The sequence below is a fragment of the Thalassospira sp. ABL2_045 genome (assembly GCF_056161285.1).
In genome coordinates, this window is record NZ_JBSWYV010000004.1 from 114,220 (window position 1) to 171,546 (window position 57,327).

General features: G+C 55.1%; 58 protein-coding genes (2 of these 58 cut by a window edge). 19 read left to right on the plus strand and 39 right to left on the minus strand.

Features of this window, described 5'->3' with window-relative positions:
* The 4 genes from ribD to rpiB all read right to left on the minus strand — a co-directional run.
* Positions 1–1,098, minus strand: the 5' portion of a protein-coding gene (gene ribD, locus ACXAIA_RS08175) for a bifunctional diaminohydroxyphosphoribosylaminopyrimidine deaminase/5-amino-6-(5-phosphoribosylamino)uracil reductase RibD (protein ID WP_475348905.1). 24 nt of this gene lie to the left of the window's left edge; 1,098 of the gene's 1,122 nt are visible here — the first part of the coding sequence; its start codon is at positions 1,096–1,098; the stop codon falls past the left edge of the window.
* Positions 1,098–1,571: a transcriptional regulator NrdR gene (gene nrdR, locus ACXAIA_RS08180; RefSeq protein ID WP_008891109.1), complete on the minus strand. Its 474-nt coding sequence runs from the start codon at positions 1,569–1,571 to the stop codon at positions 1,098–1,100. The genes ribD and nrdR overlap by 1 nt, the downstream gene beginning before the upstream one ends.
* A 24-nt stretch (positions 1,572–1,595) precedes the next feature.
* Positions 1,596–2,870 carry a serine hydroxymethyltransferase gene (gene glyA / locus ACXAIA_RS08185; protein WP_475348906.1) on the minus strand — a complete coding sequence of 425 codons (1,275 nt, stop codon included), beginning with the start codon at positions 2,868–2,870 and terminating at the stop codon, positions 1,596–1,598.
* Positions 2,871–2,954: 84 nt separating this feature from the next.
* Positions 2,955–3,398, minus strand: coding sequence for a ribose 5-phosphate isomerase B (rpiB, locus tag ACXAIA_RS08190; protein ID WP_475348907.1), 444 nt, complete (start codon positions 3,396–3,398; stop codon positions 2,955–2,957).
* Between the two features lie 464 nt (positions 3,399–3,862).
* On the opposite strand from rpiB, the gene ACXAIA_RS08195 reads away from it, so the two are divergent.
* On the plus strand, positions 3,863–4,282 hold the full coding sequence (locus tag ACXAIA_RS08195) for a Ros/MucR family transcriptional regulator (protein ID WP_475348908.1): 420 nt from the start codon (positions 3,863–3,865) through the stop codon (positions 4,280–4,282).
* 98 nt (positions 4,283–4,380) lie between these two features.
* Here ACXAIA_RS08195 and ACXAIA_RS08200 read toward each other — a convergent pair whose 3' ends face one another.
* The 4 genes from ACXAIA_RS08200 to ACXAIA_RS08215 all read right to left on the minus strand — a co-directional run bounded on the left by ACXAIA_RS08200 (position 4,381) and on the right by ACXAIA_RS08215 (position 7,910).
* Entirely contained in the window at positions 4,381–4,575 is a 195-nt protein-coding gene (locus ACXAIA_RS08200) for a DUF6898 family protein (protein WP_475348909.1), read from the minus strand.
* Positions 4,576–4,700: 125 nt separating this feature from the next.
* On the minus strand, positions 4,701–5,591 hold the full coding sequence (mmsB, locus tag ACXAIA_RS08205) for a 3-hydroxyisobutyrate dehydrogenase (RefSeq protein ID WP_475348910.1): 891 nt from the start codon (positions 5,589–5,591) through the stop codon (positions 4,701–4,703).
* A gap of 84 nt (positions 5,592–5,675) precedes the next feature.
* Complete coding sequence (locus ACXAIA_RS08210) at positions 5,676–6,767, minus strand: enoyl-CoA hydratase/isomerase family protein (protein ID WP_475348911.1); 1,092 nt, start codon at positions 6,765–6,767, stop codon at positions 5,676–5,678.
* A 3-nt stretch (positions 6,768–6,770) separates the two neighbouring features.
* The gene (locus ACXAIA_RS08215; RefSeq protein ID WP_475348912.1) at positions 6,771–7,910 is read right to left on the minus strand and encodes an acyl-CoA dehydrogenase family protein; all 1,140 of its coding nucleotides are present in this window, start codon (positions 7,908–7,910) and stop codon (positions 6,771–6,773) included.
* Positions 7,911–8,137: 227 nt separating this feature from the next.
* Here ACXAIA_RS08215 and ACXAIA_RS08220 point away from each other — a divergent pair, with 227 nt between their 5' ends.
* From ACXAIA_RS08220 to hemB, 4 genes are all read left to right on the plus strand, one after another.
* Positions 8,138–9,424, plus strand: coding sequence for an O-acetylhomoserine aminocarboxypropyltransferase/cysteine synthase family protein (locus ACXAIA_RS08220; protein WP_475348913.1), 1,287 nt, complete (start codon positions 8,138–8,140; stop codon positions 9,422–9,424).
* A gap of 133 nt (positions 9,425–9,557) precedes the next feature.
* Positions 9,558–10,319: a DeoR/GlpR family DNA-binding transcription regulator gene (locus ACXAIA_RS08225; RefSeq protein ID WP_475348914.1), complete on the plus strand. Its 762-nt coding sequence runs from the start codon at positions 9,558–9,560 to the stop codon at positions 10,317–10,319.
* 34 nt (positions 10,320–10,353) lie between these two features.
* On the plus strand, positions 10,354–11,547 hold the full coding sequence (locus ACXAIA_RS08230) for an MFS transporter (RefSeq protein ID WP_475348915.1): 1,194 nt from the start codon (positions 10,354–10,356) through the stop codon (positions 11,545–11,547).
* Positions 11,548–11,603: 56 nt separating this feature from the next.
* Positions 11,604–12,611: a porphobilinogen synthase gene (gene hemB, locus ACXAIA_RS08235; protein WP_475348916.1), complete on the plus strand. Its 1,008-nt coding sequence runs from the start codon at positions 11,604–11,606 to the stop codon at positions 12,609–12,611.
* Between the two features lie 82 nt (positions 12,612–12,693).
* Here hemB and ACXAIA_RS08240 read toward each other — a convergent pair whose 3' ends face one another.
* Positions 12,694–13,665 carry an HAD-IIA family hydrolase gene (locus ACXAIA_RS08240; protein WP_475348917.1) on the minus strand — a complete coding sequence of 324 codons (972 nt, stop codon included), beginning with the start codon at positions 13,663–13,665 and terminating at the stop codon, positions 12,694–12,696.
* Between the two features lie 480 nt (positions 13,666–14,145).
* Between ACXAIA_RS08240 and ACXAIA_RS08245 the strand changes: the two genes are divergently transcribed.
* Entirely contained in the window at positions 14,146–14,304 is a 159-nt protein-coding gene (locus tag ACXAIA_RS08245) for a DUF1127 domain-containing protein (RefSeq protein ID WP_167718073.1), read from the plus strand.
* Between the two features lie 98 nt (positions 14,305–14,402).
* On the opposite strand, the gene ACXAIA_RS08250 is transcribed toward ACXAIA_RS08245, so the two are convergent.
* A complete protein-coding gene (locus ACXAIA_RS08250; protein WP_475348918.1) occupies positions 14,403–15,920 on the minus strand; it encodes a malonate--CoA ligase in 1,518 nt (505 codons plus the stop codon).
* A gap of 159 nt (positions 15,921–16,079) precedes the next feature.
* Positions 16,080–17,264 (minus strand): type III PLP-dependent enzyme, encoded by a 1,185-nt coding sequence (locus ACXAIA_RS08255; protein ID WP_475348919.1) that lies wholly within the window; start codon positions 17,262–17,264, stop codon positions 16,080–16,082.
* Between the two features lie 243 nt (positions 17,265–17,507).
* Here ACXAIA_RS08255 and ACXAIA_RS08260 point away from each other — a divergent pair, with 243 nt between their 5' ends.
* Together ACXAIA_RS08260 and ACXAIA_RS08265 are read left to right on the plus strand one after the other, a co-directional pair.
* Complete coding sequence (locus ACXAIA_RS08260; RefSeq protein ID WP_475348920.1) at positions 17,508–18,995, plus strand: aldehyde dehydrogenase family protein; 1,488 nt, start codon at positions 17,508–17,510, stop codon at positions 18,993–18,995.
* Positions 18,996–19,348: 353 nt separating this feature from the next.
* Positions 19,349–20,569, plus strand: coding sequence for a threonine ammonia-lyase (locus tag ACXAIA_RS08265; protein WP_475348921.1), 1,221 nt, complete (start codon positions 19,349–19,351; stop codon positions 20,567–20,569).
* 93 nt (positions 20,570–20,662) lie between these two features.
* Here the strand turns inward: ACXAIA_RS08265 and ACXAIA_RS08270 are convergent, their stop codons facing one another.
* Entirely contained in the window at positions 20,663–21,145 is a 483-nt protein-coding gene (locus ACXAIA_RS08270) for a flavin reductase family protein (protein ID WP_475348922.1), read from the minus strand.
* Between the two features lie 257 nt (positions 21,146–21,402).
* On the opposite strand from ACXAIA_RS08270, the gene motA reads away from it, so the two are divergent.
* From motA to ACXAIA_RS08290, 4 genes are all read left to right on the plus strand, one after another.
* On the plus strand, positions 21,403–22,257 hold the full coding sequence (gene motA / locus ACXAIA_RS08275) for a flagellar motor stator protein MotA (protein ID WP_475348923.1): 855 nt from the start codon (positions 21,403–21,405) through the stop codon (positions 22,255–22,257).
* A 31-nt stretch (positions 22,258–22,288) separates the two neighbouring features.
* Positions 22,289–23,230, plus strand: a complete 942-nt coding sequence (locus ACXAIA_RS08280; protein ID WP_475345909.1) for a flagellar motor protein MotB — start codon at positions 22,289–22,291, stop codon at positions 23,228–23,230.
* Positions 23,231–23,349: 119 nt separating this feature from the next.
* On the plus strand, positions 23,350–24,078 hold the full coding sequence (locus ACXAIA_RS08285; RefSeq protein WP_475348924.1) for an arginyltransferase: 729 nt from the start codon (positions 23,350–23,352) through the stop codon (positions 24,076–24,078).
* Between the two features lie 185 nt (positions 24,079–24,263).
* Positions 24,264–25,358 carry a TRAP transporter substrate-binding protein gene (locus tag ACXAIA_RS08290; protein ID WP_475348925.1) on the plus strand — a complete coding sequence of 365 codons (1,095 nt, stop codon included), beginning with the start codon at positions 24,264–24,266 and terminating at the stop codon, positions 25,356–25,358.
* A 146-nt stretch (positions 25,359–25,504) separates the two neighbouring features.
* On the opposite strand, the gene ACXAIA_RS08295 is transcribed toward ACXAIA_RS08290, so the two are convergent.
* From ACXAIA_RS08295 to folK, 15 genes are all read right to left on the minus strand, one after another.
* The gene (locus ACXAIA_RS08295) at positions 25,505–26,878 is read right to left on the minus strand and encodes a TRAP transporter large permease (RefSeq protein WP_475348926.1); all 1,374 of its coding nucleotides are present in this window, start codon (positions 26,876–26,878) and stop codon (positions 25,505–25,507) included.
* Positions 26,878–27,423: a TRAP transporter small permease subunit gene (locus ACXAIA_RS08300; RefSeq protein WP_475345905.1), complete on the minus strand. Its 546-nt coding sequence runs from the start codon at positions 27,421–27,423 to the stop codon at positions 26,878–26,880. Before ACXAIA_RS08300 ends, ACXAIA_RS08295 begins: the two co-directional genes overlap by 1 nt.
* 236 nt (positions 27,424–27,659) lie before the next feature.
* Positions 27,660–29,903 (minus strand): DNA topoisomerase IV subunit A, encoded by a 2,244-nt coding sequence (gene parC, locus ACXAIA_RS08305; protein ID WP_475345904.1) that lies wholly within the window; start codon positions 29,901–29,903, stop codon positions 27,660–27,662.
* Positions 29,904–30,033: 130 nt separating this feature from the next.
* Entirely contained in the window at positions 30,034–30,789 is a 756-nt protein-coding gene (gene recO / locus ACXAIA_RS08310) for a DNA repair protein RecO (RefSeq protein ID WP_475348927.1), read from the minus strand.
* Positions 30,789–30,956, minus strand: a complete 168-nt coding sequence (locus ACXAIA_RS08315) for a hypothetical protein (protein WP_475348928.1) — start codon at positions 30,954–30,956, stop codon at positions 30,789–30,791. Before ACXAIA_RS08315 ends, recO begins: the two co-directional genes overlap by 1 nt.
* Positions 30,956–31,186: a hypothetical protein gene (locus ACXAIA_RS08320; protein WP_475345901.1), complete on the minus strand. Its 231-nt coding sequence runs from the start codon at positions 31,184–31,186 to the stop codon at positions 30,956–30,958. Before ACXAIA_RS08320 ends, ACXAIA_RS08315 begins: the two co-directional genes overlap by 1 nt.
* A gap of 48 nt (positions 31,187–31,234) precedes the next feature.
* Positions 31,235–32,173, minus strand: a complete 939-nt coding sequence (gene era, locus ACXAIA_RS08325; protein WP_475345900.1) for a GTPase Era — start codon at positions 32,171–32,173, stop codon at positions 31,235–31,237.
* Positions 32,166–32,849, minus strand: a complete 684-nt coding sequence (rnc, locus tag ACXAIA_RS08330; RefSeq protein ID WP_062954790.1) for a ribonuclease III — start codon at positions 32,847–32,849, stop codon at positions 32,166–32,168. The genes era and rnc overlap by 8 nt, the downstream gene beginning before the upstream one ends.
* Entirely contained in the window at positions 32,849–33,595 is a 747-nt protein-coding gene (lepB, locus tag ACXAIA_RS08335) for a signal peptidase I (RefSeq protein WP_475345898.1), read from the minus strand. Before lepB ends, rnc begins: the two co-directional genes overlap by 1 nt.
* Before the next feature lie 27 nt (positions 33,596–33,622).
* Complete coding sequence (gene acpS, locus ACXAIA_RS08340; protein ID WP_475345897.1) at positions 33,623–34,018, minus strand: holo-ACP synthase; 396 nt, start codon at positions 34,016–34,018, stop codon at positions 33,623–33,625.
* Positions 34,019–34,768 (minus strand): pyridoxine 5'-phosphate synthase, encoded by a 750-nt coding sequence (locus ACXAIA_RS08345; RefSeq protein WP_475348929.1) that lies wholly within the window; start codon positions 34,766–34,768, stop codon positions 34,019–34,021.
* Entirely contained in the window at positions 34,765–35,475 is a 711-nt protein-coding gene (locus ACXAIA_RS08350; protein WP_475348930.1) for a DUF2062 domain-containing protein, read from the minus strand. Before ACXAIA_RS08350 ends, ACXAIA_RS08345 begins: the two co-directional genes overlap by 4 nt.
* A gap of 143 nt (positions 35,476–35,618) precedes the next feature.
* A complete protein-coding gene (locus ACXAIA_RS08355) occupies positions 35,619–37,763 on the minus strand; it encodes a RelA/SpoT family protein (RefSeq protein ID WP_475348931.1) in 2,145 nt (714 codons plus the stop codon).
* 143 nt (positions 37,764–37,906) lie between these two features.
* Positions 37,907–38,239, minus strand: a complete 333-nt coding sequence (gene rpoZ / locus ACXAIA_RS08360; RefSeq protein ID WP_167718026.1) for a DNA-directed RNA polymerase subunit omega — start codon at positions 38,237–38,239, stop codon at positions 37,907–37,909.
* A 109-nt stretch (positions 38,240–38,348) separates the two neighbouring features.
* The gene (gene folK, locus ACXAIA_RS08365) at positions 38,349–38,867 is read right to left on the minus strand and encodes a 2-amino-4-hydroxy-6-hydroxymethyldihydropteridine diphosphokinase (RefSeq protein ID WP_475348932.1); all 519 of its coding nucleotides are present in this window, start codon (positions 38,865–38,867) and stop codon (positions 38,349–38,351) included.
* Positions 38,868–39,097: 230 nt separating this feature from the next.
* On the opposite strand from folK, the gene ACXAIA_RS08370 reads away from it, so the two are divergent.
* From ACXAIA_RS08370 to recQ, 3 genes are all read left to right on the plus strand, one after another.
* Complete coding sequence (locus ACXAIA_RS08370; RefSeq protein WP_475345892.1) at positions 39,098–39,706, plus strand: LabA-like NYN domain-containing protein; 609 nt, start codon at positions 39,098–39,100, stop codon at positions 39,704–39,706.
* A gap of 84 nt (positions 39,707–39,790) precedes the next feature.
* Positions 39,791–40,432 carry a uracil-DNA glycosylase gene (locus ACXAIA_RS08375; RefSeq protein ID WP_475348933.1) on the plus strand — a complete coding sequence of 214 codons (642 nt, stop codon included), beginning with the start codon at positions 39,791–39,793 and terminating at the stop codon, positions 40,430–40,432.
* A 31-nt stretch (positions 40,433–40,463) separates the two neighbouring features.
* Entirely contained in the window at positions 40,464–42,296 is a 1,833-nt protein-coding gene (recQ, locus tag ACXAIA_RS08380) for a DNA helicase RecQ (RefSeq protein ID WP_475348934.1), read from the plus strand.
* 39 nt (positions 42,297–42,335) lie between these two features.
* Here the strand turns inward: recQ and ACXAIA_RS08385 are convergent, their stop codons facing one another.
* The 4 genes from ACXAIA_RS08385 to dapA all read right to left on the minus strand — a co-directional run bounded on the left by ACXAIA_RS08385 (position 42,336) and on the right by dapA (position 45,079).
* Positions 42,336–42,827: a glutathione peroxidase gene (locus ACXAIA_RS08385; protein WP_475348935.1), complete on the minus strand. Its 492-nt coding sequence runs from the start codon at positions 42,825–42,827 to the stop codon at positions 42,336–42,338.
* Between the two features lie 82 nt (positions 42,828–42,909).
* Positions 42,910–43,569 (minus strand): sulfite oxidase-like oxidoreductase, encoded by a 660-nt coding sequence (locus ACXAIA_RS08390; protein ID WP_475348936.1) that lies wholly within the window; start codon positions 43,567–43,569, stop codon positions 42,910–42,912.
* Between the two features lie 134 nt (positions 43,570–43,703).
* On the minus strand, positions 43,704–44,180 hold the full coding sequence (gene smpB / locus ACXAIA_RS08395; RefSeq protein WP_475348937.1) for an SsrA-binding protein SmpB: 477 nt from the start codon (positions 44,178–44,180) through the stop codon (positions 43,704–43,706).
* 17 nt (positions 44,181–44,197) lie between these two features.
* The gene (dapA, locus tag ACXAIA_RS08400) at positions 44,198–45,079 is read right to left on the minus strand and encodes a 4-hydroxy-tetrahydrodipicolinate synthase (protein ID WP_475348938.1); all 882 of its coding nucleotides are present in this window, start codon (positions 45,077–45,079) and stop codon (positions 44,198–44,200) included.
* Positions 45,080–45,287: 208 nt separating this feature from the next.
* On the opposite strand from dapA, the gene ACXAIA_RS08405 reads away from it, so the two are divergent.
* Together ACXAIA_RS08405 and ACXAIA_RS08410 are read left to right on the plus strand one after the other, a co-directional pair.
* The gene (locus ACXAIA_RS08405; RefSeq protein ID WP_475348939.1) at positions 45,288–47,321 is read left to right on the plus strand and encodes a lytic transglycosylase domain-containing protein; all 2,034 of its coding nucleotides are present in this window, start codon (positions 45,288–45,290) and stop codon (positions 47,319–47,321) included.
* A 95-nt stretch (positions 47,322–47,416) separates the two neighbouring features.
* Positions 47,417–48,115: a haloacid dehalogenase type II gene (locus ACXAIA_RS08410; protein WP_475348940.1), complete on the plus strand. Its 699-nt coding sequence runs from the start codon at positions 47,417–47,419 to the stop codon at positions 48,113–48,115.
* Between the two features lie 128 nt (positions 48,116–48,243).
* On the opposite strand, the gene ACXAIA_RS08415 is transcribed toward ACXAIA_RS08410, so the two are convergent.
* Both ACXAIA_RS08415 and ACXAIA_RS08420 read right to left on the minus strand, forming a co-directional pair.
* A complete protein-coding gene (locus tag ACXAIA_RS08415; protein ID WP_475348941.1) occupies positions 48,244–48,696 on the minus strand; it encodes a bactofilin family protein in 453 nt (150 codons plus the stop codon).
* Entirely contained in the window at positions 48,656–49,981 is a 1,326-nt protein-coding gene (locus tag ACXAIA_RS08420) for a peptidoglycan DD-metalloendopeptidase family protein (protein ID WP_475348942.1), read from the minus strand. Before ACXAIA_RS08420 ends, ACXAIA_RS08415 begins: the two co-directional genes overlap by 41 nt.
* 221 nt (positions 49,982–50,202) lie before the next feature.
* Between ACXAIA_RS08420 and ACXAIA_RS08425 the strand changes: the two genes are divergently transcribed.
* On the plus strand, positions 50,203–50,685 hold the full coding sequence (locus ACXAIA_RS08425; RefSeq protein ID WP_475348943.1) for a phosphatidylglycerophosphatase A family protein: 483 nt from the start codon (positions 50,203–50,205) through the stop codon (positions 50,683–50,685).
* A gap of 5 nt (positions 50,686–50,690) precedes the next feature.
* Positions 50,691–51,185: a CinA family protein gene (locus ACXAIA_RS08430; protein WP_475348944.1), complete on the plus strand. Its 495-nt coding sequence runs from the start codon at positions 50,691–50,693 to the stop codon at positions 51,183–51,185.
* Between the two features lie 22 nt (positions 51,186–51,207).
* Here ACXAIA_RS08430 and ACXAIA_RS08435 read toward each other — a convergent pair whose 3' ends face one another.
* The 6 genes from ACXAIA_RS08435 to pdhA form a co-directional block, all read right to left on the minus strand.
* Positions 51,208–51,672, minus strand: a complete 465-nt coding sequence (locus ACXAIA_RS08435) for a type II toxin-antitoxin system RatA family toxin (protein ID WP_475345879.1) — start codon at positions 51,670–51,672, stop codon at positions 51,208–51,210.
* Positions 51,673–51,721: 49 nt separating this feature from the next.
* A complete protein-coding gene (lipA, locus tag ACXAIA_RS08440; protein WP_475348945.1) occupies positions 51,722–52,714 on the minus strand; it encodes a lipoyl synthase in 993 nt (330 codons plus the stop codon).
* 118 nt (positions 52,715–52,832) lie between these two features.
* On the minus strand, positions 52,833–54,230 hold the full coding sequence (gene lpdA, locus ACXAIA_RS08445; RefSeq protein WP_475348946.1) for a dihydrolipoyl dehydrogenase: 1,398 nt from the start codon (positions 54,228–54,230) through the stop codon (positions 52,833–52,835).
* A 96-nt stretch (positions 54,231–54,326) separates the two neighbouring features.
* Positions 54,327–55,658 carry a pyruvate dehydrogenase complex dihydrolipoamide acetyltransferase gene (locus ACXAIA_RS08450; protein ID WP_475348947.1) on the minus strand — a complete coding sequence of 444 codons (1,332 nt, stop codon included), beginning with the start codon at positions 55,656–55,658 and terminating at the stop codon, positions 54,327–54,329.
* 64 nt (positions 55,659–55,722) lie between these two features.
* Positions 55,723–57,165: a pyruvate dehydrogenase complex E1 component subunit beta gene (locus ACXAIA_RS08455; RefSeq protein WP_475348948.1), complete on the minus strand. Its 1,443-nt coding sequence runs from the start codon at positions 57,163–57,165 to the stop codon at positions 55,723–55,725.
* Positions 57,166–57,218: 53 nt separating this feature from the next.
* A protein-coding gene (gene pdhA / locus ACXAIA_RS08460) for a pyruvate dehydrogenase (acetyl-transferring) E1 component subunit alpha (RefSeq protein WP_475345874.1) crosses the window boundary here: on the minus strand, positions 57,219–57,327 show its end. 902 nt of this gene lie beyond the right edge of the window; only the last 109 of its 1,011 coding nucleotides appear in the window; its start codon lies off the right edge, out of view; its stop codon occupies positions 57,219–57,221.

Here is a 57,327-nt window from a genome sequence, read left to right on the forward strand (position 1 = left end):
TACCGCAATATCCTGACCCATTTGTTGAGTCGACATGCGTTTGAAGCGCGGTGCGTTCTCAAGCTTCGTCAAACCAAGGTCCGCAATCATTGCCTTGCCGTCGCCACCAATCACGGATGGCGCAACGAATTGAATGATGCGGTCCACAAGGCCCGCTTTGATCAGGCCTGCGGCAAGATTGCCACCCGTTTCAACAAGAACACGGGTCAGACCTTCATCTGCAAGCTTGTGCATGACGTCATGTAGGTCCAGATGATCTTCCGCGCATCCCGCAGCGATCACTTTTATCGCCGTTTTTTCAAATTTTTCCGATAGTTCGGTGAAATTCTGCTCTGCCGTCACCAGCCATGTCGGCACGGCATCTGCTGTCTTGACCAACTTTACGGTCACAGGAACATCACCTGCTCGATCCAGAACAACCCTCACCGGGGACTGATGACTTCGCCCGGCCAAACGGCACGTCAAGCTGGGATCATCGGCGATCACCGTATTGGCGCCGACCAGAATGGCATCGTGATTGGCGCGCAACAGATGTCCGGCTTCGCGCGCCGCAGGACCGGTAATCCACTGGCTTTCGCCAGCTTTCGTGGCGGAGCGCGCATCAAGGGTGGATGCCAGCTTTAGCGTCACAAACGGCCGCCCACGTTCGGCTTTGGACAGGAACCCTTCATTCACCCGGCGGGCTTTATCGGCATAAAGCCCGACATCGACCTGAATGCCCGCCGCACGCAGCATGTCATGCCCCCTGCCCGATACGCGCGGATCCGGATCGGTCAGTGCGCTGACAACACGTGATACACCAGCCTCGATCAGGCCGGTCGCACACGGCGGCGTTTTGCCAACATGGCTGCAAGGTTCAAGGGTGACATAGGCAGTTGCGCCACGGGCCAGATCGCCGGCCATATCAAGCGCAACACGTTCGGCATGAGGGCGACCACCGGGCTGTGTATGACCACGGCCAACAATGGTGCCATCAGAAGAAACAAGGACACAGCCAACGGCCGGGTTCGGCCAGACATTTCCCAAACCGCGTTTTGACAGGCTCAATGCGACCCGCATGAAATGCCGGTCGTCTTCGCTAAACGCGGGGGCTGTCATTACTCTGCGTCCGCCTCTTCTTCCCCATCATGCATTTTTTCGACGAATTGTTCGAAATCACGCGCTTCACGGAAATTCTTGTACACCGAAGCGTAGCGTACATAGGCCACCTGATCGAGGGCATTGAGCGCCTCCATCACCATTTCGCCAATGGTATCGGTGGAAATATCGCTTTCGCCACTGCTTTCAAGACGGCGTTGAATGCCATTAAGGGCCTTTTCAACACGTTCGTCTTCGATCGGGCGTTTGCGGCAGGCAAGAAAGATCGACCGCGCCAGCTTGTCGCGGTCGAACAATTCGCGTTGCCCGTCTGTTTTCACAACCATCAACTCGCGCAGCTGGACACGTTCGAATGTCGTGAAGCGCGAACCACAGGCAGGACAGAACCGGCGACGGCGAATGGCATGATGCTCTTCGGTCGGACGGGAGTCCTTAACCTGGGTATCGGTATGTCCGCAAAACGGGCAACGCATATGTTTATCTAAGCCTCAAATCGATCAGGAATAGATCGGGAAACGCTTGCAGAGGTCTTCAACCCTCGCACGGACGGTTGCCTCAACTTCGGCATTGCCTTCCGGGCTGTCGACCATGGCGTCAAGAACGTCACCAATCAGTTCACCGACCTGCTGGAATTCAGCAACACCAAAACCACGCGTGGTACCAGCCGGCGTACCAAGACGCACACCAGAGGTAATGGTCGGCTTTTCGGTGTCGAACGGAATACCGTTTTTGTTGCAGGTAATACCGGCACGCTCAAGTGCTACTTCTGCGGCGTTGCCTTTAAGGCCTTTTGGCCGCAGGTCAACCAGCATCAGGTGGGTGTCGGTACCGCCGGTCACGATGTCAAAACCACGTTTCACGAGGACTTCGGCAAGTGCCTTGGCGTTATCAACGACCTGCTGGGCGTATTCCTTGAATTCCGGACGCAGTGCTTCGCCAAAGGCAACCGCCTTGGCCGCAATCACATGCATCAGCGGACCACCCTGCAGGCCCGGGAAGACAGCCGAGTTGATCTTTTTGCCGATATCAAGGTTGTTCGACAGGATCATGCCGCCACGCGGACCACGAAGGGTTTTATGCGTGGTGGTGGTAACAACGTCAGCATACGGCAGCGGGCTCGGATGAACGCCACCGGCAACGAGGCCAGCAAAGTGCGCCATATCAACCATCAGAAGCGCGCCAACCTTGTCAGCAATCTCGCGGAAACGCTTGAAATCAATCTGACGCGGAATGGCCGAACCACCGGCAATGATCAGGGCCGGCTTGTGCTCAACCGCAAGCGCTTCGACCTGATCGTAATCCAGGGTCAGGTCGTCTTCACGAACACCGTACTGAACTGCATTGAACCACTTGCCCGACAGGGCCGGACGTGCGCCATGGGTCAGGTGACCACCAGCATCGAGCGACATGCCCAGAATGGTATCGCCCGGCTTGCAAAGTGCGAGCATCACCGCACCGTTTGCCTGTGCGCCGGAATGCGGCTGAACGTTAACAAACTCGCAGCCGAAGATTTCCTTGGCGCGGTCGATTGCCAACTGTTCGGCAACGTCAACATACTCGCAACCACCGTAGTAACGGCGCGAAGGATACCCTTCGGCATATTTGTTGGTCAGGACGGTGCCCTGTGCGTCGATAACTGCTTTGGAAACGATGTTTTCCGAAGCAATCATTTCGATCTGGTTCTGCTGACGATCAAGCTCGTCGGTGACAGATTTGAACAGTGCCGGATCAGCTTCGGACAAGCTGGTGGTAAAAAAGCCTTTGAACGACATGCGGGAGCCTCTTTCGATGCGATGTGACGGGGAGCGACCCTTGGGCCGCCTGCCCGTTCCGGTTGATGCCAGATGGCGATAAAATCAGACGGAGCAGGACATTTTTGCGACGCGACCTTCGTGACGACCACCTTCAAATTCGGTCGACATGAACGCATCCACGCAATCCAGTGCCGTGGCTTCACCAATAAGGCGCGCACCAAGGCAAAGAACATTTGCGTTGTTATGTTGACGGCAAAGTTCGGTCGAAAGACGGTCATGAACCAGTGCGGCCCGAATTTGCGGATAGCGGTTGGCTGCCATGCTCATACCGATGCCCGAACCACAGACAAGAATGCCTGCCTCGGCTTTGCCATCGATAATCGCCTTGGCGACCGCCTGTGCATAGTCCGGATAGTCGACAGAAGACGAACCATCCGTGCCCAGATCAAGCACTTCAATTCCGCGCTTTTTCAGGGTCTCGGCAATGGTTGATTTCAGGTCCACACCACCGTGATCGGAAGCAATGGCAAGGGTCTTGACGGTCATAGGCGTGCCTTCATCCAAAAGCAGAAGATAAAATTTGAGCGCCTTGTAGCATATAGCGTCGGACCTGCCAACGCGCAGCTCACCCAAAACGGCAAGTTTTCCAAACAGAACGGACGCAGCAAAACCGGCATGGTTCAGACGCTCCACATACTGAACACATATGTCGGTTTTTACGCCGTCGACAAGGCCAAACGAGGTATCAGAATGCCGATATCGCCGTACAGGATGATCCTGCCATTTAAACAGTAGTATTGCGCAATCGGTGCGGTTGTATTTCTTACGCCATCTGAAAGCGCATGGATTTAAATGAATGTCGACAGAACATAAACTTTAATATAGCCCCAATATAACCTAATACAGGGCGGATTTAATAATTTACCTTGTGTTTTTCTGTGGTTTGATTATATCGGGAGAATAGTGCACTAAGTTTAATCTGAATTATCACATGAAGGATTACTTCAATTATGGCTGAAACCGAGAACAACGTGCTTGACCGCGACGAACTTTTACAGATGACCGTCGACATTGTATCTGCCTATGTCAGCAACAATGCCCTTGCGGCGGCACAGATTCCGGAACTGATTTCGACCGTCTTTGCTTCTCTTGATGAAATACACGAAGTTGAAAAAGAACCTGAAGCCGAACCGTTGAAACCGGCTGTTCCGATCAAGAAATCCATTGGTGATGATTATATTGTCTGCCTTGAAGACGGCAAAAAGCTGAAAATGCTCAAACGCCACCTGCGCACGACCTATAACCTCACCCCGGAAGAATACCGTGCGAAATGGGGTCTGCCGGCAGATTACCCGATGGTTGCCCCGAACTACGCCAAGCAGCGTTCGCAGTTCGCCAAGAAAATCGGTCTAGGTCGCAAGGCGAAATAACGCCCTTCCCTTAAATCGCCGAAACAAGAAACGCCGCCCAATTTCCGGGCGGCGTTTTCTTTTTTGGTCCAGCGGCAAACAATAGTGCCAAACTGGACTCAGGATTTCTTGTTCAGAACGTATTGAAGTTTTTGGGCCGCGACACGCTTTAACTGTTCCGGGTTACGGCTAATCGGGCCGGCCACTGTGACTTCCACCCCGGTCTTTCCGTCAATGGCTGTGCAGCGCAAGTACGTGCCCACTTTGCGCAGTTCAAAATAGATCTCGTTTGAGGTGTTATAGCGTGTGGCCATTGCTGTACTGATATTGTCAAAAAACGAATATGGCTATTCTGCCGCCATTTTCGAACAACGCAACAGATAACAAAACGGGCCCGGCAAACCGGACCCGCTTCCTCACACGACTGCTTGCGTTATGATTACTTTTCACCATCCAGCATTTTGACAATGGCTGAGAAATCCATGCCCCCATTCCCGCCGTTGGAATAAAGCGCATAAAGGCTTTCGGCCAAGGCCCCCATCGGGGTTGTCGCCCCGGATGATGCCGATGCCTGCTGGGCAAGTTTCAAGTCCTTGAGCATCATGTCAACGGCAAAGCCCGGCTGATAATCACGGTTTGCCGGCGATGCGGGCACTGGTCCCGGTACCGGGCAATAACTGGTCAGCGCCCAGCACTGGCCGGATGCCTTGGACGAGACCTCAAACAGTTTCTGCGCATCCAGACCAAGGCGTTTGGCCAGCATGAAGGCCTCGGACACCGCGATCATGCTCACACCCAGCACCATGTTATTACAAATCTTGGCCGCCTGCCCGGCCCCGCTGCCCCCGGCATGAATGATGTTACTGCCCATGCCTGCAAGGATCGGCTCTGCACTGGCGAAGTCGGCCTCAGATCCACCCACCATGAAAGTCAGGGTACCGGCAGCCGCACCGGCCGTTCCGCCCGAAATCGGCGCATCAACAACACCAAGTCCGGCAGCCTTGGCCAGCTCGGATGCCTTGCGGGCCGAGTCCACATCAATGGTCGAACTATCAATCAGAACCGTGCCCGGCTTGGCATGCGCAATCACCCCTTCCGGTCCATCATAAACGGCCAGAACATGTTTGCCTGCGGGTAGAACGGTCACGACAAATGCCACATCACTTGCCGCTTCACCGACTGATGCGGCCTTCGTCGCACCGGCATCAACCGCCTTTGCCACCGCATCTGCAGACAGGTCAAATACCTTGACCGCGTGACCTGCCTTTACAAGGTTGGCCGCCATCGGCCCGCCCATATTGCCCAGACCGATAAAACCGATATTCGCCATTTGAAGTCTCCTCTGTCACCCGAAACGGGTGTTTTGTTCTGATTTATGGTGATCTGGCAGATTTGGTTTCCTGCCCAATGCGTTCTAAAGATTAAGTTCTTTGTCTTCTGGCAGCATTTCGAAATATTCCGCCACTTCGCGCGGGTCGACCTGCCCGATATCGCCATGCTGCCATTTCGGCGCATGATCCTTATCGACAATCACTGCCCGGACACCTTCAAACAGGTCCGGCTTGCAAACCATGCGCTGCGACAGGCGGTATTCCATATTCAGAACCTCAGCCAGCGACATGTCGCCACCCTGACGTATCTGCTCGAAACTGACGCAAAGCGCCGTTGGTGATTTGCCACGCAATACCTCAAGGGTTTCTGTGCCAAACGCACTATTCGCGTTTTGCAGGGCCTCAAAGATCGCCACGACACTATCACCTGCAAAGCAGTGATTGATCTCGTCGCGGATTTCCGAAAGCGGCGCCACACCGAACGGTGTTTCATGCTTGCTAAGGATCTCCTCGGCAATGGCAAAGCCATCCCCATCCCACGCCGCACTGGCAAGTGCCGCCTTGATCGCATCAAGCTCCGCACTTTCTGCCCCGTGAGTGGCAAGTCCGGCATAAAGACAATCAGCCGCCTTGATCCGCGCCCCGGTCAGACCAAGATACATTCCGATCTTGCCCGGGCACCGCGGCAGGAAATATCCCCCACCGACATCCGGGAAGAAACCGATCCCGGTTTCGGGCATGGCAAAAAGCGTGCGCTCGGTCACGACCCTAAACCGGCCATGGATCGAAACGCCAACGCCACCGCCCATCGTGATCCCGTCCATCAGCGCGATATAGGGCTTCGGATAGGTCGCGATATAATGGTTCAGGTGATATTCCCGACGATAGAACGCATCGAGCATCTCTTCGTCATCGACCTGGCGGGCATCATAAAGACCACGGATATCACCCCCGGCACAAAACGCCTTTTCACCAGCACCCTCGACGATGACGACCTTTACCGATGCATCCTGTTCCCAGGATTTCAGTTGCGCCATCATCATATCGACCATCGCAAGATCAAGCGCATTCAGCGCCTTGGGACGGTTCAACAGGATACGACCAACCGGCCCGTCCTGTGAAAACAGAACCGGTGCTTCGGCGGTATTTTCCGATGAATTTGAAACTGTGCTCATAACCTAGTCTTTCAGGGCTGCACGCGCGATGATCAGGCGCATGATTTCGTTGGTACCTTCAAGGATCTGGTGCACCCGCAAATCGCGCAAAAGCCGCTCAATGGGATATTCCCGAATATAACCATATCCGCCATGAAGCTGCAGCGCTTCGTTACAGACGTTAAATCCGATATCCGTCGCAAACCGCTTGGCCATGGCACAGAACTGTGTGGCATCGTCGGTCTTGTGATCGAGCTTCCATGCCCCTTTATGAAGCATCAACCGGGCGGCTTCTAGTTCGGTCACCATATCGGCAAACTTGAACTGAAGCGCCTGAAACTGATCAAGGCTTTTGCCAAACTGCTTGCGTACTTTCATATGGTCGCGTGCATATTCCATGGCTGCGCGTGCACCGCCGATCGAACAGGCCGCGATATTCAAGCGCCCACCATCAAGGCCCTTCATGGCGAATTTGAACCCTTCGCCCTCTTCACCCAGACGATTTTCGACCGGCACCTTGCAATTACTAAAGATAACGGCCGCGGTCGGCTGACTGTTCCAGCCCATTTTTTCTTCGAGCTTGCCAAATGACAGACCTTCGGCGTCTTTGGGCACGATAAAGGTTGAAATGCCTTTCGGGCTGTCATCGCCGGTACGCGCCATAACGACATAAACGTCGCTTCTCGATCCGCCGGAAATAAACGCCTTCTCGCCATTCAGGATGTAATGGTTCCCATCGCGTTCTGCACGGGTGCGAAGCGACCCGGCATCCGACCCTGCCCCCGGCTCGGTCAGGCAGTAACTGGCGAAATGTTCCATTGTGACCAGCTTGGGCAAGTATTTCGCGCGCTGCGCGTCATTGCCAAACGTATCAATCATCCAGCAGGCCATATTATGAATCGAAATATAGGCCGCCGTTGACGGGCAAGCCGCGGCGAGTTCTTCGAAAATGACCGCAGCATCAAGGCGTCCAAGCCCCGTGCCACCATGCTCCTCGCCAGTATAGATCGCGGCAAAACCAAGTTCTGCTGCCTTGCGCAGGGTTTCTTCCGGGAAGATATGATTTGCATCCCAGTCGCCCGCATGCGGGGCCATTTCATTCAGTGCGAAATCGCGCGCAGCCTGGGCAAATGCCTGCTGATCTTCAGACAGGGTGAATTCCATTGGATCGCCGCCTCTTTTGCTTTTCTATTTTCCCTTTACGTAAACGTGAAATCGGCTTCTTGTCAATTCATTCGGTATAATCGTACCGAATTATCATAATTGCGCATGATAACGCCCGTCACGCGCATGTATCTGATCTGTTTCGCCAAATGTTCCTTGCAGATACAGGGCGGCTGCGCATACCCTCCTCGCGTCAGGAACAACGAAAAATCAGGGAAACATTCATCATGTCTTCGACCAAACCGGAAACCATTGTCCTTCATGCCGGCTACCGCGCCGAACCGACAACCGGTTCCGTTGCCGTGCCGCTTTATCAGACCACCAGCTATCAGTTCCGCGACACCCAGCATGCCGCAGACCTCTTTGCGCTTAAGGAACTTGGCAACATCTATACCCGTCTGATGAACCCGACCAATGATGTGCTTGAACAGCGCGTCGCTGCCCTTGATGGCGGCGCTGCGGCAGTCGCACTGGCATCGGGTCAGGCCGCATCAACCTTTGCGGTCCTTAACATCGCACAGGCAGGCGATAACATTGTCAGCTCCACCGACCTTTATGGCGGCACCTGGAACCTGTTTGCCAACACCTTCAAACAGATGGGCATCGAAGTCCGCTTTGCCGATCCGTCAGATCCGGAAAACTTCCGTCGCCTTGCCGATGACAAGACGCGCGGGTTCTACGCCGAAACCCTGCCGAACCCGAAACTTCAGGTCTTCCCGATCCGTGAAGTGGCCGATATCGGTGATGATCTTGGCATTCCGTTGATTGTTGATAACACCGCCGCACCGGTGATCTGCAAACCGATCGAACATGGCGCCAGCATCGTCATGTATTCGACCACAAAATTCATTGCCGGTCACGGCACGTCGGTTGGCGGCATTGTCGTTGATTCCGGCAAGTTCGATTGGGAAAAACACGCCAAGCGCTTCCCGCTCCTCAATGAACCGGACCCAAGCTATCACGGCGCGGTATGGACCGAGGCCGTCAAGCCCATTGGCCCAGTCGCCTATGCGATCAAACTGCGTTGCACGCTTCTGCGCGACGTTGGCGCGGCAGCATCGCCGTTCAACTCGTTCCAGACCATCCAGGGCATGGAAACCTTGCCACTGCGCATGGAACGCCATTGCGAAAACGCGATCAAGGTCGCCGACTTTCTCTCATCCCACTCCAAAGTCACCAAGGTCATCCATCCCAGCAAACAGGACGGCGAAAGCCGCCGCCGTGCCGATACCTACCTTAAAGGTGGTCTCGGCTCCCTGATGGGCTTTGAACTGGCGGGCGGCAAGGACGCCGGCGAGAAATTCATCAACTCGCTAGAGCTGTTCTATCATGTGGCCAATATCGGTGATACGCGCTCACTTGCCATTCACCCGGCGACAACGACTCACAGCCAGCTTTCCGAAGAAGATCGCCTGTCATCGGGCGTGACGGACGGTTATGTCCGCCTTTCCATCGGCATCGAGCATATTGACGACATTTTGGCGGACTTGACCCAGGCGCTTGATAAAGCTTGATCAATCCCCGCATCATTGCAGACTTCAAGAACCGGTCAGCCCCTCGTCTGGCCGGTTTTTTTATTGACGCTTTTGCAGGGCCGGGATAACCAATATCGGCAATACATGCACAACATGCAAAACAGGCAGTGCGATGTCGAGCGTCACCAACCGTCAGGGCGAAATCCAGAAACTTCTGCGCAGTCAGGGCACGGTTCATATCCATGATCTCGCCGCCCTTTTCCACGCGTCCCTTGATACGATCCGGCGCGATCTGCGCCAAATGGAAGAAAACGGCTATCTGCGTCGTATTCACGGGGGTGCAGTGCTGCCCAATACGGCGCACGAAAGCTACACCGAGCGGGCGCAGGAACTGCAACCCGAACGCACCGCCATTGCCCAAAAGGCCGCGCGTGATCTGATCCCCGATGATTGCGTGGCATTTTTCGATAGCGGCACCACCATCTGTGAAGTCGCGCGCAATCTGAAACCGTCCTTTCGCGGCACGGTGATCACAGTCAATCCGTTGATCGCGGTCGAGCTCGCCGATCATCCAAATGCCGAAGTCATCATGCTGGGCGGCACGTTCCGCAAGACCGATATGGCGGTATGTGGCCCAACAACCCTTGATGAACTCAGAAACTTCAACGCTGATCTCTCGTTGCTTGGCACCTGCGCCCTTCACCCCGAAGCCGGTCTTTCAACCAGCAGCCCCGAAGAACGCGCCACCAAGGCCGCCATGATCGTCCAATCGGCCGAGGTCATTGCCATCACCACCGCCGACAAGCTTGAAACAAGTCTCCCGCATCGGGTTTGTGACATTGATGCGATTTCGCATCTGGTGACGGGGCGCAAGCTTTCGACCGGCTATCTCTCCAACTACACCCGGCGCGGCTTGAATGTCATTCAGGCCTGATCATATCGCCCCACTCTGCGGAGCCGTTTAAGACATGCAAAGCCACGCCATTGCTCACAACCGGGTGCGCGCCATCTTCTTTTTGCATGGTGCGGCTTTTTCCAGCTGGGTGCCGCATATCCCGCTGGTGCAGGAACGTCTTGGCCTTGGGCATGATGATCTGGGTGGCATTCTTCTGGCCGCCGCCATCGGCGTTCTTGCCGTGATGCCGATTGCCGGGCGGCTTGCAGATCGGTTTGGCAGTGAACGCGTGGTCCGCTTTTCCGGCCTGTTCTATTTCATTGCCGTCGGCATTCCGGCCTTCATGCCCGATTACCTCAGCATTTCGATTGCGATGTTTGCGCTGGGCTTTTCTGGTGCGTTTCTCGACGTCGCGATGAATGCCAATGGCCTGCAGGTCGAACGGATCAAAGGCCGCAGCATCATGTCGGGCCTGCATGGCTTCTGGAGTCTGGGCGGCTTTGTCGGGGCGGGTATCGCCGCTGCCTGGTTCGCCCTGCCGCTTGGCAATGAGTTTCACCTGCCCTTCGTGCTGTCGCTGTTTCTCATCGCCCATCTAATCGCCCAGGCCGGACTTTTGGCTGATCACGATGCTTCCGCCTATCTCGCCCAAGAAAAAGAAGGCACCCGAACCTCCAACACAGTCACAAAGGACCGCAACCTGTTCCTGATGTTGCTGCCGTTCGGGGTTTGCGCCTTTATCGGCCAGTTCGGCGAAGGGGTGCTGACCGACTGGGCCACGGTTTTCATGAATTCCGAACTGTCTTCCGGACCGACATTGGCCGCCGTTGGCTTTGCCATCTATTCCTTTGCGATGGCCGCCACCCGTCTATCGGGTGATGCGTTGGTCACGCGCTTTGGCCGGGTGCAAGTGTTGCTGACAAGTTCCGTGCTGGCATCGCTTGGCACGCTTGTTTTGACTTTCTCCCCGCATATCGCTGTTGCCTGGCTTGGCTGTGCGATTGCCGGGATGGGGCTTGCGGTGATCTTGCCCTTGTTGCTGTCCGCCGCAGCCCAGACCACCGGCAAAGGTGGCGGTGCCGTGGTCTCGATCATTGCCGCAACGGGCTATTCCGCCATCATGGCCGGGCCACCAATCATTGGTGCAATTGGCGAGGCCGCTGGCCTTGTTAACGCCTTTACCTTAACGGCGATGTTCCTTGCCATGATCATCCCGGTTTATCTGCTAACCATGCGGAGCCGTTTGCAAATTGCGGGCAATGGTTGATCAAAGGCGCAATCTGCCGCATAAATTGCCCAGCCTCACATTACAGAGATTAGATCATGGTCAATAAATTCGCCTATGGCACCTTCCCCAGCACCCGCCAGCGCCGCAACCGCATGACCGACTGGTCGCGCCGCATGGTCGCGGAAACCCGATTGACCTCCCATGATCTGATCCTGCCGGTCTTTGTCATTGACGGCAAAAACGAACGCACTGCGATCCCGTCCATGCCGGGCGTCGAACGCCAGTCCGTCGATGTTCTGGTTGAAACCGCCAAGCATGCCGAAAAGCTCGGCATTCCGGCCCTGGCGCTGTTTCCCTATATCGATGCCAGCCTGAAGACCAAGGACGCGCGCGAAGCCTATAATCCCGACAACGTCGTCTGCCGTGCTGTCAAGGCGATCAAGGATGCCTGCCCCAATCTTGGCGTCATCACCGATGTCGCGCTTGATCCCTTCAATGCAGATGGGCAGGACGGCATCGTGGTCGATGGCCAGATCCTTAATGACGAAACCACCGAGGCGCTTGTGCGTCAGGCCCTTGTGCAGGCTCAGGCCGGGTGTGATGTGGTTGCGCCGTCCGACATGATGGATGGCCGTATTGGCGCCATCCGCAAAACGCTTGAGGATGCCAACCTCAAGAACGTTCAGATCATGTCCTATTCGGCGAAATACGCATCTTCGTTTTATGGCCCGTTCCGCGATGCGATCGGTTCGGCCAGCGCCCTTGGCAAAGCCGACAAGAAAACCTATCAGCTTGACCCGGCCAACAGTGACGAGGCCATGCGCGAAGTCGCCTATGACCTGGATGAAGGTGCTGACTCGGTCATCGTCAAACCCGGCCTGCCCTATCTTGATGTGCTTTATCGCGTCAAACAGGAATTCGGTGTGCCGGTTTTTGCTTATCAGGTATCGGGCGAATACGCGATGATCCGCGCAGCAGGTCAAAACGGCTGGCTTGATTATATCGGCTGCGCGATTGAAACCCTGTCCTGCTTTAAACGTGCTGGCGCCTCAGGCGTGCTGACCTATAGCGCGATTGAAGTCGCCGAGGCATTGGAAGGCTAAACTTCCGCCACGACATCATAAATTCCGCATTAAAAAAGGGCCTCAATCGAGGCCCTTTTGTTTTGGGTAACGCGGCTCTACATCAGGCGGACTGAACGGCAACCGCCTCGGCATCAACGTCAACGCCATGGCCAATTGCGCGTGCACAGAAATGCGGACGCAGGCCGGATCGGGCAAACGCCCCTTCGATATCCTGTCCATCGAGGAACCCGCCCCGATGCACCAGAAGGGTCTTGATCCCCGATGCCAGCCCACCAAGCACATCGGTATGCACCGTATCGCCCACCATCAGCACACGGTTGCGATCAACGCCCGGGTGGCGTTTCAGCACTTCCTCAAACACATGATGATACGGCTTGCCAACACATTGCGGCATCACACCCGATGCGTCGGCTGCCAGATGCGCAAAATATCCCGACTCAACCGACAGGAAATCACCCATCGGCGCACAGATATCCGGGTTGCCGACAAGGATCGGACGCGGATTGTCCTTCAGGCTTGCTTCCAGAAGGGTTTGCTGCGTATCGGTCCAGCTATCGGAATCAATCAGCAAAAAACCACCCACGGCATCATAAAGCGCGCGATCACGGCCAAGCGGTTCAACATCGCCCGGCAGAATATCAAACGGCCAGTCAGTCGGCGCCATCGCCCCCCAATGGGTGATATCGGCATGTTCACGCATAAGGGGTGCGACAAACTGCTGACTGCTGATCAGACTGTTATTGTCAAAATCAAAACCGCGATTGCGGTGACGCGCCAGAATGGCCTCGCCCGAGCTTGAGGCATCATTGGTGACAACGGCAATCTTCTTGCCCATCTCCTGGAGGGCGGCGACCGTTTTGACCGCGCCGGGGATGGCGCTTTGTCCGCTATTAAGCACCCCAAAGGCATCAAACACGATCAGGTCAAACTGATCGGCAATCGCCAGAAGGTTATCGACATAATCGGTGGCGGCCGGAACCGCATCGGGCTGAACCTGTGGCAGACGCTGTGCATAGCGCAAATAAGCACCCATGGCCTGCGCAAAATCCAGTTGCAACCGATTGGCACTCATCGTCGTTTCTCCCACTCAAACAGCACGTCATTCAAATTCCGGCGTATTCAAACCGATTAGCGCTTTAATTACACGTAAAATTATTCGCAACACCACAAACGCGGATAATCAACCGGAACACTTCACACGACCCAATTATCCATGCATCGTGCGCATAGCTCTGAAAAGTACTACACGCCGCAGACATGCGCACATTAGACAGGTTAACTAGAGATTTCAGCGATTTTTGCACTTTTCAAGCCACAGGCATGCAAAAAACGCATTGGATTATCTGCGCATTACCCCGTAGATTGCCCTCACGAAATGAATAGGACGTATCGACTGATGAATGCGCCGCCAAGCAGTTGATCATTCGATACATCCCATACAAACCGACACGTCAAACCAGCTAACTATTCCGCTTCGGAATATCTCGGTGAGAACATGCCGGTTAACTGAATTAGACGCCGAACAATCGGCCGGTTTGAAATAGGTGATGAAATGATCGTAACCAAGATTTTTGCTTTCCTCCGCGCTCTGCGCGTTCAGTACCAGACCCAGAGCGCGCTGCGTAAACTCGATCCGCGCGAACTGGCAGACATCGGTCTGAACCGCGACATGATCGACGATGTAGCACACCGAGTTGCTTTCGGTCGCTAAGCCACGACCGTAGCGTCCACGAGAAAACCCCGACAGAAATTCTGTCGGGGTTTTTTCTTTGCCTGCATTTCAGGGGCGCGAAACAAACGCGTGCTGCACTAATTGGCAAACAGCGCCTTGTGTTCTTCACGCAGAACATTCTTCTGCACCTTGCCCATCGCATTGCGCGGTAGTTCATCAACAAAGAACACGCGTTTTGGCACCTTGAAATTGGCGAGCTCGGATTTAATCGCAGAAATCACGCCCTCTTCGCTAAGCCCACCCTTCTCTTCCGGTACGATCACCGCGACAACCGCCTCGCCAAAGTCGGGGTGTTGAACGCCGATCACGGCACTTTCAACAACGCCATCCATCTTGTCGATCAGGGTTTCGATTTCCTTCGGATACACGTTAAACCCGCCGGAAATCAACAGATCCTTGGCACGCCCGACGATGTGGACATATCCCTTGGCATCGATCTTGGCGATGTCACCGGTGATAAAGAACCCGTCATCGCGGAATTCTTCGGCAGTTTTTTCGGGCATCTGCCAGTAACCGGCAAACACATTGGGTCCACGTGCTTCAAGCACGCCGATTTCATCCGTTCCCAAAACATTACCGTCTTCATCGCACACACGCACCTCGACATCGGGCAATGCCGGACCGACTGTGTGAACAATGCGCTCCCCATCAAGCGGGTTGGACGTCGCCATGCCCATTTCTGTCATGCCGTAACGTTCCAGCAGCGCCTTGCCCGTGCGCTCCTTGAAGGCAGTAAAGGTTTCGGGCAGAAGCGGTGCGGATCCAGAAATGAACAACCGCATGTTTGATGTCACATCGGCGGTGAAATCATCGCCCGACAACAAGCGCACATAGAAGGTCGGAACGCCCATCATCACGGTGCTGCGCGGCAAAAGTCCCATCACCTGGTCGCGATCAAATTTCGGCAGGAAAAACATGTTCGATCCCGACAGCATCACACAGTGGCACGCAATGAAAAGCCCATGGGTGTGGAAAATCGGCAAGGCATGCAGAAGCGTGTCGTTCCCCGTAAACCCCCAAAGCTTTTCCAGCGTCGCCGCATTGGACCACAGGTTCATCTGGGTCATCATCGCCCCCTTGGGCTTGCCGGTCGTGCCAGATGTGTAAAGAATGGCCGCCAGCTCATCATCTTCGCAGGCAACCGGGGCAAACTCCTTGGATTGCGATGCCGCCCCGTCCATCAGGCTGCCCTCGGCTTCCATGCCCAGGGTCAGAACGTGCGATACACCCTGCTCGTTCGCGATCGCCTTGACATCATCTTCACGATGGGGTTGGCACACGAAAATAATGGGAGATGCATTATCCATGAAATAGGCAAGCTCGCCCGCCTGATAGGCGGTATTAAGCGGCAGATAAACCAGCCCTGCACGAATGCAGCCAAGATAAAGAAACAGTGCTTCGGGGGATTTATCGACCTGAACCGCAACCCGATCACCCTTTTTCGCACCAAGCGACGTCAAAAGGCCCGCAATTCGGGCTGACGCATCATCCGCATCGCCATAGCTATAGGTTTTGCCATCCGGTGTTTCGATCAGAACCGAAGACAGGTCTGCCGGAAACCGGTCACGAATGCGCATGAATAGGCTGTTGGTCACTTTACTGCTTCCCCGAAACATTAGAATTGACCGGCAGGTTTCCCTGCCGGTCTTTTGTGCGGGCAGCATAGTGCAACCAACCATTATAGGTAAACAAGTACCTTTTTACCGCAATGATCGATTTTATCTGTGTTTCACACAGGTTTTGGGATCACCCCCCTAGTCCATCGCAACGTGGGGGAATTCACCATCCACATATGGGAAAGCTTCGCCCACCGTCACCTGCACTTCGGGATGGAACCCGTTGAAATGGGTGGCAAGCGCGTTGCTATAGGCCCCGATATGACCGAACTCGATCCAGTCGCCCTCGCGGATATCCGCAGGCAGCGTCACGGTTGCCGGCAAGACATCCATATTGTCGCAAGTCGGGCCATATATCGTGAAATCGAGTGTTTCCTCGGCATCGAAATCGCCATCGATACGCATCGGGCGAACCGGATACCGCAACTGCCCGGTCACGGTTTCCGACAGACTGCCGTAAACACCGTCATTGATGAACAGCGTATCTTCCTTGCGCAAGTGAACCTGCGTGATCAGCGAAATACCGCTGGAAACCAGCGCCCTGCCCGGTTCGCACATATAGGTGGTGTCGGGCATATCAAGCCACCGGATGCAATCCTTGATCTCATCCATGAACTCTTCAAGGCTGGCACCGCGCTGGTTCATATACTGACCGGGGAAACCGCCGCCCACGTCAATATGCTTGACCTTCACACCGGAAAAATCGACGACCTGACGAATAATCTCGACCGCGATCCGGTAACCAGTCGGCGTCGTGCATTGCGACCCTACATGGAAACACAGCCCGGCATGATAGCCGTACTCATCAACCTTTTTCAGAAGCTCGGCCGCCACCATCGGACGCGCGCCAAACTTGGCCGACAGGTTATAGGTCGCACCGGCTGGCGGGGTCGCCAGACGCACATGGATGACCAGGTTCGTATCGCCCTCGGTTTCCTCGCGGATTTTCTCAAGTTCTTCGATGGTGTCGATCACATAGTGATCAATCCCGAACACCCGATAGGCATTGCGGATGGCATCGCGGCTTTTGACCGGATGCATGAAATAGGCCTTCATCCCCGGGAACTGGCGACGCACGATAGAGATTTCCTCGGGCGAAGCGGTGTCAAAATGACGTACTCCGCCTTCGTGAAGATATCGCATGACCTCCGGATGCGGGTTGCATTTCACCGCATAAAGGACGTCTCCCGGGAACATTTCGACAAAGCGCTGCGCTGTTTCTCGAAGAATATTGGGTCTGAGGCAATACACCGGATAGGAAGGTTTGAGTTCCTTAACAACATCGAACGTCGTATCGAAATGACGTGGCACAATATACTCCATCGTTTACGAATATCAGGCGCCCAGACACGTACCGCCGCCGGGCTGGCCTTTTAGCGCGTTAAGCCTACCAGCCCTTTTGCAGGCTGTCATGTTCCTTGAATTTGCTATCGTTCTAATCGCGCACGAATTGCGCTTGATATTGCTTCGCCCTGCCGATAATTTGGTAAACCAATACCAAATAACCAATATCGTGCGCCCCACGCGTTTGAGCGGTCCCGCACGTCAACCTACAGGGAGCCTGAAATGCCCATCGATCCGATCCTTGATCCATCTGTTCTGGCCAAGGAACTGTCCGGCTATCATCTGATCAACGGAAAGCTTGTCGCCCCGAAAAACGGCAAGACCTTTGATGTTCTCAACCCGGCAACCGGCAAGGTCATCGGTCAGGCTGCCGACGGTGATGCCGACGACGTTGCACTCGCCGTCGCCGCCGCCAAAGAGGCGCAGAAGAATTGGGCCGAACGCCCGGCACGTGAACGCGGTAAGCTTTTGTCTGAATGCGGTCGTGTCCTGATGTCGCATTCCGAGGAACTCGGTCGTCTGGTCGCCTTGGAATCAGGTAAGGCGCTGCGCACTGAAAGCCGGGTCGAGGCATCGGTTCTGGCAGATATGTTCGTCTTCTTTGGCGGCCTCGCGTCCGAGCTCAAGGGCGAAACGGTTCCGTTCAACCCGAACATGATGACCCTCACCACCCGCGAGGCCGTGGGCGTCGTCGGTGCGATTATTCCCTGGAACGTACCGATGATGTTGATGGCGATCAAGGTCGCCCCCGCACTGGTTGCAGGCAACGCGGTGGTCGTCAAATCCGCCGAAGACACCCCGCTTGCGGTTCTGCGCGTGTGCCAGATCATGCAGGAAGTTCTGCCGGCTGGCGTATTTAACATCCTGTCGGGCTTTGGTCCGTCATGCGGTGGCCCGCTGGTTGAACACAAGGATGTCAAAAAGGTTTCCTTCACCGGGTCGGTTGAAACCGGTCGGACTGTTTACCGCGCCGCCGCCGAAAAGCTTATTCCGGTCACCCTCGAACTTGGTGGCAAGTCACCGATGATCGTCATGGGCGACGCCGACCTTGATAAGGCCATCGCCGGTGCAATTGGCGGCATGCGCTTTACCCGTCAGGGACAGAGCTGCACGGCAGCTTCGCGCATGCTGGTGCATGAAAGCCTGCATGACGAATTCGTCAAACGCCTGATCGATAAGGTCAACAGCCTTAAAATGGGTGACCCGCTGGATGAAGAAACCGACATCGGTACGATCATCAACCGCAAACAGTTCGACAAAGTCTGCGGTTATATCGAAACCGGCGAGAAAGAAGGTGCCACCAAGAACGAACTCAGCGCCCTTCCCACTGACAGCGCCCTTTCCGACGGCCTGTTTGTCCGCCCGGTAATCTTCACCGATGTTGATCCAGATGCCCGTGTGGCCCGCGAAGAAATCTTTGGCCCGGTTGCTTGTGTCTTTAAATTCAAAACCTTTGAAGAGGCGCTTGAACTTGCCAATGACAGCGATTTTGGCCTGGCAGCAACCGTCTGGACGACGGACCTTAAAACCGCCCTTGTCGCGACCAAACGCCTTGAAGCCGGCTTCGTTCAGGTCAACCAGAACCTTGTTGTTCAGCCGAACCTGTCTTATGGCGGCATCAAGCTTTCGGGTCTTGGCAAGGAAGCATCGCTTGAAAGCATGCTTGAGCACTTCACCTACAAAAAGACCGTTATCCTGAACATGGAATAACAGGTCGCGCGTCAGACACGCCAAACATCAAGAAACCGGGTTGCACATAACGCAACCCGGTTTTTCTTTTCGCGTACTTGACCTTGCCCCTGCAATCCGCAAAGGTGCGTTTGTTAAACACATCCAAACCCGGAAAGTACATGGCTATGTCTGCAGCTACTGACATCTTCGCATCACACTCCCGCTCGACGCTTCGTGCCGGTGTGATCGCCATGATTATGGGTATTTCCGACCTGCGAATGTGATCCCTGTCATCTGCGGATGACAGGTCCGGTTGATTACCGTTTTTCACCCAACACATGATAATATTGCCACCTCACCATAAAGATGGCGGCCGCAGGAGCATGGAAATTATGACTGTTTCCTATCACGATATCGTTCGCGCATCCGGATTGCTTGAAGACATCGTCGCCAAAACACCACTGGTAAAATCTTTAACGCTGTCAAACATTTGCCAGGCGGAAGTTTATCTTAAACTTGAAAACCAGCAATATACCGCCTCCTTCAAGGAACGGGGCGCCTATGTCAAACTGGCAAGCCTGACACCCGAAGAACGCGAAAAAGGCGTCATCGCCGTTTCGGCCGGAAACCACGCGCAAGGTGTTGCCTATAACGCCAAGCGGCTTGGTATCCCTGCCACCATCGTGATGCCCAAAAACACGCCTTACACCAAGGTGCATCATACGCGCTCCCACGGTGCCGAAGTCGTTCTGACCGGCAATGTCTTTGCCGAAAGCCTGGAGGCTGCCGGTCGCATTCAACAGGAACGCGGTCTGACATTTGTGCACCCGTTTGATGATCCGCATATCATTGCCGGTCAAGGGACCGTCGGGCTCGAAATCCTCAATGAGACCAACGATATCGACACCATCGTCGTACCGGTTGGTGGCGGCGGCCTGGCATCGGGTATTGTGACCGCAATCAAATCCCGCCGACCCGACATCGAAGTCGTTGGCGTTGAGACCAAGCTGTACCCTTGCATGTATGAAGGCATGCATGACAAGGAATTCACCGGCGGTGGCGTAACCATTGCCGAGGGCATCGCGGTCAAGCAGCCCGGCGGCCTCACGCTTCAGATCTGCAAGGAAAAGCTTGATGATGTCGTTCTGGTCGAGGAAAGCTCGATCGAACGTTCCATCCAGATGCTGATCGAGATCGAAAAAAGTGTCGTCGAAGGTGCCGGTGCTGCCCCGCTTGCCGCCCTGCTCGATCACCCTGAGCGCTTCAAGGGCAAGAAAGTCTGCCTGGTTATCAGTGGTGGCAATATCGACACCCGCCTGCTGGCACAGGTTCTGATGCGCGGCATGGCGCGCGAAGGGCGTCTTGTTCGCGTGCGGATCGAGATCCCCGATGTCCCGGGCGCATTGTCGACCATCAGCGCGCTGATTGGCGAAGAAGATGCCAACATCATCGAAGTTTACCACAAGCGTCACTTCTATGATGTTCCGGCCAAGCAGACCGATGTTGATATGGTTCTTGAAGTCCGCGACACCCAGCACGGTCAGGATGTGATTGACCGCCTGATCAAGGAAGGCTTTGGGGGACGGTTGCTCGGCAACACGTCGCTCGACTGAGAAACATTACGCAAACAAACTCGCAAACAAAAAGGGCCGCTGGCATTCCGCCGCGGCCCTTTTATTTCTTTAAGCACGGCCTTAAAGGCGCACTCAGTCGCCCAAGGCGCGATACCGGCCACCGTAATACAGCAGCGGCGCGCCCGTTTCCCCCATCACCAGTTCGCGGACATGGCCAACGATGATGCTGTGATCACCACCTTCGTGCAATGCATGGCGCTCGCAGGTGAACGCGGCAACGCTGCCGGTCAGGCGCGGCATGCCAAGGCTGTCATCCTCATACGCGATCTTGTCCCAGCCATCCTGTCCGGGGGCTGAAAACACCTCGGATGCCTGTTTCTGGTCCTGGCTCAGAATATTGATGCAAAACCGCGTCGCCTCGCCGGTAAACAGCGCGTGCGTCGCAGCACGGTGATCGACCGAAAACAAAACCAGCGCCGGATCCAGCGATACCGAGGCAAAGCTGTTGATGGTAATGCCTGCTTTTGCACCGTCGGCAGCACGGGTCGTTACAACGGCCACACCGGTTGTGAACTGACCAAGGCAATCGCGAAAATCACGCGGAGAGAAAGACATATTTAAGAATGCTCTTGTATACGAAGTCGGATGGTTGACGCGCCCCGCATGCAGGGCTTGGGGAAAATGGCGTCTAATCATCGCCCTGTCAAACCTAACTCGCTGCTAATTTAAACGCGATGTTAATAAGATTAAAACTTAATAAGAGCATATAGATGCTAGAAACGCGTTCTGCACTGCCGCAGAAGACAGATGTTTCAATGAACACGGGGATGATCGTTCAGGAATCTGGCGTGGGGTAGCGGAGAAGAAAAAGAATGTTCTTGATCATTGGCTATATTATCGTAATTGGCTCTGTTCTGGGCGGTTATCTGCCGCATGGCGAATTTGGAATTCTGGTCCAACCCCTTGAAGTTCTGATCATTTTCGGTGCAGCGTTTGGTGCCTATCTGACGGCGAACCCGCTTGGCATTGTGAAGAAATCCTTCACATACACTCTGCGCGCCATGAAAGGCCCCAAGAAAAAAGCAGCTTACCAGGAACTCCTGATCTGTCTGTACGCGGTCTTCCGTCTGGCAAAATCCAAAGGCGACCTCGCACTTGAAAGCCACGTGGAGAACCCGGAAAGCTCGGCCCTGTTTTCCAATTTCCCGACGCTGATGAAAGATCATCATGCGATGGAATTCATGTGCGATTATCTTCGACTGCTGACCCTTGGTACAACCAACTCCTATGAGCTTGAAGCGGTCATGGATCAGGAACTTGAAACCCACCATGAAGAAGAACATGCCGTCGCAGCTGCGGTTCAGACTGCCGGTGACGGCCTCCCGGCACTTGGCATTGTTGCCGCGGTTCTTGGTGTGATTGTCACCATGAGCTCAGTTACCGAGCCGCCTGAAATTCTCGGTGGCCTGATTGCAGCCGCCCTTGTCGGCACCTTCCTTGGTATTCTGGGCGCCTATGGCTTTGTTGGCCCGACCGCATCCATCATCAAAAACACTGTTGATATGGACGGGAAATATTATGGCTGCATCAAAGCCGCGCTGATCGGCCATATGCAGGGATATGCCCCGCAAGTCTCGGTTGAATTCGCGCGCAAGACACTCCCGCATAATCTTCGGCCCAGCTTCAAGGAACTCGACGATGCGCTGCAAGACGCGCCGTCGGCCTGAACCTGAGTTCGTTTAAGGGACACCGCAGCACATGCCAGATATCGTCATAAAAAAGATCAAGAAAGGTGGGCACGGGCATCACGGTGGTGCGTGGAAAGTTGCCTATGCTGACTTTGTGACGGCGATGATGGCGTTCTTCCTGCTGCTGTGGCTGCTTTCAAGCGCGACCGAGGAACAGTTGCAAGGCGTATCGATGTATTTCACGCCGGAAACCATCTCGCAAAATGCGTCGGGTTCTGGTGGCTTGCTGGGTGGTACCAGCCTTGCCGAAGAAGGCTCGATGCGTTCTGAATTCGGCAATCCCAGCATCAGCATGGATATCCCGCCGGTTGAAACACCCGAACAACGCGAAGCCATCCGGGTTGCCCAGATGGAAGAACAGGAATTAAACGAGGCACAGGAAGAACTCCTCAAGGCAATCGAAGCCAACGAGGAACTTCAAGGCCTTGAAAAGAACATCCGTATTGAAAATACCGACGAAGGCCTGCGCATCCAGATCCTCGATGAAGACGGAACGGCCATGTTCCCGAGCGGCAGTGCTGCCATGGCCGAACATACCCGGCTTCTGTTGCAGCAAGTAGCTGACGTGATCGAAAATATGCCCCAGGATGTCTCGATCGAAGGCCATACTGACGCTGTGCCATTTAACCGAACGGATGGCTATTCCAACTGGGAACTTTCGGCTGACCGTGCGCTTGCAACCCGTCGCGCCCTTGAAGACATGGGGCTTGAAACGGCCCGCTTTGCCAAGGTTGCCGGCCTGTCGGATACGGACCCGCTTCTACCCGATGCACCTGAAAATGAAAGCAACCGCCGTATCAGCATCACCCTGCTGCGCGGTACCGGTGAACGCTCTGAGCTGACCGGTGACGGTCAGACCGCACCAGCAGGTGAAAGCCCGGCGCCACCAGCCCAACCGGCACAAGATGAAAACCAGCGCCGCCCGACCTTCTCGGTCCCGTCGCAACAGTGATTTCGGGCACTGGATGAGAATTCAGTGCCCTTTTGCTTGTCAGGCCTTTAAACTGTCATAAATCAAACCTAATCTCATAAGGTAGTTCTTCTTGATGTGACCGGGACTGATCGGACCAAGTGACAGTTAATCAGCGGCGCCTGACCCAGCATTATTTCATGACCGCACCAATGCCGTGCCCCTACTTGCCCGGCCGGTTCGAGCGTAAGCTGGTCACCGAGCTGCGCGGGCCAGAAGCCAACAATGTCCATGATCTGTTGTCGCGGGCCGGTTTCCGTCGCAGTCACTCCATTGCCTATTTGCCCGCATGCAGCGACTGCAACGCCTGTATTCCGGTACGTGTGTGTTGTGAAGGGTTTACTCCCGGCCGGTCGTTTCGCCGCATCAAGAACAAAAACAGCGACCTTGTCCGCAGCGTCATGCCGCCAACTGCGACGCAGGAACAATATCAACTTTTCAGCACCTATCAGGATGCCCGCCACGGCAATGGTGACATGGCGCGCATGGATGCACGTGACTACCGTGCAATGATCGAAGACAGCACGGTGGAAACCTCGATCTTTGAATATCGTCGTGCGGATGACAGCCTGATTGCCGTCGCACTGGTCGATATTCTGGCTGACGGCCTGTCAGCGGTGTACAGCTTCTTTGATCCTGCCGAAGACCGCCGGGGACTGGGCACATACATAATTCTTGATCTGATCGACGAAGCCAGAATGCTGTCACTTCCCCATATCTATCTGGGTTACTGGATCGATGAGTGTCGCAAAATGTCTTATAAAATGCGCTTCCAGCCTCTTGAAGGATTTAGAGACGGCCAGTGGGTCGCAATGGAAGACTCCGAATAAGCTTTTTGGGCTTGCGCTCTGCACCAATTGCCTGAACCACTTTTCCCAATTAGACTAAAGTACGATACGACAACTCGATCCTTGGTTGCCTGCCCGTAAAGACGCATATAAGCTGCGGTTCATAGCCGATAAGACCGGCTTTTACTGATAAATCATGAGCTTGCATCTTTGGGAGGTTGTAACCAATGAAACGTCGTCAATTTCTTTCCGGCGCCGCCGTAGCAGGTGCGACTGCTGCTGCCGCGTCAACTTTCGCCAAACCGGCAATTGCCCAGGACGTCCGTGAGTGGCGCCTTATCACCACTTGGCCGAAAAACTTTCCGGGCCTTGGCACCGGTGCGAACCTTCTTGCCGAATACATCACCAAGGCATCCGAAGGTCGTCTGAAAGTGACCGTGTTCGGCGCGGGTGAAATCGTTCCGGCATTCGAAGCCATCGACGCTGTCGGCAGCGGCACGGTCGAAATGGGCCACGGCGCGCCTTACTACTGGAAAGGCAAGGTTGATGCGACCCAGTATATCGCCGCAATGCCGTTCGGTCTGAACGCCCAGGAACAGAATGCATGGTTCCAGTGGGGTGGCGGTCAGGAACTGGCGGACAAGGTCTATGCAGAACTGAACTGTAAGTTCTTCCCGTCGGGCAACACCGGCACGCAGATGGGCGGCTGGTTCAACAAGGAAATGAACACCATTGATGACTATAAAGGTCTGAAAATGCGTATTCCGGGCCTTGGTGGCGAAGTTGTCAAAGCCGCAGGTGCTAACGTTGTGAACCTTCCGGGTGGCGAAATTCCGCCGGCCCTTCAGTCGGGCGCGATCGACGCGACCGAGTGGGTTGGTCCGTATAACGACCTTGCATTTGGCCTCTATAAATCGGCGAAATACTACTACTACCCGGGCTGGCACGAGCCGGCGACCGTTCTCGACAACTTCATCAACCTGGATGCATGGAACGCACTCCCGGATGATCTGAAAGCCATCGTCGAGCAGGCAAACCGTGCCGTTAACCAGATGGTTCTGTCCGAATTCACCGCCCGTAACGTTCAGGCACTTGATACCCTGCGTAACAAGCACGGCGTTGATGTTCGTCCGTTCTCTGACGACATTCTCACCAACCTTGGCAAACTGTCCGGTGAAGTTCTGCGTGACCTCGTTGCGTCGAACCCGCTGTCTCAGGAAGTCTTCGAAAGCCTGATTGCCTTCCGTACCCAGTCGATCGCATGGTCGAAATTCTCGGAATCAGCATTCGCACAGGCACGTGTCCTGCCGTTCAAATACTAAGTTCTCCGAAACCGGAAAACGACAAAGGGCTGGCATCTGCCAGCCCTTTTTGTTTGCCCTGTGCCAAGCTGATCGGGCGGAAAACAGATATAAAAAAGGCACCCGACTTGGGTGCCTTTTTCTTTGAAGATATGTCGCTATCGTTCCTAGAACAGAATGCTCGGCAACCAGGTTGCCAGCCATGGGAAGGCCGCAACAAGGCACAGGCCCAGCATCTGAATGATCACAAACGGAATGATACCGCGATAGATATCAAGTGTCCTGATTGCCGCAGGGGCCACACCGCGCAGATAGAACAGCGCGAAGCCAAATGGCGGCGTCAGGAAGCTGGTCTGCAGGTTGATTGCAATCATCACACCCAGCCAAACCGGATCGATATCAAGCTTGAGCAGAATCGGACCCACGATCGGGATCACGACAAAGACGATCTCGATGAAATCAAGGAAGAAGCCCATGAAGAACATAAGCAACATCACGACCAGCATCGCACTGAACACACCACCAGGAAGGTTGTGAAGCAGTTCCTCGACCAGGTGATCACCACCAAGGCCACGGAACACCAGCGAGAATACCGATGCACCAAGCAGAATGACAAACACCATCGCACTGACCTGAACCGTCTGGCGCACCACATGGCGCAGAACCGGCATATCAAGGCGCTTGTAGAACGCAGCCAGAATGGTCGCACCAACCGAACCAAATGCAGCCGATTCCGTCGGGGTCGCAATACCGGTCAGAATCGAGCCCAGAACTGCAACAATCAGCAATGCCGGTGGCAGCAAGGCGCGCAGCACTTCACCCCAAAGACCTTCAGGGCGTTTGCCTTCCACCAGTGCCGGGGCCGACTTCGGATCGATCAGTGATTTGATGATGATCCAGCCGATATAAAGCGCAACCAGCATAAGACCCGGGATAAAGGCACCGGCAAACAGATCCATCACCGAAATCGGTTCCGGTGCCCAGTTGCCAAGCGAACGCTGCGCCTCGGCATAGGCCCCCTGAAGGATATCACCCAGCAGAACCAGAACGATGGACGGTGGAATGATCTGACCAAGCGTACCGGATGCGCAGATCACACCGGTCGAAAGTTTCGGATCATACCCGGCTTTCTGCATCGCCGGCAGGCTGAGCAAACCCATGGTCACAACCGTCGCACCGACAATACCGGTCGATGCGGCCAGCAACATGCCAACAATCACAACCGAAATGCCAAGACCGCCACGCATGGTGCCAAACAGCATGCCCATGGTGGTCAGGAGCTTCTCGGCGATCCGGGCGCGTTCGAGCATCACGCCCATGAACACGAACAGCGGGATCGCAACATAAAGCTCGTTGGTCATCACACCGAAATAGCGTGACGGCAAGGAGCCCAAAAGCGGCATATCGAAAACGCCCATCGAATTGCCGATAAGCGCAAATGCAAGACCGGTCCCCGCAAGCGAGAAGGCAACAGGAAAACCGAGAAGAAGCACACCGCACGCAGCGGCGAACATTACCAGGCTAAGAATTTCCCCCGACATCAGACGCCCTCGTGCTCTTCTTCTTGAATTTCAAACTCTTTGTGACCTGCAAGGACCAGAATGCTGCGTGCCGCAAGCGACAGCCCCTGAAGCAGCATCAGGACACAAAAGACCAAAATCACAGACTTATATAAAAACAGGCCCGGAAGCCCGCCGGTTTGATGGGATCCCTCAATGCGCTCCCAACTGGTCGCAACATAGGGGTAACTGTACATGAACATCATGATGATGACCGGTGCCAGCAGGAACAGGGACCCAAACAGATCAACCCATGCCTTGTACCGAGCCGAAGCCGGACGATAGAACACGTCGACGCGGACATGGCCACCATGCAGCAGCGTATAACCGGCACCGACCATGAACATGATGCCATACAGCCACATATAGCTTTCCTGCATCGACACCCAGCCAATCGCAAAACCATAACGCAATGTGGCCACCAAAAACGTGATCACCACCATCGGGATCACCAGCCAGGCCACGCCGCGTCCAATCCAGTCATTAAGACCATCGATCACGCGGACGAAATTTCCGAGAAATCTCACTTTTCACTCCCAAGCCCTTTTTGAATTTCACAGGAAAATTGCGAGCATCCTGCTTATCAGGGTGGGAAGTTACATATTAACCACCTAAAACGCTATATCTTTTGCACCGAATTTCCGCCATTTCTGCCGGGAAATGTAACAAATGATCGGTCCTGCATCATTTTTCGCCATTCACGCAGAGAAAAAGCCGGATGGCATCGCACCATCCGGCTTTCATAAACGTCTTGTATCGCGTGTTATTCGAACTTGTTGGACCGCGGGAAACCGTTCGGCGGCAGGCGCCCTGCTCCGGCACGTTTGCCAATCCATTCAGCAAGTTCGGTCACGGTACGGGTACGACCTTCACTGCCACCCATGGTCCAGCTCAGACCGTCTTCAAGGTTAAACAGCATCAAGTCAGACAAGCCACCCTGACGATATTTCTGCAAGATCACACCACGGCCACGGGTCATCTCCGGGATTTCGGAAACCGGGTAAATTAGAAGCTTGCGGTTGTCACCCAAAACCGCCACATGATCGTTTTCGACCGGCTCGAAGATCTTGGCAACTTCACCGGTACCAAGATTAAGAACCTGTTTGCCGTTCTTGGTCTGTGCGACCACTTCTTTTTCGGCCACCTGGAATCCACGACCACCAGAACTTGCCACAAGCAGGTTCCGCCCGTCCTTGTGAACAACCATCGAAACGATGTCATGTTCCTGGGGCAGATCGATGGAAAGACGGATCGGCTCACCATGGCCACGCCCGCCCGGCAGCTTGTCACACGACATGGTGTAACAACGCCCGGCTGTTGAGAGGATCAGAAGCTTGTCGGTGGTAAAGGCCTTCAGCGCAAAACGATGCTCGTCACCATCCTTGAACTTGAGGTCGCTGACGTCGGCAACATGGCCCTTAAGCGCACGTACCCAGCCCATTTTCGAACAGATGACCGTAATCGGTTCGCGTTCGATCAACGCTTCCAGCGGCACTTCAATTTCTTCCGGCGCATCACCGATCTCGGTACGGCGTTTGCCAATGGCAGTTTTCTTGCCAAAGGTCTCGCGCATCACCTCGATCTCGTCGCGGATTTTCTCCCAGCGCATGCTTTCGCTGGCAAGAAGCGCTTCAAGACCCTGTTTTTCTTCGGTCAGTTTGGCGTGCTCGTTCTTGATTTCCATCTCTTCGAGCTTGCGCAAAGACCGCAGACGCATGTTCAGGATCGCATCCGCCTGCACTTCGGTAAGGTCAAAGGCCTTCATCAATGCGTTCTTCGGCTCATCCTCATAACGGATGATCCGGATCACTTCATCAAGGTTGAGATAGGCAACAAGATAGCCTTCCAACACTTCAAGACGATGATTGATCTTGGCCAGCCGATGGTTGGAACGACGGATCAGAACGTCCTGACGGTGTGCAAGGAACGCGCGCAGCACTTCACGCAGGTTCATCACCCGCGGCGTGTTATCCGCATCCAGAACGTTCATGTTCAAGCCAAACCGGATTTCCAGTTCAGTATTCTTGAACAGCATTTCCATCAGATGTTCCGGCTCAACCGCACGGGTGCGTGGTTCCAGAACCAGACGGATCACATCGGTCGATTCATCGCGAACATCGTTCAGAAGCGGCAATTTCTTTGCCACCATCAGATCGGCAATACGTTCAACCAGCTTGGCTTTCTGAACCTGATACGGAATTTCCGTGATCACGACCTGATACAGACCGTGGCTCAGCTTCTCGACTTCCCATTTTGCCCGAAGGCGGAACGACCCGCGCCCCGTGGCATAGGCTTCAAGAATGTTTTCACGCGGTTCGACCAAAACACCACCGGTCGGGAAGTCCGGCCCTGGGACACAGCGCGCCAGCTGCGCAATCGAGGTTTCCGGATCATCAATCAGCTTGATCAGGCCAGCGCACAATTCGCCAACGTTATGGGGCGGAATATTGGTCGCCATACCCACGGCGATACCGGCCGCACCATTGGCAAGAAGGTTCGGGAAGGCTGCCGGCATGACAACCGGTTCCTGTTCCTCACCATCATAGGTCGGGCGGAAATCAACCGCATCCTCGTCAAGGCCGTCCATCAGGGCGGCAGCAATCGCGGTCATACGGGCTTCGGTGTAACGCATCGCAGCAGCGTTATCGCCATCGATGTTCCCGAAGTTCCCCTGACCATCGACCAGCGGATAACGCACCGCGAAATCCTGGGCCAGACGAACCAGCGCGTCATAGACCGACTGATCACCATGCGGGTGATATTTACCGATCACGTCACCGACAACACGCGCGCATTTCTTGAACCCCTGCTCCGGGTTCAGTTTAAGCTGACGCATGGCGTAAAGAAGACGGCGATGCACAGGCTTGAGACCATCACGCACATCAGGCAGGGAACGCGACATGATCGTCGACATCGCATAGGCGAGATAACGTTCGCTCAGCGCGTCGGCAAGTCGGGTTTCCCTGATTTGTCCGGAACCGGCCGGATCGGAAGTCTTGGTGCTCATGAACGATTTTTCTTGTTGCTTGTCAAAATGGACATGTGCAAGTGCGTTCGAAACCGAACACCTTACGTTATTGGCAACATACTACGCCGGGCATGGGCTTGGTCAACATATGGCGCACAATTTGCCGAATTTATTTTTCTTCGCCAAGATCTGTGCGCCAGACATAACTGACAAGCCGATCACGCGCCGCCACGGGTTTGATGCCTTTTGCCTCGAAAATATCGCGGTGAATGAAAAACCCGGTCAGTTTCAAACCATCACGAAACTGCTCCCCGAGCGACATTTCCCGACGCGAAGATGCCGCCCGCCCGCCTGCCAGAAAGGCTGGCAAGGGCAACAACCGATCCCGATAGGCATTCCCGGATACCTCCCCCACAGCACGCCCGCTTTTGGGTGATACATAGGCAAGATTTTCGGTTTCATCCGTCGCCGCACACCGATCAAGCGCAAGGCCATAACCAAGCTCTTCGAGCAAGCCGACTTCCCAGCGGATATAGGCCGGAAGCCACTGCTCGGATTTAAGGGCGCTCATCAGCGCAACGGTGCCGTGATAAAGATCGGGATGGGCTTCGCGTTCCGGCAAGGTCGCATCAAGCATAGCACAAGCCGAACTCATCGCCATTAATGGCCCGGCTTGCAATAAAAGGTCTGCGGCATGTGCGCCGGTCAGCTCACAGCGAAACTGCCCCAGATGTTCGGCCAGTCGGGCGGACCACCCCACCCCGATTTCATTTCCGGGCTCAAGCGTCCCGCGCATGGATTTGCTGGTCGCACCGCGCACCAGACCGGCATGGCGGCCATAATCGCGGGTCAAGACAGAAAGACGGACTGAGTTTTCGCCCAGTTTACGCGTTGAAAGAACGATGCCGTCGTCCCGCCAATCCATTAGAAAAATCCGCTGGGCATGATCAGGCGGGTGACAAGGAAAAAGAACCCAAGCAGGCACGACGCCAAACTGAACAGGGCAAGCCCAAAGACCACCTTGCGCAGGATCGGACGGTTCGGGATCTCGTCGATGGCGTCTGTTAGCGGGTCTTCCGAATTATTTCTCATCAGCCGGGGCCTCCACCCGTCATGCGCCAGAACAGGCCCAGCACGAACACGGCAATTGCGACCAATAGCGCAACCAGATTGAGCGGTTTGTGCAGGAACGATTTTTCACGTTGCACGGATGTGCTGGAACTGCGGTTGCGAAACGGCCGTCTGGCAACACGCGCGACAATCATTGCGGCAGCAGCGCCGACAACGATCATGACAATTCCCCAGACGGATCCGATTTCCATTACCTACCCGGCACTTTATGGTCAGTCGATATGCGGCCAATCACATGCTTACGCGTTGTGATCAAGGCCCCACATGGCAAAGCGATTGGGATCATCACCCCAGTTTTCGCGTACCTTCACAAACAGGAACAGATGCACACGGCGCTCGAAAATAGCTTCAAGTTCCTTGCGCGCATCACTGCCCAACGCCTTGATACGTTTACCACCTTTGCCAAGAATGATTGCCTTCTGGCCTTCACGCTCGACAAAGATCGTCTGCTCAAGCTTGACCGACCCGTCCTTGCGTTCTTCCCAAAGCTCCGTCTCGACTGTTGCCGAATAGGGAAGCTCCTGCTGAAGCTGGTAATAAAGCTTCTCGCGGGTGATTTCGGCCGCAAGCAGTCGCAACGGCATGTCCGAAACATCGTCTTCCGGGAACATCCACGGACCGTCAGGCATCTTCGCGGCAAGGAAGTTCACCAGATCCTGGGTTCCTGCCCCCTTCTTGGCCGAAATCATGAAGACATCGGTAAACACATCATGCGCAAACAGGTCTTGCGACAGGCGCAGAAGCTTTTCCTTGTCCGAAACCTTGTCGACCTTGTTAAGTGCCAGGATCGCCTTGCGGTTCTGATCTTTAAGCTGATTGATGATGGCAAGGTCTTCATCGGTGACACCACTTCCGGCATCAATCACCAGAACAACAAGATCCGCATCATCCGCACCATTCCAGGCGGCCTTGACCATTGCCCGGTCAAGGCGGCGTTTGGGGGCGAAAATACCCGGGGTATCAATGAAAACAATCTGCGCATCTTCGGTCATGACGATGCCACGTACGCGGGTACGGGTCGTCTGGACCTTTGGCGAGACAATCGACACTTTCGTGCCGACCAGCTGGTTCAAAAGCGTTGATTTGCCAGCATTCGGTGCACCAACGAGGGCCACAAAGCCGCAACGCTGCTGATAAGGTAATCTGTCTTCGGCCACCGGTTCGGGAACCTCATTCATCACTAAGTTTTTCCAACATCAATTTGGCGGCGAGTTGCTCCGCCTCGCGTTTCGATTTGCCTTCCGCACTGACACTTTCACCGTCTCCGGTGGTCAGTTCGATGGTAAATACCGGCGCGTGGGCCGGGCCTTCACGCCCGACCATCTCATATTTCGGCAGCGGCTTGCCCCGCCCTTGCAGCCATTCCTGAAGCTGCGTCTTGGCATCCTGTGGCGGCTTGTTGGCTTCATCAAGAAGCGGCGTCCACAGCTTTTCAATAAACCGCCGTGCCGGCTCAAGCCCGCCATCCAGATAGAGTGCGGCAATCACCGCCTCCATGCAATCAGATAAAATCGCCGGATTGGTGTCCGCACCTGCGGCACGTTCGCCCTTGGCCATCTGGATATGCTCACCCAATTTGATCTGTTCGGCCACACGCGCAAGGGTCTCGCGGCGAACAAGTGCGACAAACCGCTTGGCCATCGCCCCTTCGCGTTCACGCCCGAAACGGGTGTAAAGCATTTCGGCCACGACAAGACCCAGCACCCGGTCGCCAAGGAACTCAAGGCGCTCGTTGCCGCCGCTCAGCATATCCTTTCCCTTGGCCGCACTGCGATGGGTCAAGGCCACACGCAGAAGGTCCGGGTCGGAAAAACCGTGATCAATCTCGGCGATCACCGGCAAGCCGTCGCTCATCAGTTAACCCCCTGAAACAGGCGATCAAAGCGGATGCTGCCAAGGTCATAAACCGGCTGGGAGCTGTCCTTGGAATAGAATAGGAATTCTGCACGCCCGACCAGGTTTTCAATCGGAACGAACCGGAACCGCGACGGGAAGGCACGACTATCGGCCGAATTATCCCGGTTATCGCCCATCATGAAGAAGTGACCTTCGGGCACGGTAAAGGCCTCGGTATTGTCACTCGGCCCCTGATCGCCAAACATTTCGAGGATGCGGTGTACGCGGCCATTCGGCAGGGTTTCAATATATTGCGGCACGGCTGCTGAACGCCCGCCACCATCGGTCAGGATGTAATCCTCGATGCGTTCGCGCTCGGTCATCTTGTTGTTGATGTAAAGACGGCCTTCCTTGACCTGGACCGTATCGCCCGGCAGGCCGATCACACGTTTGATGTAATCCTGCGACGTATCGGACGGCAGTTTGAAGACCACAACATCACCACGCTCCGGCTCGCTTTCAAATACGCGGCCCGGAATGATCGGCAGGCTGAACGGCATGCTGTGCTTCGAATACCCATACGAGAATTTCGACACGAACAGGTAATCGCCCACCAGCAAGGTCGGGATCATGGAGCCAGACGGAATATTGAACGGTTCAAAAGCAAAGGTCCGAACCATAAGTGCAATGACAATGGCCCAGAAAACGGTTTTCAAGGTGTCGAGCAAACCACCCGTTTTCTTCTTATGCACAAGCTTTTCCATTCCGTGTTCAACCAATCATTTTTTTTGTCAATCTGCCGAAATCACCACGACCGCATTGGCTAGCGGATATTCGTCCGTCAGGGTCACATACACAGAGGCAGTTTTCCCGTCCGGGGTCAATTCTTTAAGTCTTTCCAGCGCGCCGTCAATCAACACCATGTCCGGCTTGCCGCTGGGCTGATGTACCACACCCATGGTGTTGTGATAAACACCGCGCCGAAATCCGGTCCCCAATGCCTTCGAACAGGCCTCCTTGGCGGCAAATGCCATGGCCAGCGAAGACGCGGTACGATGTGGCTTGCGTGTGGCACGCGCAATCTCGATATCGGTATAGACGCGCTTCATGAAACGCTCACCATGGCGTTCAAGGGTCGCTTCTATCCGACGGATATCGCATAAATCCGTGCCAATCCCAATGATCATTTACGCATAACCTGCTTGCGTGCGTGCTTCATCCATCAAACGGCGCATTTCCGCGATCGCCGCTTCCAGGCCGACAAACACCGCCTCGCCGATCAGGAAGTGGCCGATGTTAAGTTCGGCAATCTCGGGCATGGCGGCAATCGGCTGGACGGTTTCAAAGTTCAAACCATGTCCGGCATGCACTTCAAGTCCGATCCCTGCCCCATATTGCACAGCATGGCGAATACGGTCCAGTTCGCGCGCGCGTTCCTCGGCGGTCTCGGCATCGCAATAGGCCCCGGTATGGATTTCCACCACCGGCGCACCAAGGCTTTTGGCGGCATCAAGCTGTGCTTCGGATGCTTCGATAAACAACGAGACACGAATGCCCGCCTCAACCAGCTCGGAGACAAAGGGCTTCAAGTGATTATGACCACCCGCGACATCAAGTCCGCCTTCGGTCGTGCGTTCTTCACGCTTTTCCGGCACAAGACAAACCGCATGCGGCTTGGTCTCAAGCGCGATCGACAGCATCTCATCGGTGGCTGCCATCTCGAAATTCAATGGCAGATCAACCTCTTCGCGCAGCCTTTTCATGTCCTTATCGCGGATATGGCGGCGATCTTCGCGCAAATGGGCGGTGATACCATCGGCACCAGCTGCCTTGGCGAGGGCTGCGGCGCGCACCGGATCGGGCATATCCCCGCCGCGCGCGTTTCGAATGGTCGCAACATGGTCAATATTGACCCCGAGACGGAGCTTCGAACTCATGATGTTTCATCCTGCTTTTTGGTGGCGTGCTTGGCAGCGGACCCGATTTTTTCCTTGGCATGTACGAGCATCGGGCCCAGACCATGGCGATCGGTCTTTTTCATCCGGCGCAAGATGCGGTTATGGCGATAAATCACCACTGCGCGTTTGATCGGGAAATAAAACAGCATCCAGACGACGATGGTTGTCGGGATACAGCCCACCACCATCGGCCAGATGATATCAACAATACTGGCCCACAGCTGGGCAAGCGCCTCGTGGTCTGCGACATCCCAATTGCCGAAAATCAGCCCGCCGCCCACGTAATTCAGGCCAAGCACGACGAATTCCCACAGCACGGCCATATCAAAATGTACCGCTGAACTGCTTGAATGTGCGCCAAGGATCCAGTTGCCACAGGTATAAAGCCACAGCCAGATAAACGGAAATGTCCAGGGATTGCCCACCACCGTCCCCAAAAGGGAGGCAACAACGTTACTGCGCGTCAGCAAGCTCAGCAGTGTTGAAATGACAAAGTGGAACCCGATAAACGGCGAAAACGAAACCGCCGCCCCGATGGCAAAGCCTGATGCGATGCTATAGGGCGATCCCGGCAACCGTGCGACCCGATGGGCAAAATATTGCGACGAGCGGCGCCAGCCACCCCGTGGCCAAACCACGTTGCGTACACGCTGGAAGGATGAAGGTTTGATGCGGCGCCGAAACATGCGGGGTCAGTTCTGGATCAAATCAGGAAACGCTATAAATTCTTGAAGCATATGGGTAAGTGCTGACCGCGCGAATGGCAAGGGTTTTGCGCCAAATTAACCTAAAAGGTGAAGGCGTTTACAGTCCGCGCTTAAGTCCACCCTTAGCCGCGCGCCCGCTCAACCGCATTAACGACCGGGGTCGCACGCAGGGCAGCAATGATGTTGGTCAGATGTTTGACATCGACAACATCAATATCAATAAGCATCTCAAAGAAGTCGGTCGTGCGGTTGGTAAAGCGCAGATTTGTGATATTGCCATGGTTCTTGGCAATCACGCTGGTGATCGAACTCAGCGCCCCCTGCTCATGGCCCACGGTCAATCCAAGACGGCCGATGAAGTGTTCCGGTTCGCCCTCGTTATCCCAGCCGACATCAAGCCAACGTTCAGGCTGCTCGGTAAAGGTTTCCAGCGTATCACAGTCAATCGTATGGATTGTCACGCCCTTGCCGGTTGTAACAATCCCGACAATCCGATCACCCGGCAGCGGATGGCAACAGCCGGCGTAATGCACGGCCATGCCCGGAATAAGGCCCTTGATCGGGATGGCGTGCTCGTGCTTGCGCGCCCGGACCTTATCGAGCGGCACGACCTTGCGCGCCGTTTCCTTGTCCTTGGTGCCCGGGAAGACGGCATGAACAACTTCGCGCCCGGTATGATGCCCAGCCCCCACAAGGGTCAGAAGCGCCTCGACCGAGGGCTGCTTGAAGATCTTGAGAACCCCTTCAAGCGCCTTGTCGGAATAGTCATAACCTTCCTGACGAAACGCCTTCTGCAAGATTGCCTTGCCAAGGTCCTTATACTGATCTTCCTGTTGCTGGCGGATGAAACGGCGAATTCTCGCCCGTGCCTTACCCGTAACAACAAACCGCTCCCAGGTCGGATTCGGCGTTTGCGCCTTGGAGGTAACGATTTCGACCTGATCACCGTTATTCAAAACGGTGCGCAGCGGCACCATCGCGCCGTTGACCTTCGCCCCCACACAGGTATCCCCGATATGGGTATGGATCATATAGGCGAAATCAACCGGGGTCGCGCGCGCCGGAAGCGCAATCACATCGCCCTTCGGGCTAAAGCAGAACACCTGATCCTGGAACATCGCAAGCTTGGTATGTTCAAGGAATTCTTCGGGTTCTGACGCATGTTCCAGAATATCAAGAAGATCACGCAGCCAGCGATATTGAACGCCTTCTTTCTGCGGGCCGCTTGGTTCTTCCTGCTTGTAGGCCCAGTGTGCGGCCACACCGTTTTCGTTGACCTCGTGCATCTGGCGGGTGCGGATCTGCACCTCGATCCGGTGATTTTCCGGGCCCAGCACCGTGGTATGGATCGAACGATATCCGTTGGGTTTCGGGGTCGAGATATAATCCTTGAACCGACCCGGCACGACTTTGTAATTGGCGTGCAGATAGCCAAGAACCTCGTAGCATTCCGGCATTTCACCGACCAGAACGCGGAATGCCATGATGTCAGAGAGCTCACCAAAGGTGATGTTCTTGCGCTGCATCTTCTGCCAGATCGAATAGGGCCGCTTTTCACGTCCGTAAATATCGACCTTCAGCCCCTGACGCGACACGACGTCTTGCAGCTCGGACACAATCCGGCTGACGACATTGTCGTCCTTCTCGCGCAGGAATTCCAGACGCGCCAAGATCGAATCCCGTGCTTCGGGATTGATATGCTGGAAGGCAAGGTCTTCAAGCTCTTCCTTGATGTCATGCATACCGATGCGCTCGGCAAGCGGGGCATAAATCTCAAGCGTTTCGGCCGCAATCCGCACCCGCTTTTCCGGTTTGGAAATATAATGCAGGGTGCGCATGTTATGCAGACGGTCGGCCAGTTTGACCAGCAGCACACGAATGTCTTCAGACATCGCCAAAAGCAGTTTGCGGAAGTTCTCCGCCTGCTTGGAGTCTGCGGATTTGAGCTCGATCTGGGTCAGCTTGGTCACACCATCGACCAGCTTCATGATGTTGGGCCCGAAAAGCTTGGTGATCTCTTCAGGGGTCGCATCGGTATCTTCGATGGTGTCGTGCAGAAGGGCCGTGATGATCGTGTCACAATCAAGCTTGTAATTCGTCAGAATGCCTGCGACTTCGATCGGATGGGAAAAATACGGGTCACCGGATGCGCGTTTTTGCGAACCATGTTTCTGGGTTGCATAGACATAGGCCCGGTTCAGCGTGGTTTCACACGCATCGGGGTCATATGCCTTAACCCGTTCAACAAGTTCGTATTGGCGCATCATTCAGGGGCGTCTCCGCAATTATCCAATGGGAACAGTCTGCGTTCCCTATTCTTAAGATAGTACGATCTGGACAAAAAAAAGCCACGGAAGATAAACACCGTGGCTCTTCTTTTGGAAAGGCTCAGATCAAAACCGGTCTGACCTTATTCTTCTTCCGACGGAGCAACAACGCCAACGGATGCGTCTTCGACGGCTTCGGCAACCAGTTTCGGACCGAAATCGTCTTCGGCTTCTTCCGGCTCGTCGGTTTCAACATGCCGCTGCAGACCCTGGACCATGCCATTGCGCAGATCGTCGAAATCAACCTTTACTTCGGCGATTTCACGCAGCGCAACGACCGGGTTTTTGTCGTTGTCACGATCAATGGTCAGTTCTGCACCGGCCGAAATGTTGCGTGCACGCTGAGCAGCAAGCATTACAAGCTCAAAGCGGTTCGGAATCTTGTCAACGCAATCTTCGACGGTAACGCGCGCCATAAATGTCTCCAGAAATACTTTTGGGGTGTCCAGACCGAGCTTTATAGCGCCCGATCACGTGTGTTGCAACAGCGAAACCACTCTTTCGCTCAGGTTTTCGTATGCTTTTTCAGCTTTCCGCCTGTTTGCGAATCTGCTGATCGGCTGGCAGATCGGCAATCAGATCTTCGATATCGCGCTTAAGAACTGGATGCACCCAGTCGCCCACCACATCACGTAACGGCAACAAAACAAATGCGCGCTCGGCCATACGGGGATGGGGCACCTGAATACCGCCCTCCTCGCGCACCAGTTCGCGGCCATAGGCAATCAGATCAAGATCAATTACCCGTGCGGCATTGCGTTCGCGCCTGACACGGCCAAATTCGGCCTCGACGTCGTGCAACCGCGCCAAAAGGTCGTGCGCCGACAGATCGGTCGAAATCCGCGCAACACCGTTCACATACCAGGGCTGATCGGAAATCGGCACCGGTGCGGTTTCATAAAACGATGACACCAGATCAATCGAAATATCGCCATTTTCAGCCAAACGGCTGAGCGCGGCTTTCAAAGTTTGTGCGGGCGCACCATATTCTTCGGTAGGCAAATTTGCACCGAAAGCAATCAGGATAGCGTCATCCGCGATCATGCTGGTGTCTGTCGGTAAGGATTTGCGCACGAAGAAGACTTTCAGTTCGATGTCTGATGGGCGAAACAAGTTCGGAAAGACGGCATATCTAAGGGAGCCATCATACTCTGTCCACGATATTTTCGCCTTTCTTTGTCCCGCGGGCCACGGTAAAGATTGAAGGTCTGTTTTTAAAAGTTCCGGATTTTAGGAACTCTGATAATTAAATTTGATGTTTGAGGAATTTAACGATGATTTTTTACCCGCAGGAACGCATCGGGTTGTTTATTGACGGCTCGAACCTTTATGCCGCCGCCCGCGCCCTTGGTTTCGACATTGATTACAAACGCCTTCTCGAGCTGTTTTCCCAAAAAGGTCAGCTGATCCGCGCCTTCTATTACACTGCCCTCATCGAGGATCAGGAATATTCCCCGATCCGACCGCTGGTCGACTGGCTTGATTATAACGGCTACACCATGGTCACCAAACCGACCAAGGAATTCACCGATGCCACCGGTCGCCGCAAGATCAAGGGCAACATGGATATCGAGTTGGCAATTGACGTCATGGAAATGGCGCAACATCTTGATCATGTTGTTATTTTCTCGGGTGATGGCGATTTTCGCCGCTTGGTTGATGCCATCCAGCGCAAAGGTGTCCGCGTCACGGTTGTCTCGACGGTCAAATCCAACCCGCCGATGGTGGCCGATGAATTGCGCCGTCAGGCCGATAACTTTATCGAGCTGACCGAACTTGAAGGCACCATCGCGCGCAAGGTTCAGCAACGCCGCGATGATGGCCATCCCGATATCGATGATCATCCGGAGCACCCGGACCTCGACGAATTCGATTACGATTGATCACCTGACCGCGTCGCCCATCACCCTGCCCTGATCACCACCGGTCACAGCCCGTACTGTGACCGGCAAAAAGTCAGACCTGCCATGACCGCCCATCAGCAACCCGATATCGATTGTCAGCTTTGCCCGCGCCTGGTTGAATTCCGCCGCAAAAATCAGGAAAAGTTTCCTGACTTTTACAATGCGCCTGTCCGGCCCTTTGGTCCGCTTGACGCGCGCCTTCTGATTGTCGGTTTGGCGCCGGGGCTTAAAGGCGCCAATGCCACCGGCCGCCCCTTTACCGGCGATTATGCCGGTGATCTTCTCTATGACACGCTTAAAAAATTCGGCTTTGCCAAGGGCACCTATAACAAACGCCCCGATGACGGTCTGGAACTGCTTGATTGCCGCATCACCAATGCGGTGAAATGTGTGCCGCCGGAAAACAAGCCAACTGGGCCAGAAGCCAATACCTGCCGACCGTTCCTGATCAGCGAATTTGACGCGATGAAAAACCTTTCAGCCATCCTGTGCCTTGGCCAGGTGGCCCATCAGGCCATGCTGCGCACCTTCGGGCTTAAGCTGTCATCGCTGAAATTTGGCCATGGCGCGTCACATAAGATGGAAAATGGCATCACATTGTTTGATAGCTATCACTGTTCGCGCTACAACACCCAGACCTATCGCCTGACGCCAGAGATGTTTGAAAACGTCTTTGCCGGAATCCGCGCACATCTGGACGGTTAATTTGCCCGATACTTCGCCTATCCCTGATCCAATGTCAGACCTGCTCGACCGACCTGCACAACGTCAACCGATTGATGTTCTGCAAGAAGTCTTCGGCTATGGCAGCTTTCGCGGCCAACAGGCTGAAATCATTGATCATGTCATTGCGGGTAACGATGCACTTGTCCTGATGCCGACCGGCGGCGGCAAGTCGCTTTGCTATCAAGTGCCGGCACTCTGCCGTCCGGGCACCGCCGTCGTGGTGTCGCCGCTGATCGCATTGATGAAGGATCAGGTTGATGCGCTAAACCAACTGGATGTGAAGGCTGCCTTTATCAATTCCACCCTCGCCCCCGATGCTGCGCGCGAAATTGAAACGCGCGCCGTTGATGGCGATATTGATCTTCTTTACGTCGCCCCGGAACGCTTTGCCTCCGACCGCTTCCTTAATCTGCTGGATCAGATCAGCATTTCACTGTTTGCCATTGATGAAGCGCACTGCGTATCCCAATGGGGCCATGATTTCCGCCCGGAATATCGCCGCCTTGATCTGCTGCCAACCCGCTTTGCCCATGTGCCGCGCATTGCGCTGACAGCAACGGCTGATACCCCGACGCGCAAAGACATTGCCGAAAACCTGCATCTGACCGATGCGCAATGCTTCATTACCGGTTTTGATCGCCCGAATATCACCTATCGCATCGAAACCAAGGGCAATGCCAAACAGCGCCTGCTGTCGTTCCTTAACCGTGAACACGCCGAGGATGCCGGCATTGTTTATTGCCTGTCGCGGCGCAAAACCGAAGATGTCGCGCAATGGCTTTCCGATAACGGGCGTCCGGCCTTGCCCTATCACGCGGGCCTGACACAGGAAACGCGCCAACTGCATCAGGACCGCTTCCTGCGCGAGGATGGCCTGATCATTTGTGCAACCGTTGCCTTTGGCATGGGGATCGACAAACCCAATGTCCGCTTTGTCGCCCATCTCAACCTGCCCAAAAGCATGGAAGCCTATTATCAGGAAACCGGACGTGCCGGGCGTGATGGCCTACCTGCCAATGCCTGGATGAATTACGATCTGTCTGACATTGTTTCCATCCGCTCCATGGTCGCAAGCTCTGAGGCGCCCGAAGCCCAGAAACGCATTGAATCGCGCAAGCTTGATGCACTGGTCGGGCTGGCGGAAACCACAAAATGCCGCCGTCAGGTCATCCTGTCCTATTTTGGGGAAGATCAGCATCAACCTTGCGGCAATTGCGATACCTGCCTTGAACCGGTGGAAACATGGGATGCGACCGATGCATCGCGCAAGGCACTGTCGGCAGTCTATCGCACGGGCCAACGGTTTGGACCGGCGCATGTGATCGAAGTCCTGATGGGTCGAAAAACCGAAAAGATCCGCCAGAACGGCCATGACAAACTGTCGGTTTATGCTATCGGCAAGGATATTGCTCAGCCACAGTGGCGCTCGGTCTTCCGGCAGTTGCTTGCAATGGGATACCTTCAAGTCGATGTCGAAGGCCATGGTGGTGTCTATCTGACCGAGGAATCCCGCCCGGTTCTGCGTGGTGAAAAAGTCGTCGAAATGCGCAAGGATCCCGGCGAAAACAAGCGCGCCAAGACCAAACGCCTGCGCGATTTCGACACCGAATTTGAAAATGAAGAAGACCGCGATCTTTGGGAACGCTTGCGCACCTTGCGTCGCGAACTGGCCACCAGCCAGAACGTCCCGCCCTATGTGATCTTTAGCGACCGGACCCTTTGGGAAATGGTGCGTTTCAAGCCCCGCACCCTTGAAGACATGGCGTCCATCAATGGTGTCGGCGTTAAAAAACTTGATCAGTACGGATTGGCATTTCTTGATGTCATGGACGGACGGCGGTAAACCGCCGCCCCGTCAAATTTTCCTGAACTACCACCTGACTTAGAGGCTTACGCGAATGGCGCTGACAATTTCCTCGTCTTCTGGCTTGGTTCGACTATCAAAGCTTTGAACAAGCTTGCCGTCACGGCCAATCAGATATTTGTGGAAATTCCATTGCGGGGCATTCTCCGCCCCCAATTCCTGTTCCGCCCATTTATAAAACGGATGTGCATCCGGGCCCTTGACCGTGGTTTTTGATGTCAGCGGGAAGTCGACATCAAAATTGACCTCGCAGAAATCAAGGATATCGGCATCCTCGCTATATTCCTGCCCGCCAAAATCGGCCGATGGCACGCCAAGCACCACAAGACCTTCATCGCGGTAATCTTCCCACAGTTTCTGCAGGCCGGTATATTGGGGCGTAAACCCGCACATCGAGGCGGTATTTACCAGCAGAACGACCTTGTCGTTATACTCTGAAAGATGGATTTCACCGGCATCAATCGCCGGGAAAGAAAAATCATAAGCCGATGGCGCATCATCCGATGCCATTGTCTCCCTCCAGGACAAACTCACGACAAGAACCGTAAAAACAAAGAATACAACGAATTGCCGCCAGTTTCCAATCTGTCGATTAATCATATCGCTCCTCCGTCCACGGGTCGGCATTGTTGTGATATCCACGTTCTTCCCAGAAACCCGGCCGATCATCGCGCGCAAAGGTGATCTTGCCTACCCATTTGGCACTCTTCCAGAAATACAACTTGGGGATCACGACGCGCAGTGGCCCACCATGCTCCTCACTGAGCGGTTCACCTTCCCAATGATGGGCCAAAAGCACATCATCATCGAGAAACTGCTCAATCCGCACATTGGTCGTGTAGCCGTCATGGGCAGTGAATAACACATGGCGCGCGGCCGGTAACGGACCAACCATCTCAGCCAGGGTCGTTGCCAACACCCCTTGCCAGTGATTGTCATAACGTGACCAGCTGGTCACACAGTGAATATCGTTCTTCGCCGCAACATGAGGCAAATCAAGCAGTTCGGAAAAACTCAGTGTGACTGACTTTTTCACCTGTCCGTTGATCTCAAGCTGAAAGTCCTCTGGCGTAACATGCGGGGTAATCCCCAAATCAAGCACCGGCCAGTCGGTCACAAGGCGCTGGCCCGGCGGCAGTCGGTTTTCACGCGCGACGTCCGGCGCGCCCGTCATCAGGCGCCCGTCTTCAGCCCATTTGCGTTTGGCCGCAATCAGCTTGTCCTTGATCTTGCCTGAAAAGCTCTCTGTCACCAGACAATCCTTTGTTTCTATGCCTTCGCTACCATTCGATACGAAAATGGCGCCAACATGTTCATCATGCCAGCGCCATTTAATCTCTTTTTGCCAGAACGGGGCAAGTCACATGCCTGCAACCAACATCCCCATCAGCCAAAGTCACGCATGATGCGTGCCTTGTCGCGCTGCCAATCGCGTTCCTTGACGGTCTCGCGCTTGTCGGCCTTTTTCTTGCCCTCGGCAATGGCGAGTTCAAGTTTCGCAATACCACGCTCATTGAAATACAGTTTGACCGGAACAAGGGTAAAACCCTTCTTGTTCAGGGCATCGTGCATCTTGCTGATTTCGCGTTTATGCAAAAGCAACTTGCGCGGACGGCGTTCTTCGTGGCCGAACGGCATTTTGCTTTGATATTCGGGAATATAGGCGTTGATCAGCCACACTTCGCCGTTCTTCGCTTCGGCGTAGGACTCTTGAATGTTGCCCTTGCCGTCCCGGAGCGATTTGACTTCGGTACCGCGCAGGGCGATGCCAGCTTCAAACGTTTCCGTCAGGAAATAGTCAAAGCGGGCCCGCCGGTTCTGCGCGACAATCTTGTTGTTATTTGTTTCTTTCTTGGGTGCCATAAGACGCTTGTTATCGCTTAATGGCCGAGAATACCGGCGTTTTTAAGCGCGGTTTCGACCTTGCGTTTTGTTTCTTCGGCAATCTCGACCATCGGCAGGCGCATATGGCTGCCACACAGGCCAAGAAGCTCGGCGGCGTATTTCACCGGTCCGGGGCTGGATTCACAGAACATCGCCTTGTGAACCGGCATCAGTCGATAATTCAACTCCTGAACCTTGGAAATGTTCCCGGCAGCCCAGGCCGCATGCAAATCCGCACACAGTTTCGGTGCAATGTTCGACGTCACCGAAATGCAGCCATGACCACCCTGTGCCAGGAACGGAACAATCGTGCCATCCTCGCCAGACAGCTGGCAGAAATCAGCACCTGCTGCCAAACGGGTCAGTGCCGGACGTTCGAGATCGCTTGTCGCGTCTTTTACACCAACAATGCGCGGCAATTTCGCAAGTTCCGCCATGGTATCGACATTCATATCGACGATCGAACGGCCCGGAATGTTGTAAATCACAATCGGGATATCGGTCGCGTCATGAATGGCCTTGTAATGGGCATACAGTCCCCGTTGGGTCGGCTTATTATAATACGGTGTCACCACAAGGGCCGCATCCGCACCGGCATTCTGCGCGTGACGGGTCAGCGATACGGCTTCTGCGGTCGAGTTTGAACCGGTACCGGCAATCACCGGGCCGCGGCCCTTGGCAACTTCAAGGGCGAGTTCGACAACGCGATGGTGCTCGGCATGGCTGAGCGTCGGAGACTCACCGGTGGTTCCGACTGGCACAACACCAGTCGTGCCCTGTTTAAGTTGCCAATCCACAAAAGACTGGAACGCCTTTTCATCAATCGCACCATCTTGCGTGAATGGTGTGATCAAAGCTGTGATTGAACCCTTAAACATAGAGATCTCCAAATTCGGGATATATTGAAAGCGGTCGCGAAAATAGCCGCTGTTGGGGTTTCCCGCAAGCACTGTATACAATAATCCGAGCGATCCTTGATCGGCTCTGAAAATTCCCGTCAGGACTGTTTGGCTTTTATCGATTTCGCTGCCATAATGCCCGGCTCGAGAGAGCATTCGTTGCCGGAAGGCACAAGGGGAACATCACATGGCGCAAGCGTCTTTCCGCAAGATCTCGGTCTGCGCATTGGCACTGGGCGTATCGATACTGATACCAGGTAGTTATCAGGTGCTGGCCGCGACGAATGAAGACAGCGTTCTTCAGACGCAGCCGCCCTCGCCGCTTTATTCTGCTGTCAGCCGTGCGCGTCTGAACGCCTTTCTGGACGCTGTCGAAGACGGCAAAACAGAAACGTTCAAGCAGCTCCTGACCAATTTTGATGATCCTCTGCTGCAAAAGGCAGCCGAATGGATGTTGCTGACCGCCCCTAATTCCGGTCACAACTTCGAAGAAATCACCTCCTTTATTGACGCCCATCCGAAATGGCCAAGTCAGGCGCTGCTGCGTCAGCGCGCCGAAGAAGCCATGACCGATGCCGTTCCGGATGAAGAAATTCTGGCATGGTTCAAGCGTTCCGCACCGGTCACCGCCGATGGCGCAACTCGCCAGATCAAGGCGTTGCTGGGTGCCGGACAGGAATCGGCTGCCATCGCCTTGGTGCGTCACAGCTGGATTAACGAGAATTTCGGCCGCGGCCAGGAACGCCGTTTTTTGGATCGTTACGGCGAATATATTGATCAGGAAACCCACGAACAGCGCCTTGATCGCCTGTTGTGGGAAGGTCGCCTGACGACCGCATCACGCATGATGAAATATGTCAGCGAGGATTACCGTCGCCTGGCAGAAGCCCGTGCGGCCCTGCGCGCCATGCGTGGCGGTGTTGATGGTGCGATCAATCGCGTCCCGGAAAAGTACCGCGATGATCCCGGCCTGATTTACGAACGTGTCCGCTGGCGCCGTAAAAAGGACCGCGATCAGGATGCCCGCGACCTTTTGCTGTCGCAGGCCAATGATCTGGCTTACATCTCGATCCGCCCGCAATACTGGTGGCTGGAAAAAGCCATTCTGGCGCGTCGTGCCCTGCAAAAGGGCCATATTACCGATGCCTATCGCCTTGTCGCCAACCATGGGCAGGTTGATGCCGGCGATATTGCCGAAGCCGAATGGTATGCCGGTTGGATCGCGCTGGAATTCCTCGGCGATGCCGATATTGCGCTGACCCATTTCCAGAACCTTTATGATGTCGTGCAATACCCGATCAGCCTGGCACGCGGCTCCTACTGGGCCGGACGTGCGAATGAGGCGCTTGGCGATGAAAAACGCGCCAAGGAATGGTATACGATTGCTGCCGATCACGCCCACACCTTTTATGGGCAGCTTGCCATCGACAAGCTTGGCAGCAAGCCGTCCTATTCGGTTGAACAGCCGATCCCAACCCCCGAACAACGCGCTGCGTTCGAGACACAGGAACTGACCCAGGTCGTACGCAAGCTTGGCGAAATGGGGCTTGGGAATATCATTCGCCCATTCATCATGGCGCTTGTCTATGAACATGATGAACCGGAATACCTCGCTATGGCGACGGATCTGGCACGTGAATATGGTCGCACCGATCTTGGTATCCTTGCCGCGAAACGCAGCATCCGGACCGGCAGTGGCTATCTTGATGCCGCCTACCCGATCCATGAACAGGTTCCGCTTGGCCGTGCACCCGATCCGGCACTGGTCCATGCGATCATGCGTCAGGAAAGCCTGTTTAACCCGCATGCCATATCGTCTGCCGGCGCGCGCGGTTTGATGCAGTTGATGCCGGCCACAGCCAAACGCTTGGCGCAGTCACTCAAACTCGATTACGACACCGACCGCCTGACCGAGGACCCGTCCTTTAACATCGCGGTTGGTCGTGCCTATGTTCGCCGGTTGCTGGATCGCTGGGATGGTCAGGAAGTCCTGACAATCGCCAGCTACAACGCCGGGCCGACCCGGGTGCGTCAGTGGATCAACGAATATGGTGATCCGCGCGATCCGGAAGTTGATCTGGTCGACTGGATCGAAATGATCCCCTATAGCGAGACCCGAAATTACGTTCAGCGCGTGATGGAAGGAACTTATGTCTATCGCCGGCGTTTTGCCCGGGACGAGATCGCAATGGGCCAGAGTGACACTGAAGACGCAGAATAACCGGTCCACAGCGTTTGGAGCGTGTTCCGTAATTTGCGCTTGCGGGTATACACCCCATATTTGATCAATACTGCTTGTCAGAAGAGGTCAGCAATATGTCCGATAACGCACTGTCTTCCTGCCGTGCTTTTGTATTCGATGCCTATGGCACCCTGTTTGATGTTGGATCGGCTGTCGCCAAGCTGCGCGACAGCGTCGGCGACGAGGCAGACCGCCTCTCGGCACTCTGGCGCCAAAAACAGCTGGAATATACCTGGCTGCGCAGCCTGATGGGGGAGTTTGCCGATTTCTGGACGGTGACCGGCGACGCGTTGGATTACGCACTCGATCAGACAGGCAAAAAGGATCCCGTCCTGCGGGCCAAGCTGATGGAAACCTATCTGTCGCTTGATACCTTCCCGGAAGTCGTTGAAACGCTGAAAACGCTTAAGGATCAGGGGCACAAGCTGGCCATTCTGTCCAACGGCGCCAAACACATGCTGATTTCGGCGGCCAAAACGTCAGGAATTCTGTCACTGTTTGATCAGATCATTTGTGTTGATGATCTCAAAACGTACAAACCGCATCCGGATGTTTATCAGCTCGCTGTCGACAAGCTTGAAGTCGAACCGGCCGAGATTTCCTTCCAGTCGTCCAACGGCTGGGACATTGCCGGTGCCGGGCATTTCGGTTTCCGCACCGCCTGGATCAACCGCGCACATACGCCGGCCGAACGCCTGTCGCATGATGCGGACGTGGTGCTGAACGGTCTTGATGAATTGCTACCCCTGGTCGGGGAACCGCAAAAGGCCTGACAAGGCACATAATATGCCAAAGAATAAAGGCAGGTCCGCAACCCGGATCCTGCCTTTTTCAATTCTGCATCTGGTTTCGGGGCTGGCCGGACCCGCCATCCCGAAACAGGAAGAAATCACTTAAGCGATTATTTGTTTTCTTTCTTCACGTTGGCCGCAACCACCTGGCCTGCCTGAATAACCGTCAGGCCGCCTTCTTCCGCACCTTCGATGCGGCGGCAGTGGCCTTCGATATGGGCACCCGGTTCGATCGACAGGCTTTCGTGAAGAATATCCCCGATCATGCGTGCGGTTTCCGAAAGAGAAACATCTTTCGCCCGGACCTGACCAACAACGGTGCCGCAGATGCGGATTTTTTCGGCAACGATTTCGCCGCGTACTTCGCCATTCTGGCCGATGGTGAGTGTCCGGGTGCGAATATCGCCATTAACCGAACCATCTACCTGCACATCGGATTCCGAGATCAGATCACCGGTAACACGGAGATCGGCATTGATGACCGAAAGGCCACCCTTTTTCTCGGCAGTCGTATTGCTGCTTTTATTCGTCGTTTGTGTCGTCTTGCTCGCTTTTGAAAACATAACGTCCCGCCTCAATAAATTTAATGGGATTGACTGGCTTATTGTTGACCCGAACTTCGTAGTGCACGTGACTTCCGGTACTACGACCGGTACTCCCCATTAACGCTACTTTGTCCTGATACTGCACTTCGTCGCCCTTCTTTACGAGGACCTTAAGCAAGTGGCCGTAACGGGTGTGGACACCATTACCGTGGTCGATTTCCACCATTTTCCCGTACTTGCCACTCCATCCGGCATGCACCACTTTACCTGGTGCGGTTGCCAAAATCGGTGTTTTGAGCGGTCCGGCAAGGTCAATGCCTGAATGAAAAGCCCAGCGACCATTGATCGGGTCTTTTCGTTTACCGAACGAGCTCGATAGATAGTATTTCGCCGCCGGTTCCCCGATTGGCGTCTTCTTTATCCTGTCATGCAGATTGGCGAGGTGATCCATACGATCATTCAGTGCCACTGCCGTATTTACAAATTCTTCGTCCTGCGGGTGTTCGGGCTCAAAGGCCACGAACGGACCACCAACGCCGGGTTGCTGCGGCTTCATCGGCGGCAGGATAAAGGTTTCCGGCTGAAGGCCGGTCATCTCCAGAACATTCTCAAGCTCGAGAATGGTGGTATCCGCCGTCTGAGCCACACGCTGCATTGCCTGCTGCTGGATGGAATGCAGATCGGCAATACGTTGGCGGGCGTCGCTCAGCTCACCCTGAAGCTTTTTGGACCGCTGCAAGGCCTGGTCACGTTCGCGCATCACGCGCGACATCACAGTTTCAACGGTTTCAAGCTCATCGCGCAGCGCAAGATTGCGGTTGGTTATCCCGTCAATCTGCCCCTGCAGCGCATTCATCTGGTTGTCCATCGACGTGCGCAGGGCTGAAATCCGGACTTTTTCCTTCTCGCTGGTCGCAAGCTTGGAGTTATATTCCTGTACCCGCGCCTGAAGCTGCAGGTTCTTTTCAGCCATCGACAACAGGTTGCGATGGGTGTCTTCCATTTGGGCGGTAATCTCGCCGAAACGGCGTTGGCTTTCGGTAACGCGAGCAATCAGACGGTTATAGGACAGCTCGCTTCTAAAAAGCTGCTCTTCACGCATTGTAAGGCGCTGGTCAAGGTACCAGCTATAACCTGTAACGCCGACCGTCCAGGTGATAGCTGCCGCCCCGAAAGAGGCCAACGCGACCTGCGCGTATTTTCCTAGCCGAAGCTGGTAAACGGAATCATTTGACCGGATAAGCAATTGCCGATCCGGAAACCATTTATCCACCAACCGACGAATGCGTTCAAACGCCGACATATTCAGTGTCTAACCCCTAATTGCTCGTATGCACGCCCGGTTGTCCGGTTATGCAGAGTTTCTATGCCCCCCGCCTGAGACTATTTGTCTTTTCTTTACGCTACCTGTAACTCGGCCTTCAGGCAAGCCTGTTAACACCTCCTTAATCGCAAAATTTTCACCTCAAGCCGTTATGCTGTGATACCTATCACCATCTTTCACATCATATGCGTTTGCGACAAATGGCGTTTTCCAGATTTCTGATCACCTTTGCCGCCACCTGGTTTTACAGCGGCAAAAGCCCAAAGGCGCCTGGCACGGCAGGCTCATTTGCCGCCCTGCCCTTTGGCTGGCTGGTCTGGGCCTATGGCGGCGATATGGCGCTCGTTGTCGGCAGCATCGTCATCTTCGCCATCGGGATCTGGGTTGCGCATCTTTATAGCCATATGCTCGGCATTCATGACGCCGGCGAGATCGTCATTGACGAAGTGGTCGGTCAATGGATGTGCCTGCTTGTCGTGCCGCTTGCTGGCGGCTGGATGGATATTGTCTGGCTTCTGGTCGCCTTCATCGCATTCCGCGTATTTGACGTCCTCAAACCCTGGCCGATTCGCTGGGTCGACCGGCGCGTTGGCGGCGGCTTTGGCATCATGTTTGATGATGTGCTGGCCGCTATCTTTGCCATGATCGCACTGGCAATCCTTGTTCACCTGACCCTCGGATGACCCGGATGATGACAGACACCGATCTTCTTGACGCTGCAAGCACCCTGATCACCCACTGCAAGGCCAAGGGCGAAATGATCGCTACTGCGGAATCCTGCACGGGTGGCCTGATCACCGGCATGCTGACCGGTGTTGATGGCAGCTCCTCAGTCGTCGATTGCGGATTTGTCACCTATTCGAACGAGGCAAAGCACAGCCTGATCGGGGTTGGCAATGATCTTCTGGCTGAATTTGGCGCCGTGTCCGAACCGGTTGCGCGTGCGATGTGCGAAGGGGCGCTGGACCGTGCCCCCAATGCCACGATTGCCGTCTCTGTTACCGGCATTGCCGGTCCGGGCGGCGGCACCGCGACCAAGCCGGTTGGACTGGTTCAGTTTGGCTGCGCTGCCAAGGGACGTGACACCATCACGACGCATATCGTCTTTCCCGGTGATCGCCATGCCGTGCGCAAGGCCACCGTGCTCAAGGCCTTTGCCCTGATCGAAGAAATGCTGGGATAAATCGGAAATAAGCAGGGCTGGCTTAACCCTGATTTTTCGGGTCCGGCAATGTCGGCTCGCCGTAGACTTCGCGTGCCCGGGTTTCAAAGGCGCCCACCATCAGCTTGACGGCCTCGTTGAACACAACGCCGATCATTTTCTGCAAAAGGGCTGAGCGGAACTCGAAATCAACAAAGAAATCAAGCCAGGTCCCGCCGTCTTCATCCTCTTCAAACACCCAATGGTTATTCAGATATTTAAACGGTCCCTGCAGATATTCCACATCCACCCGATCCGGACGCTGCAGGGTGACTTTGGATGTGTATTTCTCGCGAAACATCTTAAAGCCGATCACCAGATCCGCCTTGAGCACATCGCCATCGCGCTTGCGCACACGTGATGCCACGCACCACGGCAAAAATTCCGAGTAGGAATCGATATCCGCGACGAGATCAAAGAGCTGTTCCGGCGTATAGGGCAGTTTCCTGCGCTCTGCATGCGTCGGCACTCGACATCTCCCCTGATCGTCGTGGTCTGCGGTAAAACGGGTTAAAGGATTACTGTGCCGCGGTCACGGCCTGTTTGGCTTTGGCGGCCTCGGCTGCGGCCAGCTTCTTCTCGCGCGCTTCACGCAGCTGCTCGAAGTCACGGTCTGCATGGTAGCTCGACCGCGTCAGCGGCGTTGCCGATACCATCAAGAAGCCCTTGCCACGCGCCATCGATGCATAATCGTTAAATTCATCCGGCGTGACAAACTTGTGCACCGGCTCGTGCTTAAGGGTCGGCTGTAGATACTGGCCAATCGTCAGGAAATCGACATCTGCCACACGCAGATCATCCATCACCTGCGCCAATTCCTTGCGCTCTTCACCCAGACCAACCATCAGGCCGGATTTGGTAAAGATCGTCGGATCAATCTGTTTGACACGGTCCAGAATGCGCAGCGACTGGTAATAGCGCGCGCCCGGACGGATATTGGTGTAAAGCCGCGGAACCGTTTCGAGGTTATGGTTGAACACGTCCGGACGGGCCTTGGCCACAATCTCAACCGCACCGGGCTTGTCACGGAAGTCCGGGGTCAGGATTTCAATCGTGGTTTCTGGTGACTTGTGACGGATCGCTTCAATCACGCGGGCAAAATGCGCTGCCCCGCCATCGGCCAGATCATCACGGTCAACAGACGTGATCACAACATGCTTGAGCTGCATGTCGGCAACCGCCATCGCCAGATTTTCCGGCTCGAACGGATCGAGCGCATTTGGCATGCCCGTTTTGACGTTGCAGAACGAACAGGCCCGCGTGCAGGTGTCGCCCATGATCATGAAGGATGCGTGTTTTTTCTGCCAGCATTCGCCGATATTCGGGCATGCGGCCTCTTCACACACGGTATGAAGGTTCAGGCCTCGCGCAAGCTCGCGGGTTTCCTGATAGCCCTTGGAGGTCGGAGCCTTGACCCTGATCCAGGACGGTTTGCGCCCCGATGGGCGGTCTGGCCGTTTCTGTTTTTCCGGGTGACGAACGGGTTTCTGTTCGCTGGGCGCCGTCGACATAGAGTTACCTCCGAAGGATTGGACGGGCGGCAATTTGCCGCCACGTCGCGCATTTGTCAAACCGACATTCGTTTTAAACGGTCATACCGGGCATGTGTTCCCGGTACAACCCGATGTTTTAGAAGTGGATCGCACGGCCATAGGCGTCAAGGACCGACTCATGCATCATTTCCGAAAGCGTCGGATGCGGGAAGACCGTATGCATCAGATCTTCCTCGGTCGTTTCCAGACCCATCGCAACCACAAAGCCCTGGATCAGCTCGGTCACTTCGGCACCGACCATGTGCGCACCAAGCAATTCACCGGTCTTGGCGTCAAACACCGTTTTGACCAGACCTTCGGCCTCGCCAAGCGCAACCGCCTTGCCATTGCCGATGAACGGAAACTTGCCGACCTTGACCTCATAGCCAGCCTCTTTGGCTTTGGCCTCGGTCAGGCCAACACTTGCGACCTGCGGATGGCAATAGGTGCAACCCGGGATCTTGCGCGGATCAATCGGATGCACGCCTTTGACACCGGCGATCTTTTCAATGCAGATCACGCCTTCATGTTCTGCCTTGTGTGCCAGCATCGGCGGGCCTGCAACGTCACCAATGGCATAGATGCCCGGTTCTGCAGTTGCCGAATACTCGTCCGTACCGATCACATTGCGATCAACCTTGACCTTGGTGGTTTCAAGACCAAGACCCTCGGTATTGCCAATGACGCCAACTGCGGAAATCACGCGATCCACGGTGAGTTCCTGTTTCTTGCCGTCCTTGGTTTCAACCGTGACAACGACGTTATCTGCGTTGCGCTTGAGATTGGCGACCTTGGCTTCGGTCAGGATATTCATCCCGTCCTTGCTCATCATCTTCTGTGCAAGACCGGCAACTTCCTTGTCCTCGACCGGCATGATCTGCGGCATGATCTCAACCACGGTCACATCCGCACCCATGGTGTGATAGAAGCTGGCAAATTCGATCCCGATCGCGCCGGAACCGACCACAACAAGGCTTTTGGGCATTTTGTCAGGCGTCATAGCCTTTTTGTAATCCCAGACAACCTTGCCATCGGCCTCAAGACCCGGCAGCGCACGCGCACGGGCACCGGTCGCGATGATGTAATTCTTGGCGGTATAGGTGCCTTTGTCCTTGCCTTCGACCACGATCTTTTTCGGGCCGTCGAACTTGGCTTCACCATTGATCACGGTGACCTTGTTCTTTTTCAGCAAATGGCCAACACCACCGGCAAGCTGCTTGGACACACCGCGCGACCGCTGGATCACGGCATCAAGATCAAAGGCCGGCTTTTCACATGAAAGGCCATATTCCTTTGCGTGATGCATGTTGCGATAAACTTCTGCCGAACGCAGCAGCGCCTTGGTCGGGATACAACCCCAGTTCAGGCAAATACCGCCAACATGTTCACGTTCAACAACAGCCGTTTTCAGGCCAAGCTGGGCCGCACGGATTGCGGTTACATAACCACCCGGGCCAGCACCAATCACGATTACGTCGAAATTGCTATCCGCCATCGTAGGATCTCCTTCGCCTGCCCTTTAACGGTTACAGGTCTTTAAATTCAAATGCTTGCGGGGACTTATTAAAGTCCCCGCGCAACTTTGGACCCCTCAGAGCAGCATGCTCAGCGGATCTTCAATAAGCTTTTTGAATTCGGCCATGAACTCTGCACCGACCGCGCCATCAACCGCACGGTGGTCAACAGAAAGGGTACAGGTCATAACCGTTGCGATTGCCAGCGCGCCGTCCTTGACGACCGGGCGCTGTTCACCCGCACCAACGGCCAGAATGCAGCCCTGCGGCGGGTTGATAATCGCGGAGAAGTCCTTGATGCCAAACATGCCAAGGTTGGACACAGAGAACGTGCCACCCTGATAATCTTCCGGCATCAGTTTGCCGTCACGTGCCTTGCCAGCCAGGGCTTTCATCTCGCCCGAGATTTCAGCAAGGCCTTTCGAACCGGCATCACGGACCACTGGTGTGATCAGGCCGCCTTCGATTGCAACCGCCACCGAAATGTCCTGCTGCTTGCACTGCAGGGTGGCCTTGTCGGTCCAGATGGAGTTCGCCGCCGGAACCTTTTTGAGCGCCAGCGAAACCGCACGGATGATGAAATCGTTTACCGAAATCTTGACACCATCGCCCGCCTTTTCATTCAGCTGCTTGCGGGTTGCCAACAGATTGTCGAGTTCGCAATCCACCGTCAGATAGAAATGCGGAACCTGCTGTTTGGACTCGGTCAGGCGACGCGCAATGGTTTTGCGCATGCCGCTGTTTGGAATTTCTTCGTATTCCGGAAGACCGGTAAGATCCGGGTTCCAGGCAGATGCAGCCGGTGCAGCGGCTGCTGGTGCGGCATCCGATTTCTTGTCTTCGGACGCGGCGGCTTTTTCGGCCGGTTTGGACGAAAGTGCTGCTTCAACGTCACGCTTGACGATACGACCGCGCGGGCCCGAACCGGATACACCGGAAAGCTCGACACCTTCGTTCGCAGCAATACGACGCGCAAGCGGGCTTGCCTTGATCCGCTCGCCACCGGAAACCGGTGCGGCCGGGGCCGGCTTGTCACCACCCGATGCGGCTGGTTTATCAGCTGCCGGTGCTTTTTCCTCTTTGGCATCGCTTTCGGCCGGTGCGCTTTCGCCGCCACCCGTGCTTGCCGCCGAGGTATCCGCCCCCTCAAGGGCGCTTTCATCTTCGTCTTCTTCCAAAAGCAATGCGATGACTTCGTTCACCGCAACATTTTCGCTGCCTTCGGAAATAAGGATTTTACCGATTTTGCCTTCGTCGACGGCTTCGACTTCCATCGTGGCTTTGTCGGTTTCGATTTCGGCGATGACGTCACCCGATTCAACGGTGTCGCCTTCCTTGACGTGCCATTTCGCCAAGGTGCCTTCGGTCATGGTCGGCGACAGGGCCGGCATCAATACTTTTACAGGCATGAACGCAATCTCCCGGTAACGGGGCGGCGCGGCTTGACCCGCAACCTGCCCCTGTCCGTCTTACTTAGCGATAGCAAACGGCCTTGGCCGCGGCGACGATGTGGCTGTCCTGAGCAAGCGCAAGCTTTTCCAGGTTGGCAGCATACGGCATCGGAACGTCTTCGCCGGTCACGCGGGCAACCGGTGCATCGAGGTAGTCAAATGCATGTTCCATCGCAACAGACGCGATTTCCGCACCAATACCCGAGAAGTGCCAGCCTTCCTCGACCGTCACCAGTCGGTTGGTCTTCATGACCGAACGCACGATGGTGTTCACATCCAGCGGACGGATGGTGCGCAGGTTGATGACCTCGGCCGAGATACCCTGCTCTGCCAGCTGTTCAGCCGCTTTCAGCGCCTTGCCCACCATGATCGAGAAAGCCACGATGGTGACATCGGTCCCTTCGCGTTCGATCTTGGCCTGACCGATCGGCAGGACGAAATCATCATCATCAGGCACTTCAAAGCTCTGACCGTACATGATTTCGTTTTCAAGGAAGACAATCGGGTTCGGATCGCGGATCGCAGCCTTAAGCAGGCCTTTGGCGTCTGCTGCCGACCACGGTGCAACCACCTTCAGACCCGGGCAATGTGCATACCAGGATGCATAGCACTGCGAGTGCTGGGCACCAACGCGCGACGCGGCACCGTTCGGGCCACGGAACACGATCGGGCAGCCAAGTTGGCCACCGGACATGTAAAGCGTCTTCGCAGCAGAGTTGATGATCTGGTCGATCGCCTGCATTGCAAAGTTAAAGGTCATGAATTCCAGAACCGGCTTCAGGCCCATAAAGGCCGAACCGGTTGCAAGGCCGGTGAAGCCATGCTCGGTGATCGGGGTGTCGATCACGCGCTTGTCACCGAATTCATCCAAAAGCCCCTGGGTAACCTTGTAGGCACCCTCATACTGCGCAACTTCTTCGCCCATGACGAACACGTTCTCGTCGGTGCGCATTTCTTCGGCCATGGCATCACGCAGGGCTTCACGCACGGTCTGGGTTTTAAAGCTGGTATAGATCTTTTCGTCCTGGGTGCTGTTCATCACGCTCATTGCGCGTGGCTCAGCTTCGGAGCGTTCAATCGCGCCACTGGCCGAAACCGGTGCAGCGCCCGACGACGCAGCAGCCGGGGCTTCTTCAGAAGAAGACTCTTCTTCCTTGGCCGGTGCGGCATCTGCTTTTGGTGCAGACGATGCAGACACGTTATCAAGTGCAGACGCGTCTTCGTCTTCTTCGAGGATATAGGCAATCACCTGATTGACCGCGACATTCTCGGTACCGGCATCAATGACAAGTTTACCAATGGTACCCTCGTCAACGGCCTCGACTTCCATCGTGGCTTTGTCGGTTTCGATTTCTGCGATCACGTCACCGGATGCGACAGTGTCGCCTTCCTTGACGTTCCATTTGGCAAGTGTGCCTTCGGTCATGGTCGGCGACAGGGCCGGCATCAAAACTTCAATCGGCATTGTTCCCTCTCTCCCGGGAAATATCGTTCAAAAGCGGTTCGCAGTCTTTGCGATCACGCGTCGATCAGAATGTCGGTAAACAGTTCGGAAACATCCGGCTCCGGGCTGTTTTGCGCGAACTCGGCCGCTTTTGCGACTTCGGCCTTAACTTCCTTGTCGATG

Bases quoted from the DNA above. Each gene is read 5' to 3' on its own strand.
- ACXAIA_RS08200 (WP_475348909.1), bottom strand. From the start codon at position 4,575: ATGGCCACACGCTATAACACCTCAAACGAGATCTATTTTGAACTGCGC.
- ACXAIA_RS08385 (WP_475348935.1), bottom strand. From the start codon at position 42,827: ATGGCATCGGATGATGCGCCATCGGCTTATGATTTTTCTTTCCCGGCG.
- ACXAIA_RS08215 (WP_475348912.1), bottom strand. From the start codon at position 7,910: ATGGAATTCACCCTGTCTGAAGATCAGCAGGCATTTGCCCAGGCTGCG.
- ACXAIA_RS08315 (WP_475348928.1), bottom strand. From the start codon at position 30,956: ATGAGAAATAATTCGGAAGACCCGCTAACAGACGCCATCGACGAGATC.
- ACXAIA_RS08320 (WP_475345901.1), bottom strand. From the start codon at position 31,186: ATGGAAATCGGATCCGTCTGGGGAATTGTCATGATCGTTGTCGGCGCT.
- ACXAIA_RS08425 (WP_475348943.1), top strand. From the start codon at position 50,203: ATGGCGTTTTCCAGATTTCTGATCACCTTTGCCGCCACCTGGTTTTAC.
- ACXAIA_RS08350 (WP_475348930.1), bottom strand. From the start codon at position 35,475: ATGTTTCGGCGCCGCATCAAACCTTCATCCTTCCAGCGTGTACGCAAC.
- ACXAIA_RS08270 (WP_475348922.1), bottom strand. From the start codon at position 21,145: ATGTCTTTCTCTCCGCGTGATTTTCGCGATTGCCTTGGTCAGTTCACA.
- ACXAIA_RS08245 (WP_167718073.1), top strand. From the start codon at position 14,146: ATGATCGTAACCAAGATTTTTGCTTTCCTCCGCGCTCTGCGCGTTCAG.
- mmsB (WP_475348910.1), bottom strand. From the start codon at position 5,591: ATGGCGAATATCGGTTTTATCGGTCTGGGCAATATGGGCGGGCCGATG.
- nrdR (WP_008891109.1), bottom strand. From the start codon at position 1,571: ATGCGTTGCCCGTTTTGCGGACATACCGATACCCAGGTTAAGGACTCC.
- ACXAIA_RS08195 (WP_475348908.1), top strand. From the start codon at position 3,863: ATGGCTGAAACCGAGAACAACGTGCTTGACCGCGACGAACTTTTACAG.
- ACXAIA_RS08420 (WP_475348942.1), bottom strand. From the start codon at position 49,981: ATGTCGGCGTTTGAACGCATTCGTCGGTTGGTGGATAAATGGTTTCCG.
- rnc (WP_062954790.1), bottom strand. From the start codon at position 32,849: ATGAGCGACGGCTTGCCGGTGATCGCCGAGATTGATCACGGTTTTTCC.
- glyA (WP_475348906.1), bottom strand. From the start codon at position 2,870: ATGTCGTTCAAAGGCTTTTTTACCACCAGCTTGTCCGAAGCTGATCCG.
- ACXAIA_RS08210 (WP_475348911.1), bottom strand. From the start codon at position 6,767: ATGAGCACAGTTTCAAATTCATCGGAAAATACCGCCGAAGCACCGGTT.
- recO (WP_475348927.1), bottom strand. From the start codon at position 30,789: ATGGATTGGCGGGACGACGGCATCGTTCTTTCAACGCGTAAACTGGGC.
- ACXAIA_RS08430 (WP_475348944.1), top strand. From the start codon at position 50,691: ATGATGACAGACACCGATCTTCTTGACGCTGCAAGCACCCTGATCACC.
- era (WP_475345900.1), bottom strand. From the start codon at position 32,173: ATGAATGAGGTTCCCGAACCGGTGGCCGAAGACAGATTACCTTATCAG.
- lepB (WP_475345898.1), bottom strand. From the start codon at position 33,595: ATGGAAAAGCTTGTGCATAAGAAGAAAACGGGTGGTTTGCTCGACACC.
- ACXAIA_RS08415 (WP_475348941.1), bottom strand. From the start codon at position 48,696: ATGTTTTCAAAAGCGAGCAAGACGACACAAACGACGAATAAAAGCAGC.
- ACXAIA_RS08410 (WP_475348940.1), top strand. From the start codon at position 47,417: ATGTCCGATAACGCACTGTCTTCCTGCCGTGCTTTTGTATTCGATGCC.
- ACXAIA_RS08375 (WP_475348933.1), top strand. From the start codon at position 39,791: ATGACCGCCCATCAGCAACCCGATATCGATTGTCAGCTTTGCCCGCGC.
- ACXAIA_RS08255 (WP_475348919.1), bottom strand. From the start codon at position 17,264: ATGGAGTATATTGTGCCACGTCATTTCGATACGACGTTCGATGTTGTT.
- hemB (WP_475348916.1), top strand. From the start codon at position 11,604: ATGGTCAATAAATTCGCCTATGGCACCTTCCCCAGCACCCGCCAGCGC.
- lipA (WP_475348945.1), bottom strand. From the start codon at position 52,714: ATGTCGACGGCGCCCAGCGAACAGAAACCCGTTCGTCACCCGGAAAAA.
- ACXAIA_RS08295 (WP_475348926.1), bottom strand. From the start codon at position 26,878: ATGTCGGGGGAAATTCTTAGCCTGGTAATGTTCGCCGCTGCGTGCGGT.
- ACXAIA_RS08450 (WP_475348947.1), bottom strand. From the start codon at position 55,658: ATGCCTGTAAAAGTATTGATGCCGGCCCTGTCGCCGACCATGACCGAA.
- ACXAIA_RS08280 (WP_475345909.1), top strand. From the start codon at position 22,289: ATGCCAGATATCGTCATAAAAAAGATCAAGAAAGGTGGGCACGGGCAT.
- ACXAIA_RS08260 (WP_475348920.1), top strand. From the start codon at position 17,508: ATGCCCATCGATCCGATCCTTGATCCATCTGTTCTGGCCAAGGAACTG.
- smpB (WP_475348937.1), bottom strand. From the start codon at position 44,180: ATGGCACCCAAGAAAGAAACAAATAACAACAAGATTGTCGCGCAGAAC.
- acpS (WP_475345897.1), bottom strand. From the start codon at position 34,018: ATGATCATTGGGATTGGCACGGATTTATGCGATATCCGTCGGATAGAA.
- ACXAIA_RS08405 (WP_475348939.1), top strand. From the start codon at position 45,288: ATGGCGCAAGCGTCTTTCCGCAAGATCTCGGTCTGCGCATTGGCACTG.
- ACXAIA_RS08230 (WP_475348915.1), top strand. From the start codon at position 10,354: ATGCAAAGCCACGCCATTGCTCACAACCGGGTGCGCGCCATCTTCTTT.
- recQ (WP_475348934.1), top strand. From the start codon at position 40,464: ATGTCAGACCTGCTCGACCGACCTGCACAACGTCAACCGATTGATGTT.
- ACXAIA_RS08345 (WP_475348929.1), bottom strand. From the start codon at position 34,768: ATGAGTTCGAAGCTCCGTCTCGGGGTCAATATTGACCATGTTGCGACC.
- ACXAIA_RS08455 (WP_475348948.1), bottom strand. From the start codon at position 57,165: ATGCCGATTGAAGTTTTGATGCCGGCCCTGTCGCCGACCATGACCGAA.
- dapA (WP_475348938.1), bottom strand. From the start codon at position 45,079: ATGTTTAAGGGTTCAATCACAGCTTTGATCACACCATTCACGCAAGAT.
- ACXAIA_RS08355 (WP_475348931.1), bottom strand. From the start codon at position 37,763: ATGATGCGCCAATACGAACTTGTTGAACGGGTTAAGGCATATGACCCC.
- rpoZ (WP_167718026.1), bottom strand. From the start codon at position 38,239: ATGGCGCGCGTTACCGTCGAAGATTGCGTTGACAAGATTCCGAACCGC.
- ACXAIA_RS08225 (WP_475348914.1), top strand. From the start codon at position 9,558: ATGTCGAGCGTCACCAACCGTCAGGGCGAAATCCAGAAACTTCTGCGC.
- lpdA (WP_475348946.1), bottom strand. From the start codon at position 54,230: ATGGCGGATAGCAATTTCGACGTAATCGTGATTGGTGCTGGCCCGGGT.
- parC (WP_475345904.1), bottom strand. From the start codon at position 29,903: ATGAGCACCAAGACTTCCGATCCGGCCGGTTCCGGACAAATCAGGGAA.
- ACXAIA_RS08290 (WP_475348925.1), top strand. From the start codon at position 24,264: ATGAAACGTCGTCAATTTCTTTCCGGCGCCGCCGTAGCAGGTGCGACT.
- folK (WP_475348932.1), bottom strand. From the start codon at position 38,867: ATGATCGCGGATGACGCTATCCTGATTGCTTTCGGTGCAAATTTGCCT.
- ACXAIA_RS08220 (WP_475348913.1), top strand. From the start codon at position 8,138: ATGTCTTCGACCAAACCGGAAACCATTGTCCTTCATGCCGGCTACCGC.
- ACXAIA_RS08370 (WP_475345892.1), top strand. From the start codon at position 39,098: ATGATTTTTTACCCGCAGGAACGCATCGGGTTGTTTATTGACGGCTCG.
- motA (WP_475348923.1), top strand. From the start codon at position 21,403: ATGTTCTTGATCATTGGCTATATTATCGTAATTGGCTCTGTTCTGGGC.
- ACXAIA_RS08240 (WP_475348917.1), bottom strand. From the start codon at position 13,665: ATGAGTGCCAATCGGTTGCAACTGGATTTTGCGCAGGCCATGGGTGCT.
- ACXAIA_RS08265 (WP_475348921.1), top strand. From the start codon at position 19,349: ATGACTGTTTCCTATCACGATATCGTTCGCGCATCCGGATTGCTTGAA.
- rpiB (WP_475348907.1), bottom strand. From the start codon at position 3,398: ATGACCGTCAAGACCCTTGCCATTGCTTCCGATCACGGTGGTGTGGAC.